General features: G+C 75.6%; 44 protein-coding genes, 3 pseudogenes and 2 riboswitches. Of the genes and pseudogenes, 30 read left to right on the top strand and 17 right to left on the bottom strand.

What is annotated here, in order from left to right:
• Positions 1–84: 84 nt before the first annotated feature.
• Positions 85–571: pseudogene (locus ACFY07_RS25765) on the top strand (MFS transporter); the annotation flags it as partial.
• Between the two features lie 357 nt (positions 572–928).
• Here ACFY07_RS25765 and ACFY07_RS25760 read toward each other — a convergent pair.
• On the bottom strand, positions 929–1,903 hold the full coding sequence (locus tag ACFY07_RS25760) for a helix-turn-helix transcriptional regulator (RefSeq protein WP_390871935.1): 975 nt from the start codon (positions 1,901–1,903) through the stop codon (positions 929–931).
• An 80-nt stretch (positions 1,904–1,983) separates the two neighbouring features.
• Between ACFY07_RS25760 and ACFY07_RS25755 the strand changes: the two genes are divergently transcribed.
• From ACFY07_RS25755 to ACFY07_RS25720, 8 genes are all read left to right on the top strand, one after another.
• On the top strand, positions 1,984–2,718 hold the full coding sequence (locus ACFY07_RS25755; protein ID WP_390871934.1) for an alpha/beta fold hydrolase: 735 nt from the start codon (positions 1,984–1,986) through the stop codon (positions 2,716–2,718).
• A gap of 22 nt (positions 2,719–2,740) precedes the next feature.
• Entirely contained in the window at positions 2,741–3,820 is a 1,080-nt protein-coding gene (locus tag ACFY07_RS25750; RefSeq protein ID WP_390871933.1) for a winged helix DNA-binding domain-containing protein, read from the top strand.
• Positions 3,821–4,056: 236 nt separating this feature from the next.
• The gene (locus tag ACFY07_RS25745) at positions 4,057–5,736 is read left to right on the top strand and encodes an NAD-dependent malic enzyme (RefSeq protein WP_390871931.1); all 1,680 of its coding nucleotides are present in this window, start codon (positions 4,057–4,059) and stop codon (positions 5,734–5,736) included.
• Positions 5,733–7,196 carry a class II fumarate hydratase gene (gene fumC, locus ACFY07_RS25740; protein WP_390871930.1) on the top strand — a complete coding sequence of 488 codons (1,464 nt, stop codon included), beginning with the start codon at positions 5,733–5,735 and terminating at the stop codon, positions 7,194–7,196. Before ACFY07_RS25745 ends, fumC begins: the two co-directional genes overlap by 4 nt.
• 119 nt (positions 7,197–7,315) lie before the next feature.
• Positions 7,316–8,029, top strand: a complete 714-nt coding sequence (locus tag ACFY07_RS25735; RefSeq protein WP_390871929.1) for a YoaK family protein — start codon at positions 7,316–7,318, stop codon at positions 8,027–8,029.
• A gap of 177 nt (positions 8,030–8,206) precedes the next feature.
• Complete coding sequence (locus tag ACFY07_RS25730) at positions 8,207–8,452, top strand: ferredoxin (RefSeq protein ID WP_390871928.1); 246 nt, start codon at positions 8,207–8,209, stop codon at positions 8,450–8,452.
• Positions 8,442–9,833, top strand: a complete 1,392-nt coding sequence (locus ACFY07_RS25725; RefSeq protein ID WP_390871927.1) for an NAD(P)/FAD-dependent oxidoreductase — start codon at positions 8,442–8,444, stop codon at positions 9,831–9,833. The genes ACFY07_RS25730 and ACFY07_RS25725 overlap by 11 nt, the downstream gene beginning before the upstream one ends.
• A 42-nt stretch (positions 9,834–9,875) precedes the next feature.
• Positions 9,876–11,114 carry a cytochrome P450 gene (locus ACFY07_RS25720; protein WP_390871926.1) on the top strand — a complete coding sequence of 413 codons (1,239 nt, stop codon included), beginning with the start codon at positions 9,876–9,878 and terminating at the stop codon, positions 11,112–11,114.
• Positions 11,115–11,213: 99 nt separating this feature from the next.
• On the opposite strand, the gene ACFY07_RS25715 is transcribed toward ACFY07_RS25720, so the two are convergent.
• On the bottom strand, positions 11,214–12,149 hold the full coding sequence (locus ACFY07_RS25715; RefSeq protein WP_390871924.1) for a LysR family transcriptional regulator: 936 nt from the start codon (positions 12,147–12,149) through the stop codon (positions 11,214–11,216).
• A 70-nt stretch (positions 12,150–12,219) separates the two neighbouring features.
• Here ACFY07_RS25715 and ACFY07_RS25710 point away from each other — a divergent pair, with 70 nt between their 5' ends.
• Positions 12,220–13,431 carry a TDT family transporter gene (locus ACFY07_RS25710; protein WP_390871923.1) on the top strand — a complete coding sequence of 404 codons (1,212 nt, stop codon included), beginning with the start codon at positions 12,220–12,222 and terminating at the stop codon, positions 13,429–13,431.
• 85 nt (positions 13,432–13,516) lie between these two features.
• Here the strand turns inward: ACFY07_RS25710 and ACFY07_RS25705 are convergent, their stop codons facing one another.
• The 11 genes from ACFY07_RS25705 to ACFY07_RS25655 form a co-directional block, all read right to left on the bottom strand.
• Positions 13,517–14,422 carry a hypothetical protein gene (locus tag ACFY07_RS25705; RefSeq protein ID WP_390871922.1) on the bottom strand — a complete coding sequence of 302 codons (906 nt, stop codon included), beginning with the start codon at positions 14,420–14,422 and terminating at the stop codon, positions 13,517–13,519.
• Between the two features lie 59 nt (positions 14,423–14,481).
• Positions 14,482–15,372, bottom strand: coding sequence for a 3-hydroxyacyl-CoA dehydrogenase NAD-binding domain-containing protein (locus tag ACFY07_RS25700; protein ID WP_390871921.1), 891 nt, complete (start codon positions 15,370–15,372; stop codon positions 14,482–14,484).
• 58 nt (positions 15,373–15,430) lie between these two features.
• On the bottom strand, positions 15,431–16,900 hold the full coding sequence (locus ACFY07_RS25695) for a CoA transferase (protein ID WP_390871920.1): 1,470 nt from the start codon (positions 16,898–16,900) through the stop codon (positions 15,431–15,433).
• A gap of 461 nt (positions 16,901–17,361) precedes the next feature.
• Positions 17,362–19,002 (bottom strand): amino acid adenylation domain-containing protein, encoded by a 1,641-nt coding sequence (locus ACFY07_RS25690; protein ID WP_390871919.1) that lies wholly within the window; start codon positions 19,000–19,002, stop codon positions 17,362–17,364.
• A 50-nt stretch (positions 19,003–19,052) separates the two neighbouring features.
• Entirely contained in the window at positions 19,053–22,274 is a 3,222-nt protein-coding gene (locus ACFY07_RS25685) for an amino acid adenylation domain-containing protein (protein WP_390871918.1), read from the bottom strand.
• A 68-nt stretch (positions 22,275–22,342) separates the two neighbouring features.
• Positions 22,343–23,662 (bottom strand): MFS transporter, encoded by a 1,320-nt coding sequence (locus tag ACFY07_RS25680; protein ID WP_390871917.1) that lies wholly within the window; start codon positions 23,660–23,662, stop codon positions 22,343–22,345.
• 126 nt (positions 23,663–23,788) lie between these two features.
• The gene (locus ACFY07_RS25675) at positions 23,789–24,868 is read right to left on the bottom strand and encodes a thioesterase domain-containing protein (protein WP_390871916.1); all 1,080 of its coding nucleotides are present in this window, start codon (positions 24,866–24,868) and stop codon (positions 23,789–23,791) included.
• Between the two features lie 58 nt (positions 24,869–24,926).
• Entirely contained in the window at positions 24,927–25,844 is a 918-nt protein-coding gene (locus ACFY07_RS25670; RefSeq protein WP_390871915.1) for a formyltransferase family protein, read from the bottom strand.
• A 40-nt stretch (positions 25,845–25,884) separates the two neighbouring features.
• Positions 25,885–27,435 (bottom strand): FAD/NAD(P)-binding protein, encoded by a 1,551-nt coding sequence (locus ACFY07_RS25665; RefSeq protein WP_390871914.1) that lies wholly within the window; start codon positions 27,433–27,435, stop codon positions 25,885–25,887.
• 106 nt (positions 27,436–27,541) lie between these two features.
• The gene (locus tag ACFY07_RS25660; RefSeq protein WP_390871913.1) at positions 27,542–28,828 is read right to left on the bottom strand and encodes an adenylosuccinate synthase; all 1,287 of its coding nucleotides are present in this window, start codon (positions 28,826–28,828) and stop codon (positions 27,542–27,544) included.
• Between the two features lie 58 nt (positions 28,829–28,886).
• Positions 28,887–30,086 (bottom strand): NADP-dependent malic enzyme, encoded by a 1,200-nt coding sequence (locus tag ACFY07_RS25655; protein WP_390871912.1) that lies wholly within the window; start codon positions 30,084–30,086, stop codon positions 28,887–28,889.
• Positions 30,087–30,244: 158 nt separating this feature from the next.
• On the opposite strand from ACFY07_RS25655, the gene ACFY07_RS25650 reads away from it, so the two are divergent.
• On the top strand, positions 30,245–30,421 hold the full coding sequence (locus ACFY07_RS25650) for a hypothetical protein (protein WP_390871911.1): 177 nt from the start codon (positions 30,245–30,247) through the stop codon (positions 30,419–30,421).
• Between the two features lie 137 nt (positions 30,422–30,558).
• Positions 30,559–31,803: a helix-turn-helix domain-containing protein gene (locus ACFY07_RS25645; RefSeq protein ID WP_390871910.1), complete on the top strand. Its 1,245-nt coding sequence runs from the start codon at positions 30,559–30,561 to the stop codon at positions 31,801–31,803.
• 171 nt (positions 31,804–31,974) lie between these two features.
• Here the strand turns inward: ACFY07_RS25645 and ACFY07_RS25640 are convergent, their stop codons facing one another.
• From ACFY07_RS25640 to ACFY07_RS25630, 3 genes are all read right to left on the bottom strand, one after another.
• Entirely contained in the window at positions 31,975–33,510 is a 1,536-nt protein-coding gene (locus ACFY07_RS25640) for an alpha/beta fold hydrolase (protein WP_390871909.1), read from the bottom strand.
• A 1,049-nt stretch (positions 33,511–34,559) separates the two neighbouring features.
• The gene (locus ACFY07_RS25635) at positions 34,560–35,543 is read right to left on the bottom strand and encodes a glutathione S-transferase C-terminal domain-containing protein (RefSeq protein WP_390871908.1); all 984 of its coding nucleotides are present in this window, start codon (positions 35,541–35,543) and stop codon (positions 34,560–34,562) included.
• 447 nt (positions 35,544–35,990) lie between these two features.
• Positions 35,991–36,137, bottom strand: a riboswitch (SAM riboswitch).
• 395 nt (positions 36,138–36,532) lie between these two features.
• The gene (locus ACFY07_RS25630; protein ID WP_390871939.1) at positions 36,533–37,102 is read right to left on the bottom strand and encodes a GNAT family N-acetyltransferase; all 570 of its coding nucleotides are present in this window, start codon (positions 37,100–37,102) and stop codon (positions 36,533–36,535) included.
• A gap of 1,142 nt (positions 37,103–38,244) precedes the next feature.
• On the opposite strand from ACFY07_RS25630, the gene ACFY07_RS25625 reads away from it, so the two are divergent.
• From ACFY07_RS25625 to ACFY07_RS25540, 18 genes and pseudogenes are all read left to right on the top strand, one after another.
• Positions 38,245–40,299 (top strand): FAD/NAD(P)-binding protein, encoded by a 2,055-nt coding sequence (locus ACFY07_RS25625; protein WP_390871907.1) that lies wholly within the window; start codon positions 38,245–38,247, stop codon positions 40,297–40,299.
• 57 nt (positions 40,300–40,356) lie between these two features.
• Complete coding sequence (locus ACFY07_RS25620; RefSeq protein ID WP_390871906.1) at positions 40,357–40,872, top strand: flavin reductase family protein; 516 nt, start codon at positions 40,357–40,359, stop codon at positions 40,870–40,872.
• A 10-nt stretch (positions 40,873–40,882) separates the two neighbouring features.
• Positions 40,883–41,062, top strand: a complete 180-nt coding sequence (locus ACFY07_RS25615; RefSeq protein ID WP_390871905.1) for a putative leader peptide — start codon at positions 40,883–40,885, stop codon at positions 41,060–41,062.
• A gap of 229 nt (positions 41,063–41,291) precedes the next feature.
• Positions 41,292–41,843, top strand: coding sequence for an NAD(P)H-dependent oxidoreductase (locus ACFY07_RS25610; RefSeq protein WP_390871904.1), 552 nt, complete (start codon positions 41,292–41,294; stop codon positions 41,841–41,843).
• 239 nt (positions 41,844–42,082) lie between these two features.
• Positions 42,083–42,157: a putative leader peptide gene (locus tag ACFY07_RS25605; protein WP_374228236.1), complete on the top strand. Its 75-nt coding sequence runs from the start codon at positions 42,083–42,085 to the stop codon at positions 42,155–42,157.
• A gap of 191 nt (positions 42,158–42,348) precedes the next feature.
• Positions 42,349–43,464, top strand: coding sequence for an LLM class flavin-dependent oxidoreductase (locus ACFY07_RS25600; protein ID WP_390871903.1), 1,116 nt, complete (start codon positions 42,349–42,351; stop codon positions 43,462–43,464).
• 147 nt (positions 43,465–43,611) lie between these two features.
• On the top strand, positions 43,612–44,913 hold the full coding sequence (locus ACFY07_RS25595; RefSeq protein ID WP_390871902.1) for an ABC transporter substrate-binding protein: 1,302 nt from the start codon (positions 43,612–43,614) through the stop codon (positions 44,911–44,913).
• Positions 44,888–45,781: a carbohydrate ABC transporter permease gene (locus tag ACFY07_RS25590; RefSeq protein WP_390871901.1), complete on the top strand. Its 894-nt coding sequence runs from the start codon at positions 44,888–44,890 to the stop codon at positions 45,779–45,781. The genes ACFY07_RS25595 and ACFY07_RS25590 overlap by 26 nt, the downstream gene beginning before the upstream one ends.
• The gene (locus ACFY07_RS25585) at positions 45,781–46,593 is read left to right on the top strand and encodes a carbohydrate ABC transporter permease (RefSeq protein ID WP_390871900.1); all 813 of its coding nucleotides are present in this window, start codon (positions 45,781–45,783) and stop codon (positions 46,591–46,593) included. Before ACFY07_RS25590 ends, ACFY07_RS25585 begins: the two co-directional genes overlap by 1 nt.
• 412 nt (positions 46,594–47,005) lie before the next feature.
• Positions 47,006–48,385, top strand: coding sequence for a bifunctional o-acetylhomoserine/o-acetylserine sulfhydrylase (locus ACFY07_RS25580; RefSeq protein ID WP_390871899.1), 1,380 nt, complete (start codon positions 47,006–47,008; stop codon positions 48,383–48,385).
• Positions 48,386–48,591: 206 nt separating this feature from the next.
• A pseudogene (locus ACFY07_RS25575) lies at positions 48,592–49,554 on the top strand (homoserine O-acetyltransferase).
• A gap of 281 nt (positions 49,555–49,835) precedes the next feature.
• Positions 49,836–49,940: riboswitch (SAM riboswitch) on the top strand.
• 379 nt (positions 49,941–50,319) lie between these two features.
• The gene (locus tag ACFY07_RS25570; protein WP_230746662.1) at positions 50,320–51,300 is read left to right on the top strand and encodes an amino acid ABC transporter permease; all 981 of its coding nucleotides are present in this window, start codon (positions 50,320–50,322) and stop codon (positions 51,298–51,300) included.
• Positions 51,297–52,088 carry an amino acid ABC transporter ATP-binding protein gene (locus ACFY07_RS25565; RefSeq protein WP_390871898.1) on the top strand — a complete coding sequence of 264 codons (792 nt, stop codon included), beginning with the start codon at positions 51,297–51,299 and terminating at the stop codon, positions 52,086–52,088. The genes ACFY07_RS25570 and ACFY07_RS25565 overlap by 4 nt, the downstream gene beginning before the upstream one ends.
• A gap of 80 nt (positions 52,089–52,168) precedes the next feature.
• Positions 52,169–53,227: a transporter substrate-binding domain-containing protein gene (locus tag ACFY07_RS25560; RefSeq protein ID WP_390871897.1), complete on the top strand. Its 1,059-nt coding sequence runs from the start codon at positions 52,169–52,171 to the stop codon at positions 53,225–53,227.
• A 179-nt stretch (positions 53,228–53,406) separates the two neighbouring features.
• Positions 53,407–54,606, top strand: a complete 1,200-nt coding sequence (locus ACFY07_RS25555) for an LLM class flavin-dependent oxidoreductase (protein WP_390871896.1) — start codon at positions 53,407–53,409, stop codon at positions 54,604–54,606.
• Between the two features lie 14 nt (positions 54,607–54,620).
• Complete coding sequence (locus ACFY07_RS25550) at positions 54,621–55,991, top strand: NtaA/DmoA family FMN-dependent monooxygenase (protein ID WP_390871895.1); 1,371 nt, start codon at positions 54,621–54,623, stop codon at positions 55,989–55,991.
• Between the two features lie 628 nt (positions 55,992–56,619).
• On the top strand, positions 56,620–56,889 hold the full coding sequence (locus tag ACFY07_RS25545; RefSeq protein WP_390871938.1) for a hypothetical protein: 270 nt from the start codon (positions 56,620–56,622) through the stop codon (positions 56,887–56,889).
• Positions 56,883–57,083 (top strand): hypothetical protein, encoded by a 201-nt coding sequence (locus ACFY07_RS25540; protein ID WP_390871940.1) that lies wholly within the window; start codon positions 56,883–56,885, stop codon positions 57,081–57,083. Before ACFY07_RS25545 ends, ACFY07_RS25540 begins: the two co-directional genes overlap by 7 nt.
• Positions 57,084–57,090: 7 nt before the next feature.
• Here ACFY07_RS25540 and ACFY07_RS25535 read toward each other — a convergent pair.
• A pseudogene (locus ACFY07_RS25535) lies at positions 57,091–57,327 on the bottom strand (DUF664 domain-containing protein); the annotation flags it as partial.
• Between the last annotated feature and the right edge of the window lie 344 nt (positions 57,328–57,671).

Raw genomic sequence — 57,671 nt, 5'->3', positions numbered from 1 at the left:
GGCCTCGGCGAGGAGGGCGTGGCCCATGGAGCGGCGGGCTTCGGTCCACTCGTCGTTCTGCTCGGCCAGGGCGGCGCGGACCAGGCCGACCGCATCGGCCGCATCCGGTGCATGCAGATCGCGGCCGTGCTGTTCACCGTCAGCGCTGTCGGCTCGGCGCTGCCGTTCGCGCTGTGGGACCTGGCGCTGTGACGGGTCGTGGGAGGGTTCGCCATCGGTATGGCCTCCGTCATCGGCCCGGCCTGCATCGCCGAGGTCGCCCCGCCCGCCCGCCTGCCGCGGCCGGCTCGGCTCCTTCCAGCAGGCGGCGATCGTGGGGGGCATCGCCCTCTCGCAGCTGGTCGACTGGGGGCTGCTCAACGCCGCAGGCGGCGACCAGCGCGGCCGCCTGACGGGCCTGGAGGCCTGGCAGGCCGTGCTGGGCGTCATGGTGATCCCGGCCGTCCTGTACGGCCTGCTCTCCTTCGCCATCCCCGAGTCCCCGCGCTTCTTGATCTCCGTCGGGCGGCGGGAGCGCGCCCGCGAGATCCTCGCCGAGGCCGAGGGCGGGCACGCCGGCCTGGACGCCCGGTTCTAGGACGTCCTCACCTATGTCGCGCCGGACGAGCCCAGCGGTCGGGAGGACTTCGCCGTCGGGCTGTGCGGACGTTCCAAGCGCCATCAGGACAGCACCGGACTGCGTGTCGTCCATGTCGAGGACAGGTGCGGCTCCTCGGATCCTTCCTGGGACGCGGAGGACGCCGTGCGCCCCCGGTCCCGGGCCCGGCAGCCCCGTTCCCGGCCATCACTCCGTCCGCTCCGCCGTCACCGGTGAGGTGCATGCGTGCACCTCACCCCCGGCGGTGGTGGCCGCGCCCGCTCGGACACGCGAGGCCGTCGCACGGACGCCGTTCCGAGGACGGAGGCCCTGTCGCGGTGGACCCGTGGTTCACGGCGAGAGGACTCCCGGCTGCCGTTCGGCGGCTGCGGCGAGTCGACCCGCCAGGTCCTTGAGGGCCTGGCGGAGTTCGTCGGGGCCGTGGACGGTGAAGGGCCACTCGAGCGAGGCGAGCACGTGGGCCATGCCGTCAAGGCGTTCCGCCCGTGCCTGCATCAGCACGCCGGCCGGTCGGGCGGTGAGCGTGACGGCCGTGCGCGGCAGCCTTCGGGCGATCTCGTCGAGAGGGCCGTGGATCGTCACCTCGACCTGCCAGCGGTACGGCCCCTGGGCGAGGGTCGCGGTCAGATGGGCGACCGGGTCGAAGCCGTCGGGGACGGCGAACGCCCGTGTGCGGGGGGCGACGGAGGCGATGCGGTCGATGCGGAAGGTCCGCAGGTCGTCGCGGAGGTGGTCGTGGCCGACGAGGTACCAGCGGCCGGTGTGGAAGACCACGCCGTAGGGGTCGACGTCGCGCTCGGTCCGGTCCTGCTGCCGGGACCGGTAGTGGATGCCCACGGTCGTCCTGGCACGCGAGGCCTGTGCGAGCGCCAGCAGGACGCCGCTGCCGGGTGCCTGCGCGCTCACGGCCCCCGCGGTGAAGTGCAGGGTCTCCCGCATGGCGGCGAGCGGTTCCCGCAGGGCCTGCGGGAGCACTCGTTCGATCTTGGCCCGGGCGCCCGCGCCGGCCAGCACCGTCGTACCCATCCCGAGCCGTTCGGCCGCAAGGAGTCCGAGGACGACGGCGAGGGCCTCGTCATTGGTGAGGACCAGGGGCGGCATCCGGTAGCCGCGGGCCAGCCGGTAGCCGCCGAGGCGGCCGCGCTCGGCCTCCACGGGGATGCCCAGGTCGCGCAGGTGGGCGACGTACCGGCGGACCGTGCGGACATCGGTGCCCAGCCGGTCGGCCAGCTCGCTCCCGGTGAGCCCGGCGTTCGACTGGAGCAGTTCCAGCAGGGTCAGCACACGGGTCAGGGGATGCGACACGGATCACTCGACATTTCAGGGCTGATTCTGTCCTGTATCGACTCTACGCTCCCCACAGCACCTCACTCCAGGGAGATCACATGGCAACCTTCGTCCTCGTCCCCGGCGCCTGGCTCGGCGCGTGGGCCTGGCAGGACACCGCAGACGCTCTCCGGGAGCGCGGTCACACGGCGCTGGCGCTGACCCTGACCGGCCTGGCCGAGCGCGCGGAGGAGGGCGGGCCCCGGACGGACCTGGACACGCACATCGCGGACATCACCGACTTCGTCGGGGAGAACGATCTGCGCGAGGTCACCCTGGTCGCCCACAGCTACGCGGCCGCCCCCGTCACCGGGGCGGCCGGGCGACTCGGCGACCGGCTCGAGCGCGTGGTCTACGTGGACAGCGCCCCGTTCACCGCGGGCATGCGCATGCTCGACCTCATGCCACCGGAGGCGGCGGACCAGCTGGGCCGGCAGGTCGCGGCCCACGGCGGCGGTTCCCGGCTCCCGATGCCGCCGTTCGAGATCCTGGGCCTGTCCACCAGCCTCGAGGGCCTCGACGAGGACCGGCGGGACGTGCTGAGCGCACGTGCCACCCCTCAGCCGTTCGGCACCTACACCCAGCGGCTGGCCGGTCCGGTCGAGCCCGGCCCCGGCGTGGACCGTGTCCTGGTCGCCTGCCGCGACTTCCAGGGCCTGCTGGACGGCGGGGTGCCGATGCTGGCCTTCCTCGGCCACGCGCCGTGGCGGCGCTTCGACCTGTCCACCGGGCACTGGCCGATGCTGTCGGCGCCCGCCGAGCTCGCCGACGTCCTCCACACGGCCGTCTCCTGACGGGGACGGGAGCACGCGGCCCATGCCCGACCACGAGAGCGTCCGCCGGCTGCGGGCCCGTGCGCAGGCCCTGGCCGGCAACGTGCGGGAAGCCTCCCCCGCGGCGGTGGTCCGCCGGGTCTTCGCCATCCAGGCCCAGGACGCCGTGGCCGCCGACCTGGGCATCCGGGTGCGCGGGCGGGACATCACGGCGGCCGGCATCCGCGCGGCGTACGAGGACGAGCGGAGCATCGTGCGCGGCTGGTTCATGCGGGGCACCCTGCAGACCGTCCCCAGCCCGGACGCCCGCTGGGTGCTGCGGCTGCTCGCCCCCCGCATCCTCGCCGCAACGAACCGCCGCTACCGGCAGCTCGGCCTGGACGAAGGCCTGCGTGAGCGTGCCGACCGGCTCGCCCGGCGCGCCCTCGCCACGCACGGACCGCTCACCCGGGCCGAGCTGACGGAGCACCTGGCCGCCGTCGGCGTCCAGCCGGACGGGCAGGCGCCGTTCCACCTGATCCGCCACGCGGCGCTCACCGGAGTCCTCTGCCACGGTCCCCGGCGCGGTCACGAGGCCACGTACGTCCTGCTCGACGACTGGCTTCCGCCCGGCGCCGAGGACGCACGGCGGGAGGAGGACACGGCCGTCGCCGAACTCGCCCGCCGCTACGTCCGCGCCCATGCGCCCGTCGCGGTGGACGACTTCGCCACCTGGTCGGGTCTCCCGGTCACCCTGGCCCGCAAGGCCTGGAGGACGCTGGCGCACACCGGCTCCATCACCGGGTACGGCGCGCTGAGCGTGCCGACCGGGCGCACGGAGGAACCCCTGGACAGCCCCGGCACCCTGGACGTGCGGATGCTGCCCGCCTACGACAACTACCTCGTGGGCTACCGCGGCCGGGAGCTGTCCGTTCCCGCCGCCCACCGCGGCCGGGTGTGGCCGGGCGGCGGCCTCATCCGTCCCACGGTCGTCGCGGACGGCCTGGCCGTCGGCACGTGGAGCCGCCGCGATGCCGGCCGTGCCGTCCGGGTGGACGCCTTCGAGCCCCTGTCGCCGCAGGTCCGGTCCCTGGTCGACGCGGAGGTGTCCGCGGTCACCCGCTTCCTGCGGCCTCCCGCGTGAACGCGCCGGGGCCTCCCGGTGGCGCGGATGCCGAGACGTCCGGGGCCGGCGGGCCCGCCCACCGCCGGACGTGCGCAGTCGCGGTGCTTCCCTATGCTGGGGAGGAGACGCCTTCCCCTCGCATCCCGCGAGGCGTCGGTGAGACCGCCCCGCACGACCACCCGGGCGGCCCGGCAGGGTGCGTCGCCGGTGTGCGCATCCGTCGTCCCGCCCCCAGGAAGACCAGGGAGGCCGACATGGCCGAGAGCGGCGACCACACTCCGTCCATCCCCGATGTGCTGACGAATCCGCTCCTCAACCACGGGGTGGCATTCACGCAGGAGGAGCGTGAGGCGCGAGGCCTCACCGGCCGCCTGCCCGCCGCCGTGCTCACCCTGGAGCAGCAGGCGGGACGCGCCTTCCGGCAGATGCAGGCCCAGGACAGCGACCTCGCCAAGAACGTGTACCTCGAGGAGCTGCACGACAGGAACGAGGTGCTCTACTTCAAGGTGCTGCGCGACCACCTCGCCGAGCTGCTGCCGATCGTCTACGACCCCACCGTCGGCCTGGCCATCGAGCAGTACTCGCAGGAGTACCGCAGCCCCCGCGGCCTGTTCCTGTCCGTCGACCGCCCCGACGACATGGACCGGGCCTTCGACACGCTCGGCCTCGGACCGGACGACGTCGACCTGATCGTCTGCTCGGACGCGGAGGAGATCCTCGGCATCGGCGACTGGGGCGTGGGCGGCGTGCAGATCGCCGTCGGCAAGCTGGCCGTCTACACCGCCGCCGCCGGCATCGACCCGAGCCGGGTGGTCGCGGTCTCCCTGGACGTCGGCACCGACCGCCAGACGCTGCTGCAGGACCCCCTCTACCTGGGCAACCGCTTCCCGCGCGTGCGCGGCGCCGACTACGACGCCTTCATCGAGACGTACCTGCGCACCGCCTCCGCCCGCTTCCCGAACGCCCTCCTGCACTTCGAGGACTTCGGCCCGAGCAACGCCCGCCGCATCCTGGACGCGCACCGCGACCGGTACCGCATCTTCAACGACGACGTGCAGGGCACCGGTGCCATCGCCCTGGCCGCCGTCCTCTCCGCCGTGAAGGTGAGCGGCGTGCCGATGCGGGAGCAGAGGCTGGTCGTCTTCGGCTCCGGCACGGCCGGCGTCGGCATCGCCGACCACCTCCGTGACGCCATGGTCCGCGACGGCGCGAGCCAGGAGGACGCCGAGGCGCGGATCTGGCTGATCGACAAGCAGGGCCTGCTCACCAGCGACATGACGGACCTGCGCGACTTCCAGCGGCGCTACGCCCGCGACCCCGCCGAGGTCCGCGGCTGGACCGCCGACGGCGGCGGCATCTCCCTGCTGGAGACCGTCCGGCGGGTCGGCCCCACGATCCTGCTGGGGACCTCCACCGTGCCCGGGGCCTTCACCAGGGATGTCGTCGAGGCCGTGGCCGCCGCCACCGAGCGCCCGATCATCCTTCCGCTGTCCAACCCGACGTCGCAGATCGAGGCCATGCCCGCCGACCTCATCGCGTGGACCGGCGGCAGGGCCCTGGTCGCCACCGGCATCCCGGTCGACCCCGTCGAGTACCGGGGCGTCAGCTACCGGATCGGCCAGGCCAACAACGCCCTGCTCTACCCGGGCCTCGGGCTCGGCACCATCGTCGCACGCGCCGAGCGGGTCACCGACGGCATGCTGCGCGCTGCGGCCCAGGCCGTCGCCGACCAGGTCGACCCGACCGCCCCCGGCGCCTCCCTGCTGCCGCCCGTCGAGGACCTGTGGGAGTCCTCCGCCCGCACCGCCGCCGCCGTCGTGGAGGCCGCCGCGGCGGAGGGCGTCGCCGCCCGGCGGCACGCCGATCCGCTGCGCGCCGTCCGCGAACGGATGTGGGAGCCCGTCTACCGTCCGGACGGAGGTGCCGCCGCATGACCGCGCCCGAGGACGGCGGCGTGCCGGAGGTCCTCGACCTGCCCGTCGGCCTGGACGCGGCCGGACTGCGCCGCGAGACGGACTCCATGGGCGCCGTGGACGTGCCCGCCGACCGCTACTGGGGCGCACAGACCCAGCGCTCGCTGATCCACTTCTCGATCGGCGACGACCGCATGCCGAAGGCCGTCTACCATGCCTACGGCCACGTGAAGCGAGCCGCCGCGGCCGTCAACGGCCGCGCGGGGCGACTGCCCGCCTGGAAGGCGGACCTGATCGAGCGGGTGGCCGGCGAGGTCATCGCCGGCGACCTGGACGACCACTTCCCGCTGTACGTCTGGCAGACGGGCTCGGGCACGCAGTCCAACATGAACACCAACGAGGTGATCGGCAACCGCGCGATCCAGCTCGTCGGCGGCGAACTCGGCAGCAAGACGCCGATCCACCCCAACGACCACGTCAACATGGGGCAGTCCTCCAACGACACCTTCCCGACCGCCATGCACATCGCCGCGCTCCAGGCCGTCCGCGAGGTCCTGCTGCCCAGCGTGCGGGCGCTCCGGCAGACTGTTGCCCGCAAGGCGGAGCGCTGGCACGACGTCGTCAAGATCGGCCGGACCCACCTCGAGGACGCCGTCCCCCTCACCGTGGGCCAGGAGTGGTCCGGCTACGCGCACCAGCTCGAGCAGGCGTGCGAGCGCGCCGACCGCGCCGCGGAGGGACTGCTGGAGCTCGCGATGGGCGGCACCGCGGTCGGTACCGGGCTGAACGCCCCGGAGGGCTTCGCCGAGCAGGTCGCGGAGGAGATCGCCCGCAGCACCGGACACCCCTTCACCACGGCGCGCAACAAGTTCGCCGCCCAGGGCGGCCTCGACGCCGTGGTCGGGGCCTCCGCCGGGGTGCGGGCGCTGGCCGTGCCGCTCATGAAGATCGCCAACGACATCCGCTGGCTGGCCTCCGGACCCCGCTGCGGGCTCGGCGAGCTCGTGCTGCCTGCCAACGAGCCCGGATCCTCGATCATGCCGGGCAAGGTCAACCCCACCCAGTGCGAGGCCATGGTCATGGTGTGCATCCAGGTGCTCTCCGAGGACCAGGCCGTCGCTTTCGCAGGAACGCAGGGGAACTTCGAGCTCAACGCCATGCGGCCGGTCATCATCAACAACTTCCTGCACATGACCCGCATCCTCGCCGACGCCTGCGACAGGTTCCGCGAGTACTGCGTCGAGGGCGCGGACCTGGACCTGGACCGGGTCGGGGAGTACGTGGACCGGTCGCTGATGCTGGTCACCGCGCTCTCGCCGGCGATCGGCTACGACAAGGCCTCCGCCATCGCCCACAAGGCGAACGACGAGGGGACCACGCTCCGTGAGGCGGCACTCGCCACCGGGTACGTCGGCGCGGAGGAGTTCGACCGGATCGTCGACCCCTCCTCCATGGTCGGCCTCACAGCCTCGCCCGAGTGAGAACGGGCCGGCCGCCCGCGTGAGAACGGGCCGCCGTCCCGGGCGGCATCGCCCCCGACGGCGGCCCCGGGCCCGGGCGACCGCGGCCGTCGACGACACCGAGGACCCCGGGAGGCGCCGTGGAGCAGCACGTGCCGTCGCGTCCGGGCGGTCCCGACCGTTCCCTGCGGGTCGCCGTGGTCCTGCTCGTCGCGGTCTCCGGCGGAGTGGAGGCGGTCTCCTTCCTCGCCCTGGACAAGGTCTTCGCCGGTGTCATGACCAGCAACCTGGCCCTCCTGGGCATGGCCGCCGGGCGCTCCCAGGCGGCGGGTGCCAGGGCGGCGCTGCCGGCCCTGGGCGGCTTCGCCGCGGGCCTGCTGGCCGTCGCCCTGCTCACCCGCCGCTGCGCCGCCCACGCCGACCGCTGGCCGGGCCGGGTCGTGCTCGTCCTCGGCGCGGACGCGCTGCTGCTCGCCGTCGGCGCTCAAGCCTGGGGGGCGGCCGGCGGTACGCCGGATCCCACGACACGTGACGCCCTGCAGTGCGGGGCGGCGCTCGTCATGGGCTCGCAGTCCGCCGCGATGGTCGCCGCCGGACGGGCCGCAGCCCCCACCACCTACCTGACGGGCACCCTGGCCACCTTCATCACCCGGGGCGTCGGCACCGGACGCCCCGGCGTGTGGGTCCCGCTGCGCCTCGCCGGCCTCATCGCGGGCGCGGCGCTCTCCGCCGGGCTGCTGGAGCGCGCCCGCGCCTGGGCCGCCCTCCCGCCGGTCCTGCTGACGCTGGCCGCGGTCGCCGCCGCCTGCGTCCCCCTGCTGAGGCCCGGGCCACCCGCCTCGGACACCCGCTGACCGCGCGCGCCCGCCCCCCGGCGCGGCCGCGGCGCCGTTCATCCGGACGCCTCCTCCGGCAGGTGCCCCCCTCGTCCGGCCCTCATGCTCGGGGGTGGAACGTGATCGCCGTCCGCGTCCGGTGTGCTCCACGAGGCGGAGCGCACCGGACCCGGGGACCGGAAGGATGGAGCATCGATGCGTCTCGTCGTCGATCTCAACAAGTGCCAGGGGTATGCGCAGTGCGCGTTCCTCGCGCCCGACGTGTTCGCGATGCACGGCGAGGAGTCGCTGGTGTACGACCCGCATCCGGAGGAGCAGCAGCGTGAGCGCGTCGCGCGGGCGGTCGCCGCGTGCCCGGTGCAGGCGATCACCGCAGACGGCCTGCGCGGTGCGCGGGAGTCGGCGCCCCGGCCCGCGCTGGGGGTCCCCGGTGGCCGCTGACCCCGGGGCGCGGATCCTGCGCGAGGGCCGGATCGTGATCGTCGGGGCCTCCCTGGCGGGCCTGCGCGCCGCCGAGACCCTGCGGGCCGAGGGTTTCGCCGGCGAGCTCACCCTGATCGGCGACGAGCCCTACGAGCCCTACGACCGCCCGCCCCTGTCGAAGTCCGTGCTGCTGGGCATGGCGTCACCGCTCCACACCGAGCTGCCGCACCGCCGGGAGATCGCCGCCCGGTGGCGGCTCGGCGTCCCGGCGGCCGGACTCGACCTGGCGGCCGGGCGCGTCCGGCTGGCCGACGGCGACGAGGTGGAGTACGACCGGCTGCTCATCGCGACCGGTGTCCGCGCCCGGCCGTGGCCGAACGAGGAGGAGGCGCGGCTGGACGGCGTCTGCGTGCTGCGGACACGGGACGACGCGGCCGACCTGTACCGCCGGCTGAAGTCGGGTCCGGGCCGGGTGTTCGTCATCGGCGGCGGGTTCGCCGGTTCGGAGATCGCCTCGGCCTGCCGGGGGATGGGCCTCCCCGTCACGGTCGCGGAACGCGCGGGTGCGCCGCTGGTGGGCGCGCTCGGCGGGGTGGTCGCGGCGGTCGCCGCGGACCTGCAGCTCGAGAACGGCGTGGACCTGCGCACGCACGTCACGGTGACCGGCCTGGAGGGCGAGGCCGCGAACAGGGTGCGGGCGGTCCACCTGTCCGACGAGAGCACCGTCGAGGCGGACGTGGTCGTGGTCTCGCTGGGGTCGCTGCGGAACACGGAGTGGCTGGCCGGTTCGGGGCTGGGCGCGGGTCCGCGCGGCATCGCCTGCGACGCGGGCTGCCGCGCCTTCGACGTCCGGGGCATCGTCACGGACGACGTCTTCGTCGCGGGTGACGTCGCCCGGTCCCCGCACGCGCTGTTCGGCTACCAGTTCCTGTCGCTGGAGCACTGGGGCAACGCCGTCGCCCAGGCGGAGACGGCCGCGCACAACATGGTCTGCGCGAGCGCCGACCGGCGGCCCCACCTGTGGATGCCGGCCTTCTGGTCGTCGATGTTCGGCGTGAGCATCAAGTCCGTCGGCGTGCCGCTGATGGGCGACCAGGTCATGGTCACCCAGGGCTCGCTGGCCGAACGCCGGTTCGTGGCCGTGTACGGGCACCAGGGCCGCGTCGTCGCCGCCGTGAGCTTCGACAACACCCGGTGGCTGGAGTTCTACGCCCGGCAGATCGAGCGGGGCGCGCCGTTCCCGGTGGAGTTCCCGACGACGGACCGGCGCCCCGAGGGCAGGCGGCCGGTGCCCGCCGGCTTCCCCGACCCGTCGCTGCCCACCCACGGCGCCACCGTGACCCTCACCGGCTACTCGCCGGCCGACCGGCAGCTGGTCTTCCACCCCGCCCGCCCCTAGACGGCCCCCGGCCCGACGTCCGAGGACCCGTAAGGACCCGACATGACAGAAGCCCCGCTGGTGAGCCGGATCACCGACTTCGCGAGCCGCGCCGACCCGTACCCGCTCTACGAGGAGCTCCGCAGGACCCCGGTGCTGCACGAGGGCGGGGACGGCCCCTACGTCATCAGCTCGTACTACGACATCAAGGCCCTGTTCCACGACCCGCGGATCAGCTCCGACGCCGCCAATGTGGCCGCCACCGGGCGCGACCCGCTGAACGACCAGGAGGAGACGGGCGGGCTGCCCCCGTCCTTCCTCCGCACGGACCCGCCCCAGCACGACCGGCTCCGCCGCATCGCCAACAGCGGCTTCGGCCCGCCGCACCGGCCCCGCCGGATCGACGGTCTGCGCGGCGTCATGGCGGACACCGTCACCGGCCTCATCGACGGCTTCGGCGACGCCCGCCGGATCGACCTGGTCGACCGGTTCGCCCACCCCTTCCCGGTGACGGTGATCTGCCGGCTGCTCGGGGTCCCCCGCGAGGACGAGCCGGAGTTCCGCACCTGGGTCGACCCGCTGGTCGCGAGCCTCGACCCCGGGACCCGGCAGAGCGCGGACGACGGCTTCCTGAAGTCCCTGCAGGAGTCGCGGATGGCCCTCGGCGCGTACCTGGCCGGCCTGGCGGAGCAGCGCACCGCGCAGCCGCAGGACGACCTGCTCTCCGACCTCGTGCGCAGGGACGGCCCGAACGGCTCCATGGCGATGATGGAGGTCCTCAGCACCGCGGTGCTGCTCCTGATCGCGGGCCACGAGACGACGGTCAACCTCATCACCAACGGCATGCTCACCCTGCTGCGCCACCCGGACGTCCTGGAGCGGCTGCGGCGGGAACCGGAGCTGTCCGTCAACCTGGTGGAGGAGCTGCTGCGGTACGAGCCGCCGGTGCAGATCGTGCCGCAGCGCACCTGCATCGCCGACGTCGAGGTGCGCGGCGTCACCATCCCCAAGGGGTCGCGCATCTGGCTGATGGTCGCGGCCGGCAACCGGGACCCGGAGCGGTTCAAGGACCCGGAGCGGTTCGACCCCGACCGCGAGGACATCCAGCACCTCGGCTTCGGCAGCGGCATCCACAGCTGCTTCGGCGCCCCCATGGCCCGTCTGGAGACGCAGATCGCCCTGACCGAGCTGGCCCGCCGCATGGAGAACCCGCGCCTGGTGGAGGACCCGCCGCCGTACCGGCCCAACGCGGTGCTGCGCGGTCCGCGGCACCTGGAGGTCGCCTTCGACGGCCTGCGCTGAGAGCCCCGGCCCGCCGCCCGACGGGGCGCGCGCCCCGCACCGCCGGGAGCCGGCCCGCGGCCGGTCTCCCGCGCCCGGCCGCGGGGCGCGCCCTCCGCGTCACCCGCCGCGGGGCAGGGGGCCCGGGCCGCGGCGTCCCGCGATCGACGCCAGTGCGCGGGCGGGCCCCGTCAGGGGGCGGCCCGCCAGGTGCACGAGCCGCAGCGAGCGGCTCAGGTCGAGGTCCGTGACGGGGACGCGGACCAGGGTCCCCGAGGACGTCTCGTCGCCGACCGCCAGGGAGCTGAGGACGGCGGGGGCGACGCCCTCCCGGACGGCGGCCTTGATGGCCGTGGTGGAGGAGAGTTCGAGGAGCGGCGGCAGGGGGGAGGCCCCCGCCTGCCGGGCGAGGGCGCGCTCCAGGTGGCGGCGGGTGCCCGACCCCGGCTCCCTTCCCACCAGGGGGGCGGCGGCCAGCTCGTGCGCGGTGATCCCGGACCGGCGGCGCGCCCAGGGGTGGCCCGGCGCGACGACGACGGTCAGGACGTCCCGGGCGACGGTGCGCGCCTGCAGTCCCCCGGGCAGGTCGGGCCCCTCGACGAAGCCGAGCTGCGCCTCCCCGGCCAGGACGGCGGCGGCGACGTCGTCGGAGTTGCCCGCCGTCAGCAGCACCGACGTGTCCGGGGCGGCGGAGCGCAGGAGGGCCAGCCAGCGGGGGACCAGGTACTCGGCCACGGTGAGGCTCGCGGCGACCGGCAACCGGTCCCCGCCGCTGCGCCGCAGGGAGACCAGGCCCGTGTCCAGTGCGGCGGCGGCCTCCACGGCCGCACGCGCCCAGTCGGCCACCAGGGCGCCCTCGGGGGTGAGCCGGGAGCCCCGGGAGGAGCGCTGCAGGAGCGCGATGCCCAGGCGGCGCTCCAGACCGCTCAGCCGGGCGCTGGCGGACGGCTGGCTGATCCCGTGGGCCCGGGCCGCCGCCCCCACGCTGCCCAGGCGCGCGACGGAGAGCAGCAGGTCGAAGGGCCCGAGGTCGCTGACACGGCCGGAAAGAGGCATAGGTCCATCCTATGGATGCATCGGGAACAGGCGTCTACCGCCCCGCGCCGGCCGCTCCGACGATGAAGGCATGACCTCCCGCACCGCCGACCCCCTCCCGGTCCTGCCGCACCCGCCCTCGCGCCACGCCGGGCGACCTCCCCGGCGACGGGTCCTCCTGCGCCACCTCGACCGCCCCGGCGACCTCTTCCGCCATCTGGGGCCGAACTGGTACGCGGCCGTCATGGGCACCGGGATCACCGCCGACGCGGCCGCCACCCTGCCGGTCCGCGTCCCGGGGCTCCGGACCGCCGCGACCGGGGTCTGGGCCCTCGCCGCCGCGCTCCTGGTGCTGCTCACTGCGGCATGGGCGGTGCACTGGACCCGCCACCGGGAGAACGCCCGTGCCCACGCCCGCCACCCGGTGGCGGCCCACTTCTGGGGCGCTCCCCCCATGGCGCTCATGACGGTGGGCACAGGCGCGCTGCTGCTCGGCGGGGACTGGATCGGCCGCACGGCCGCCCTCGCTGCGGACGCGGTGCTCTGGACGGGCGGCACCCTGCTCGGACTGGCCGTCTGCGTCTGGATCCCCTACCGCACGATCACCGGCGGACCCGCGGCGCCGGACGCCGCCTTCGGGGGATGGCTGATGCCCGTCGTGCCCCCGATGGTCTCCGCTGCGAGCGGCGCCCTGCTCGTCCCCCACCTGCCCGCGGGCCAGGCCCGCCTGACCCTCCTGCTGGCCTGCTGTGCCATGTTCGGCGTCAGCCTGCTGGCGGGCCTGGCCGTCATCACCCTGCTGTGGGGCAGGCTGCTGCACCACGGTGCGGGACCGGACCCGATGGCGCCCACCCTGTGGATCGTCCTGGGACCGCTCGGGCAGTCGGTGACCGCGGCGAACCTCCTGGGCAGGGAGGCCGCCACCGCCCTCCCCGCCCCCTACGCCACGGGCGCGCAGGTCCTCGCCGTCCTCTACGGGCTCCCCGTCTGGGGCTTCGCGATGATGTGGCTGGCCCTGGCCGCGGCCCTGACCCTGCGCGCGGCACGACGCCGGCTGCCCTTCAACCTGACCTGGTGGGGCTTCACCTTCCCGGTCGGGACCTGTGTGACCGGCACCTCGGCGCTGGCCCTGCGGACCGGGTCCACCGCCCTCGCCGGGGCCGCGGTGGCCCTGTACGCGCTCCTCGCCGCGGCGTGGGCGGTCGTCGCGTGCGGGACGCTCCGCCACGGCGCGAGCGGGCGGCTCTTCCTGCCCGCACCCGCCCCCGCACCCGCCCCCGGACCCGCCGGACCCGCACACTGAGACGGACGCGGGGGAGCGGGCGGACCCGTCCCCCCCGCCGGATACCCGGCGCACCCGATCGGGCCCGCCGCCGCGGGTGCCCCTGTCAGCCGAGGCCGGCCAGGCCGGTCAACGGCCCAAGGCGCGCCACCTCGTGCGGCGGCCGGCCGGACGAGGGCCCACCGGGCAGGGGAACGGCACGCAGGCTGCCCGAGAGGTCGGACACGTAGGCGATGCCCGCGTCGCTGTCGACGGCGAGGCCGATCGCTTCCCGGAACCCGTCCGCGAGGACCTGGGGTGCGTCGCCCCGCGCCCCCGCCGCCGGCACGGGCGCCCGGTTGAGCGTGTTGCCGCCCGGGGGTGCGCCGCGGTCCGTCCAGTACAGCCAGGCACCGTCCAGGTGCAGGTCGATGGGTTCGGGCAGCCCGCTCCAGAGCACTTCGACGTCGCTGCGGCTCTCGGGGCTCTCGCCGGCGGGCACGTCGAGGCCGGACCTGAGGATCCGGCCCTGACCGCCCTTCGGCGGGCCCTTCTGGGTCCAGTACAGGTGGCCCCGGGCAGGGTCGACGGCGACACCGACGCATTCGCCCAGGACGCCCGTCCCCGGCGGGGTCACCACCAGGTCGGTCAGGCCCTCGCCGTCGGACCGGACACGGCTGATCCGGTGGCCCTCACGGTCGGCCCAGTACAGCATGCCCGCCCCGTCCGAGGTGAGCTGCTTGCCCGTGGTGATCGCACCTGCCGGCAGGACGTCCCGCCGCTCGCCGCCGGCGAGGTCCAGGGCGTGGATGCCGCCGTTGCGCCGGGAGAAGTCCTGGCCGGCCTCGCCGGGGACGTCGGGGTCGGAGAGGGGGACGCCCATGGTGGTCCAGTAGACGGTGCCCCCGTCCACGACGATCCCGTCGGGGGCCGGTCCGGCCCTTTCGACCAGGGTGTGCGCCGCGCCGTCCGACAGGTCGATCCGGAGCACCTCACCGGGTTCCACCTGGAGCGCCAGCAGTTCCTTCCACACGGTGTGGTCCTCCTCGGTCGTGGAGTGCCCCGTTCACCCGGCCCGTTCGCCCGGTCGGTTCACCGCCCCGAAGGGCCGGCGGCCGGCGGCTGAGGCCAGCCCAGCGGTTCGAGGACGGCACGGGTACGACCGTCCCGCAGGTCGACCAGCCGCTCGTAGGCGTCCTCGCCGGTGCCGTAGGCCGACTCGACGGCGTCCAGGACCTCCTCCATCCGAGCCGGATCCGGCTCGCCGATCTCGAACGTCATCTGGGACCCGACGTGCGTCACCAGGTGGCGCATGCCCCCGGGACCGCCGCCCAGGGTTCCGCTCTGGAAGGGCCCGATCGTCGCCCACCGGAGTCCCAGCGAGGCGCGTACCAGGTGGTCGAGGTCCGCCACGTCGATCACCCCCTGCTGGACCAGGTAGGTGCACTGGTCGTCGAAGACCTTCTGCAGGCGGTTCCCGACGAACCCCGGGATCTCCTTCTTCAGCCGGACCGGGAGTTTGCCCAGCGAACGGTAGACCTCGACCGCCCGCTCGACGGTACGCGGGGATGTGCCGGGCCCGGGCACCACCTCCACGAGCGGCATCAGCTCCGGCGGGTTGAACGGATGGCCGATCACGATCCGGTCCGCCGCCGGGCTCCCCTCCGCGATGGCGGACGGGAGCAGGGAGGAGGAGGACGAGGCCAGCACCACGTCGTCACGGGTGTGCGCGGAGAGGACCGCGAACATGTGCTTCTTCACCTCGATCCGCTCCGGTCCGGCCTCCTGCACGAAGTCCGCTCCGTCGACGGCGGCCGCCAGGTCGTCGCCCAGCACGACCGGCAGGCCGCCCAGGTCCCGGTCCGCCACCGCCTTCAGATCCGGCCTGGGGTCGCTGATCCTCACCTCCCATCCCGCCGCACCGAACAGGCGGGCCCAGGAGACTCCGATCACCCCTGCGCCGATGATTGCCACCACTGCCATGACACGCCACTCCTGCCGAAGTCGAGGACAGTCCGGGGACCGCCGCCCCGTGGAAGGGTCAGCGCTCCGCGGAACGCCATGCGGGTTCGTCCGCGCCCATGGGGCTGAGGACCGTGGCGAACCGTCCCTGGACCAGGGACGAGAACTCCACCTGGTCCGTCATCCCCTGGTAGACGCCGAGCGGGGTCCGCGCGGTGAACAGGTCCGGGTCGACCAGGGTGTGCTCGGGCCCGGAGCCGGCCGTGGCCTCGGCGAACTCCCGGTCGAAGACCCCCAGGGACGTCAACCACAGGCAGGTCCTCGTCAACGAGACCCTGACCCGGTAGGAGCCTCCTTCTGCGGCGCGCCGCCGGAGCGCGGCCAGGGTGCCGATCGTTCCCAGCCAGCCGACGACGTTGTCGACGATGGGGAGCATCGGCGGCTGGCGGGGGTGCTCGAGGGTTCCCTCGATCGCGAAGATCCCCGACACGCAGGCACCGATCTCGTCGAATCCGGGCCTCAGCCTCCACGGGCCCGACGGGCCGTGCATCAGCACCTCGGTCTGGACCAGCCCGGGGTGGCGCTCGCCCAGTTCCTCCGCCGACAGACCCTGCCGGTCCAGGTAGCCGGGGTGCCGGTTGGAGAAGAACACGTCCGCGTCCGCGAGGAGCCGGTCGAGGCGCAGCCGGTCCGGGCCGGACTCGTCCAGGTACGCAGAACGCACACCGACCTGCGTGTCCCAGTAGAAGGACTCGATCTCGACGTTGTCGGGGCGCCAGATGTTCAGGACGTCCGCGCCGAAGGAGGCGAGGTCACGCCCGATCCCGGCACCTGCGATGACATGAGACATGCCCAGGGCGCGGATTCCGTCGAGCGGTTGCCGCGCCCCGGCGCTGAAGGGTTTCGGCGCACTCTCCGCGATCTTCTCGACGTCGATCAGCGGCAGGTCTGCGAGCACCTCGGTGTACTGGGGCTCGGTGAGGAACTCCTCCAGGGACCGCACCATGCCGAGGACGATTCCCGCTTCACCCGCGGCGTCCTCCAGCTCGCGCGCATTCCACCCGGCGATCGCCGCGTTCACCGCCTCGGAGCTGTCGGGGCAGCCCAGCAGGGCCAGCGCCCTGCTCCGCAGGCCGGGGTAGATGTTCAACGGGACGACGCTCCGCCCGTCCTTCGTCCTGCGGAAGAAGGGCATGTCGATGAACGGGTTGCGCTTGTTCCACTTCTGGGCCGGAGGACGCCCGTTGACGAGTTCCCACGTGTTGTCGGCGAAGCCGGCGAACCGGCGGAACGCCTTCCGGACGTCCACGGTGACGTCCTGCGGATCCCCTCCTCGGTCCTGCCAGACCGCCGACGCCGCGACCCCCTTCCCGGCAAGCGCCAGCGCCGCTGCGCACCCGTACCGCAGCCGGGCCGGGACCAGGGGGTCGACACCGGAGGTGATCGCCACCGACCCCCCGCAGTCGTCCGGGGACAGTCCCACCCCCTCGAGCACGTCCCCGAGGTGTGCTCCGAAATCGAAGTCGTCCGAGGAGATCGGATTGCCCACGGAATGAAGGAGCCGTGCAGTGAGGTCCACCGTCCACCCTCTTCGTCGAAGAAGTCCCGACTGCCGCTGACCGGGTGGTCCGCCGTCGGCCAGGTGTCATTTCGGCGATTTCTGCTCAACAGGAGGCTGTCACACGCCATGCCCCGGCGCATGTCGAGACCGACAAGGGCCGAGGCCCTCCACCCTCGTGCCGAGGCGGGGGTGCTCCGTGGCACGGGCCTGCTCCGGACCGTCACTCGCGGCCGCATCGAGGGGGCGGGCCCGCGGGAGAGGCTGCCTGCCGCCTCCGCCGGGCGAGCCGGTGACCTCAGGCCGTTCGGCCGCGCGCCAGGGCGTCGGGAACCCGCCACCGCCACCGTCGCGGCGCGGCCCCGCGGACGTCGGGGCCCGCGGTCCGCGCGGTCCCCCGCCGCGGTGCGGACAGCGGAGGGGGCCGGGCCGCCTGCCCGGCCCCCTCCGGGTCAGCCGGCGGCCGGGCGGGCAGGGCGGCCCGGGGCGGCCAGTGCCTGGAGCGCGCGCCGGTCGAGCTTGCCGGAGCCGGTGAGCGGGAGCTCGTCGACCACCTGGTAGCGGTCCGGGACCATGTAGCGCGGCAGCACGTTCACCGCGTGCCCGCGGAGCAGCGCGGCGGGCTTGGCCGGGGCGCCGTGGGCCGGCACCACGCAGGCGACGAGGAACTGCGCGCCCGCAGGGGTGGTCACCACGGTCACCGCGGCGTCCTTGACGAGGTCGTGCGTGCGCAGCGCCGCCTCCACCTCGCCGAGCTCGATCCTGAAGCCGCGCAGCTTGACCTGCTGGTCGTTGCGGCCCAGGTACTCGAAGGACCCGTCCGGAAGCCGCCGGGCGAGATCGCCGGTGCGGTAGTAGCGGTGCTGCCCGCCGGGGCCGTCCAGGGTGACGAAGCGTTCGGCGGTGAGCCCGGGGCGTCCGAGGTAGCCCACCGCGACGCCGGGCCCGGCGATCAGGAGCTCGCCCGCCTCCCCGTCGGGGAGCGGCTCCAGCCCCTCCCCGCGGACCTCCAGGGTCAGGTGCGGCAGGCCCGCGCCGATCGGGGAGCGGACCGCGCCGTCGAAGTCGGCCCCGGTCAGGATCCGGTGGGTGGCGTAGACGGTGGTCTCGGTCGGGCCGTACATGTTGACGGCGGTGGGCGCGGTGCCCGGGTACGCCTTCAGGAACGTCGACACCACGTCGAGGTCCACGCTCTCGCCCGCGAAGACGAGGTAGCGCAGGGCGAGTCCGGGGCGGCCCGCCTCCTCGTGCGCCAGCGCCAGCGCCCGGAAGACCGACGGGACCTGCCCGAGGACGGTGACGCGCTCCTCCGCGAGCAGCTCGAGGAAGGCGGCCGGGCTCTGGGCGGCGCGCAGCGGCACGGTGACGGCCGTGGCGCCGGAGGCCATGGAGGCCCAGAACTCCCACACCGAGACGTCGAAGCTGAACGAGTGGAACAGCGTGAAGCGGTCCTCGGTGCCGACCTCGAACAGCGGCAGCGCGTGGCGGAGCAGCTCCAGGACGTTCCGGTGGGTGACGACGCAGCCCTTGGGGCTGCCGGTCGAACCGGACGTGTAGATGACGTAGGCGGGTTCGTCGCCGCGGAGCGGACGTGCCGGCGGCCGCGCGCCGGCCCCGGCGGCCTCGCCGGCCTCGGCGGTCGCGGCGGCGTCCGTCGCGGCGTCCGCCCCGTCGGCGTACGGGGCGAGCGCCCGCACCCCGGCGAGTCCGCGCTCCGCAGCCTGCTCCGGGCGGCCCACCAGGGTGCGGATCCCCGCGTCGGAGACCATGTACCGCAGGCGCTCGCCGGGGTAGGCGGGGTCGAGCGGCACGTACGCGGCTCCGGCCTTCATCACGCCGAGGATGCCGACCGGGATCTCCGCCGACCGCTCCAGCAGCAGCCCGACGAGGTCGCCCGGCCCCACCCCCGCGGCGGCCAGGCGGGCCGCCAGCCGGTCCGAGGCGGCGTCCAGTTCGCGGTAGCTCATGGTGGCCCCGTCGTCGCGGACGGCCGGGGCGTCCCCGCGGACGGCGGCGACGCGGCGGAACAGGTCGGCCAGGGTCCCGGCTTCGAGCAGGTGGCGGCGGAGCAGGTCGGGGACGGCGGGCTGCATGGTGGCTCTCACAGTCTGTCGGGGGGCGGAGGCGTCGCGGTGGCGACCGGTCAGCAGGTGGACAGCAGGTCGGCGAAGGTCTTGGCGAGCGCCCGGGCGGTCTCCGGGGCGACCGCCCGGGTCCTGGAGTTGAGGACGAGGCGCAGGCCGCCGTCCGGCACCGGCCAGACCTCGGCCAGGATCTCCGCGGGGATCCCGAGGTAGGGCAGGCGGTGGTGGACACTGCGGCAGCCGGGCAGGTCGAGGACGGCCGGCCTGTTGTCCTGGTACGCGAGCAGCGTCTGGAAGAAGGGCGCCCGGCCGGAGCGCGGCGGGTTGACCGCCCGGGCCAGCTCGTCGACGCCGACCTCCTGGTGGGCGAACGCCTGACGGGCCAGCCGTGCCGCCTCCGCGGCGGCGGCCGCCGGGTCGGCGCCGACCAGCTCCGGGGTGGTCCGCAGGCAGAGCGTGCCGATGTGGCAGCCGACGAGCCCCTCCAGCCGGGAGTCGATCCGCTGGGCGACCGGCACACCGACGCCGAAGTCGGCCCGGCCCGTGGTCTCGGCGAGCGCCCGCGCGTAGGAGGCGAGCACCACGGCGAACCGGGTCGCCGCCGCGGACGCGGCCAGGCGGTCGATCCGGGCGCCGACGCCGCCGTCGAGCTCGACCTCGGTGCGGAGCACGGGGGCCGCGCCGGCCGGTGCCCTCGGCACGGCCGGCAGGGCCAGGTCCGGCACGCCCCGCAGGAGGGCGGAGAGCCGCGCGAGCTGCGCGGGCCGGTCGGCGAGGCCGCGGTGCGCCTCGCGCAGGGTGTGCACCTCGCCGGGGGAGGGCAGCGGGTCCCACTCCAATTCCCCGCCGGCCAGGCGCGCGGTGTAGGCGGTGGCGATGTCGGCGGCGAGCACCGCCTCGGACCAGCCGTCGAAGGCGATGTGGTGGACGACGTGCCCGAACACGTGGGTGCCGTCCGCCACCGGGCCGAGCACGGCGCGCCACACCTCGCCCTCGGCCAGGTCCAGCGGGGCGGCCAGTCCGGTCCGGGCCGCGGCCAGGGCGTCCTCGGCCGTCGCGGCGGAGGGCAGCACGGTGACGCGCGGCGCCGCCCCCGCGCCGGGGACGCTGTGCGGACCTCCCCGGCCGAGGCGGTAGGCGGCCGACAGCGCGGCGTGGCGGTGGTGCACGTCCTCCAGGGCGGAGTCCAGCGCCGCCCGGTCGAGCGGCCCCTCGACCAGCCAGGCCGCCAGGCAGTGCCCGGACCGGTCCTCGGGGTCGAGCAGGTGCGCGGTGAGGAACCCGGTCTGCGCCGGTGTCAGCGGCGTCGGGTCGGGCGTCCGGAGGGGCCCGTCCCCTCCCGCGGCTGTGGCTGCGGCTGCGGTTGCGGGCGCCCCCTCCGCGGTGTCCCGGAGCCAGGCCGCGAGGCCGCGGACGGTCGGCCTCTGCAGCAGGGCCGAGACGGGCACCGGCCGTTCGAGCCCGGCGGCCAGCCGGGCGCAGACGCGCCCCGCGTCCAGCGAGCCGCCGCCGAGTTCCGCGAAGCCGGCGTCCAGGGGGACTCCCGGCCGGCCGAGCACGGCCGCCCAGGTCCCGGCGACCAGCGCCTCGAGCGCATCCGGACCGGCGGCGCCGACGGTGTCCGCGGTGCTCCCGGTGCTCCCGGTGCTCCCGGTGTCCCCGGTGCCCCCGGCCCCGCCCCCGGCGGTGCCGTCGCCGGGTGCGTCCGCCGGGCCGGGCAGGAGGGCCAGCAGCGCGGCCTCGTCGAGCTTTCCGTTCGCCGTCAGGGGGAACTCCGCGACCGGCACCAGGTGCGACGGCAGGTGGTAGTGGACCAGGCGGGACCTCAGCTCGGCCAGTCCCCCGTCGAGGCCGTCGCCGGGACGGACCGGCCGGCAGAAGGCCGCCAGCGACCGGCAGGTCCCGGACGCGTCGCGGACGGCGACGACGGCGCACCGGCCCACCCCCGGCAGCAGCTCCTCGATCTGCCGCTCGACCTCGGCGGGCTCGATGCGGTGGCCGCGGACCTTGACCTGGCGGTCGGCCCGGCCCCGGTAGTGCAGCAGGCCCTCCTCGTCCCAGAAGGCGAGGTCGCCGGTGCGGTAGAGGCGCGTCGGCACCCCGTCCACGGACACCTCCGTGAACTTCTCCGCCGTCAGCTCCGGCCGGCCCAGGTAGCGCAGGGCCAGGCCGTGCCCGCCGATGCAGAGCTCGCCGGTCTCACCCACCCCGCACGGCCGGTCGCCGTCGAGGACGTGCACCTGGGTGTCCGGGACCGGACGGCCGATGGGGATGCCGGTGGGGCGCTCGCAGTCGGCCGCGGTGATGCGGTGGGTGGTGGTGAAGACGGTGCTCTCCACCGGGCCGTAGCAGTTGAGCAGCAGGGTGTCCGGGTACGCGGCCAGGAAGGCGCGGACGTGGGGCACCGACACGCGCTCCCCGCCGATCATCACCTGGCGCAGGCCGCGCAGGCAGCCCGGGTCCTCGTCCACGAGCATGGCGAACAGGCTGCTGGTGAGCCACACCGTGTCGACGCCGTGCCGTTCCACGCCGGACCGCAGCACCTCGGCGGAGAGGTAGGGCTCCTCGACCACCAGTGAGGTGCCGCCGTTGAGCAGCACGGACCACAGCTCCAGCGAGTAGCCGTCCCACGGCACGGGCGCGGCCTGCGGCAGCACCGTGTCTGCGGCGAACCGGGCGAAGGAGCCCGGGCGGAAGAGCCGGACGGTGGCCCGGTGCGGCGTCAGCACGCCCTTGGGCCGCCCGGTGGTGCCCGAGGTGAAGAAGACGCACGCGGGATCGTCGCCCGACACCGCGACCGGGGTGAGGCCCGCCGTCCCGGCCTCCGCCCCGGCGGCTCCGCCGGCCACGGCGGCCGGCCCCCCGGGGGGCGGGGACCAGACCGGCACCGAGAGGCCGGACGCGGCCTCGTCGCCCCCGCCGACCAGCACCTTCGCCTCGAGCTGCGCGACGACCTCCTCGACCCGGCTGCGCGGCCAGCCGCCGTCCACGAGCGCGTAGGCGGCGCCCAGTTTGAGTACGGCGAGGACCGCCGTGACCAGTTCCGGGCCGCGCGGCAGCCGGATCGGCACCAGGTCGCCCCGGCCGATCCCGAGCGCGGCCAGCTGCACGGCGTAGGCGTCGGAGGCCCGGTCGACCAGGCCGTAGCCGAGGGACTCGCCGCGGTGGACGAGACAGGGCGCGACCGGACGGGCGGCGGCGAGCGCACCGAAGATCCCGTGGAGGGTCTCGCCGTCGGGGTAGGGGGCGGATGTGGCGTTCCAGCTCGGATGGGGCTGCATTCCAGCTCCTGTCCTCGGGGCCGACCGGGCGGTTGGCCGTCGACCGGGGTGTGCGGGTGGTCGGTCGCTCAGTGCACGGGCTCGGGCCGGGCCTCGGGCTGCTCCCCGGACCGGTCCGCGGTGTCCGTGCCGGGCTTTGGCGCGGACACCGCGCGGGCCTGCTCGGCGGCGCGGGCCAGCGGGGGGCAGGCGAGCCCGGCCAGCAGCACGACCAGGGCCAGCACGGCCCAGCCCAGGCGCCCCTGGCCGACGGCGAGGGCCGTCACCAGGTAGGGGCCGGCGGTCTGCTGCAGGCCGCGGCCGAGCGCGAAGACGCCCTGGTACTCGCCCTGCCTCCCGGGCGGCGGCAGGTGCAGCGAGAGCCCCCAGGAGCCGGCCGCCTGGCTGAGCTCGCCGAGGACGAGGACCGCCGTGCCGAGGAGGAGGAGCAGGACGGCCACCGCGACCGGCACGCCCTGCGTCAGCCCGAAGAGCAGGCAGCAGGCGGCGAGCAGCAGCCCTGCCCGGCGCAGCATCCGGGCCGCCCCCGGCGCGGTCTCCGCGCCCCGGCTCGCCGCGACCTGGAAGGCGATCACCAGCACCGTGTCGAGCATCAGCAGGACGGAGGTGAGGGCGCTCGGCGCGGCGGTGCGCCCGATGATCCACAGCGGCAGCGCCACGGTCAGGATCGGCTGGTAGAGCTCGAGGACCCCGCAGAGCAGCGCGAGACCCACGAACCGGACGTCGCGCAGTCCGGACCGGGGCGCGCGTCCGTCGGCCGCCGGAGCGGCCGTGCGCTCGCGCCGCGGCAGCCCCGCGGTCAGCAGCGCGCAGGCGGCGTGGGCCGCCGCGGTCGCCAGCACGGCCGTGGAGAAGGCGAGGCGGGTGCCCACCGCGAGCGCGGCGCCGGCCAGCGCGGCGCCCAGCATGAAGCCGAGGTTGAAGAGGCTGCGCGCCTGTGCGCTGACACGGACCCGCTGCTCGGGGGTGAACACCTCGTGGGTGAGGGCCATCCGCAGCGGGTGCGAGGAGGTCTCGCAGACCGAGATCAGGGAGGCCAGCAGCACGAAGCCGGGGAACCCGCGGACGAGGCACCAGCCGGCGAAGAGGACGGCCAGGGCGCCGTAGCAGCCCAGCAGCGGGAGCCGGGGGCCGAACCGGTCCGCCAGGCGGCCGACGGGCACCGTCATCACCAGGCCGGCCAGGCCCGCCACGGAGAGGCCCAGGCCCACCTGGGCCGCGCTCAGCCCGACCTCGCGCCGGAAGAAGACGGCGCTCGAGCTGAGGAAGATGCCGAACCCGACGGACTGCACCACCGTCAGCACGCACAGCCTGCGGGCCGGGCCGGGGTCCGGTATCAGCCGGCTCGCCCAGGTCTTGACGGCCGCGACGGCCTTGTTGCTGGTCACAGTCTGTGCACCTCGTGGAGTGTCCGCGTGGGGTGTGGGTCGGGTCCGCGGGTCGGACCGGGGGAGCGGGACGCCGGGCCCGGCCCGCCCGCCGGGGGAGCGGGCCCGGCGTCCCGGCCGGGCGTCTCAGCCGGGGAACGCGGCCAGCTTCTTGGCCAGCACCTCGGCGAAGGCGGGGTCGCGCAGCAGCGGCAGCGTGCCGGCGGCCTCGAAGGTGTACGTCTCCGTGGCGCCGGCGACGCGGCCCCAGTCGGCCGACTCCAGCCCGGCGTTCTCCGCCAGCTGGAACACCGTCAGCTCACCGCCGTAGAGGCGCGGCTCGTAGTGCTCCTGGGCGAAGATCCCCGCCGCCCAGACGGCCTGCCGCCAGTGCAGGTCGGCGCCGTCCACGCCGTGGTCCAGCCAGGCGATGTCGGCCATCCCGTCCATCACCCGCTGCCGGTCGCCGACCAGGTCGGCGACCTCGAACCGGCTGCGCAGCGCGGCGAGCCGGAAGTCGTAGAGCTCGCGCAGGCCCCAGGCCGGGTCCATCTCCGTGCTGCCGGGCGGCATGCTGTTGACCACCGCGAGGACGGCCACGGTCTCGCCGTCCTGCTCCAGCTGCCGGGCGATCTCGAACGCGATGCGGCCGCCGGCGCAGGGGCCGACGAAGAGGTACGGGCCGTGCGGCTGGACCTCGCGGATCTCGCGCAGGTAGCGCGCGGCCATCTCGACGATGGACAGGGACGGGCGCTCGCGGCTCCACATGCCGACCATCTCGAGCCCGTAGGCGGGACGGCCGCCCCGGAACGAGTCGACCAGGTCGCCCATGAAGCGGACGTTGCCGGTGCCCCAGTGGAAGCAGAAGACCGGCGTGCCGGTGCCCTCCGTCACGAACGGGACCAGGGTGCGTGCGGGCTCGGTCTCCAGCGGGCTCAGGCCCGTCTCCCAGACGGAGGTGAAGTCCGGGTCCGCGCCCTGCGGGGCGGTCTCGCCGTCCGCCGCGGCGGCCAGCGCGTCGGCGATCGCCGCCGGGGTGCCGTTGGCCTGGAGGATCGCCGCCGGCAGCTCGAGCCCGCGCTTGCGCGCCTCGGCGACCACGTTGACCACGAGCAGGGAGTAGCCGCCCAGGTCGAAGAAGTCGTCGTCCGGCTCGACGTCGCAGGCGAGCAGGTCGGACCAGATGTCGCAGAGGATCTCCACGATCTCGTTGCGGTTGGGCGCCATGGGGGCGTCCTCTCTGTGTGCGGGGTTCGGGTGGCTTGTCGTGGGGTGGCGGCCGGGCTCAGCCGAGGGCCGGCGCCATGCCGGGGCGGCGGCTGGTGAGCCCGGTGAGGATCCCGCCCAGCCGGAGGCCCTCGGGCGAGTCCGCCGGGGTGAAGGAGCCGACCAGCTTGGCCAGGACGCTCTGCGGGCGCATCAGGTCGATGCCCGCACGGGACATCCGCTCCAGGTCGGAGCGGTCCAGGTGGGAGTAGTAGCCGGCCAGCTCGGCCTGCTGCGGCCGGCCGGTCCACCGGCCGAGCGCCGCCGCCTCGTCGACGGCGGCCAGCAGCAGGTCCACGGCGGGGTCGACCTGGGCCCACATGTTCTCCAGCACCGACAGGCCGTAGTCGAGCGGCCGGGTGCAGGTCGCCAGGATCTCGCCCGCGTCCCAGTCCTCGTCGACGCGGTGCAGGGTGAAGCCGGCCTCGGCCTCGCCGTGCAGCATCGAGCGGGCGAAGGTCAGCACGCCGCGGTACTGCGGCAGGATGCCGGGGTGCAGGTTGGCGAAGAGGGGCTCGGCGCCCGCCTCGGGGCTGAAGTGCGCTATCAGGGGCAGCCGGAACTTCTGGTAGCAGCGCACCGAGAAGCCCACGCCGACGCCGTCGGCCGCCAGCGAGGCGACGAACTCGGGGCTGTTGACGTCCTCGACCGAGCGGACCACGACCGCGCCGCGGTGGAGCCTGGCGATCCCGGCCGGCGACAGGAACGTCCCGTGGAGCGGGGCCGGCAGGCTGTCCAGGTAGGGGTAGACGCATCCGTCGAGCAGGCCGCGCTCGTAGTGGAACAGCTCGCGCAGCTCCGGTTCGGCCCGCGGGGCGGGGCGCTGCCGGGTGTAGCAGAGGTAGGGGGTGTGGCCGGCCTCCAGGATGCGGGGGAAGGCCTGGTTGACGATCAGGTGGGAGGTGACGTCGTTGCCGACGAAGAACGCTACCCTCACAGGTATCTCCAGGTAGGGGCTGGCGGGCGGATGCTCCGTCTCAGCGGTCGCCGAGCCGTGCCGACACCGCCGCGACGGCGCTGTGCGCGTTGGCGAGGTTGGTCTCGAAGGAGTTGGTGTAGAAGTGCACGCCGCGGGTGAGCGGCCCGATGGACAGCGCGCGGTCGGAGCAGGAGCCGTCGCTCCGGAGCACCCGCATGGTCTCGAAGTCCACGTCGATGCCGCCCAGCGGATGCGGGCGGATGGCGCCGCGCATCAGCATGTTCTGGATCAGCGAGGAGTCGCTGCGGTCCAGTGAGAAACCGGTCCCGGTCGCGTTGACCAGCCAGTCCACCTCTCGCGAGTAGGCCTCGCCGCGCTGCCCGCCCTCGAGGCGGAAGACCTCCCGCTCCTCGTCCCACGCGACGGAGCCGAGCCCGGTGAGCACCTCGAAGGCGCCGTCCTCGGCCATCGACAGCAGCCTCCGCGCGTTGTCCAGGGGCATGCAGTGCCGGAACATCGACCAGACCGACAGGTGGTCGCGGACGAAGGTCTCCCGGGCCGAGGGCGACATGGCCCGCCAGACCTGCGGGACCACCTCGGAGGTCGCGTCCAGGATGGAGTACCACAGGGTCTGTCCGTTCTCCGCCAGCCGGACGTCCCTGGCCAGCACGCCGGCGAAGGCGGCCTCGGGCTCCGCGAGCATCCGGGGCCAGTCGACCGCCACGCCGAGGCCCTCCTCCAGCTCGCGCCGGAACAGCTCGGCCACCTCGTCCAGTTCCAGGGGCCGGGTGAAGTCCTCCGTCAGCCGCCGCAGTCCGGCGACGGTCACGTGGCGCAGGGTGTGGCCGCGCCGGGGTCCCTGGACCTTGGGCAGCGAACGGCGCCGGGAGAAGCAGGAGATCGCCCCCCGGTGGCCGCTGCTGCGCAGCAGCAGCAGTGCGTCGACCGCCGTCAGGCTGGTGCCGATGATGCCGACCGACGCGTCGGGGTCGACCGCCTCCAGGCCGGTGCCCTGCCACATGGAGTGCACGTAGGACGGGACCTTGGTGAACTCCAGGTACTCGGTGGACGGCAGGTCCCCCAGGCACAGGAACGCGTAGTCGACGAGGAAGTGGTCCACGCCCGCGATCAGGTGCAGTCCGTCCCCGTCCTCGCGGCAGTCGCTGACCACGGCCTGGTGCGTGCGGACCCGGACGCCCGAGCGCCGGGCCTCGCCCAGCGCCTCGGCGAAGTACTCCTGGAGGTAGGAGGCGAAGAGCCGGCGCGGCACGTACTCGCCTCTCAGCGCCTCCTCGGGCACGTCGTCGCGGTCCGCCAGCCAGCGGACGAAGTGGTCCGGGTCGTCGGCGTGGACGCTCATCGTCCCGGCCCGCATGTTCAGCAGGTGGCAGTCGTGCGGCGTGCTGTAGGCGACCCCGGCGCCGAGGCGCTTCCCGGTCTCGAAGAGGTGGACCTCCGCGCCGTCGGCGTGGCCGCCGTCCACGAGGGAGCGCACGAGCGCGACGAACACCCCGACTCCGGTCGCGCCCATGCCCGCCACCGCCACGGTGGGCGGGCGGCGGCGGGCGGCTGCTGCCGGGGGTGTGGCGGCGTCACTGGCGGCTGGCATGGTGCCGTGGCCCTTCCTCTTCGTCCTCGGTGACCGTGGGCCGACGCCATGCCGGCACCACGCCTGGTCCGTGGGGCGCGGTGGCGGAACCGCTCCCCGGGTACGGTCAGCGGCCCTGCGGGCCGCGGTCGATCAGCTGGTCCCGCTCCGGTCCGACGGAGACGTACCGGACCGGGACGCCCACGAGCTCCTCGATCCGCAGGACGTAGTCCGCCGCCGCCCGCGGGAGGCCGGCGAAGTCGCGGACCCCGGTGAGGTCCTCGCTCCACCCGGGCAGGTCCTCGTAGACGGGCCGCGCCCGCTCCAGCCGGTGGGTCAGCGGGAAGTCGGCGGTCCGCTCGCCCTCGATCTCGTAGGCGGTGCAGATCCGCAGCCCGCCCGCCCCGCTCAGCGAGTCCAGCTTGGTCAGCGCGATCTCCGTCGCCCCCTGGATCCGGGCGCCGTAGCGGGAGGCGACCGCGTCGAACGGGCCGATCCGGCGCGGACGCCCGGTGTTGACGCCGAACTCGCCCGAGCTCTGCCGCAGCCCGTCGGCCCACGCGCCGGACTCCTCGGTGACGAAGGGGCCCTCGCCGACGCAGGTGGAGAACGCCTTCATCACCCCGGTGACCCGGGTGAGCGAACCGCCGGGCAGCCCGCCGCCGACCGGTGCGTAGCCGGCCAGGGAGCTGGAGGAGGAGGTGAACGGGTAGATCCCCAGCAGGATGTCGCGGAGCGCCCCGAGCTGCGCCTCGAAGATGATGTGCCGTCCGGCCCGGTCCGCCTCGTGCAGGGTCGTCCCGACGTCGCGGATGTGCGGACGCAGCCGCAGCGCGAAGCGGTGGCCCCACTCGACCATGGCGTCCAGGGAGATCGGCGGCTTGCCGGGGTACAGGGCGCTGTTCGCCAGGTTCTTCCACGCCACGACGGGTTCCAGGCGGCGGCGCAGGTGGCCGCGGTCCAGCAGCTCGCCGAGCTGCAGCGCCTTCTTGAGGTAGCGGTCCCCGTAGACGGGCGCGATGCCGCGCCGGGTGCTGCCGAACGGCTGGTCCGCCAGCCGGTCCTCCTCCCAGGCGTCCTGGTCGCGGTGGAAGGGGAAGCAGACGGTGGCGCGCTCGGAGACGAGCAGGCCCGAGACGTCCACCCCGCGTTCCCGCAGCTCGTCCAGCTCCGCGTCGAGCGACTCCAGGTCGAGGACGGTGCCCGGGCCCACCACGTTGACGGTGCCGGGGTTGAAGATGCCCGACGGGACCAGCCGCAGCTTGAAGGTGCCCAGCGGGTTGACGACGGTGTGACCGGCGTTGTTGCCGCCCTGGTAGCGGACGACCAGGTCGGCCTCGCGGGCCAGGTAGTCGATCATCCGGCCCTTCCCCTCGTCGCCCCAGTTGATTCCGACGACCGCGTGCAGTGCCATGGGTGTGCGTGTCCTAGCGTCCTGCCGGGCCCCGGACGGGCGTTCCGGCGTGTGGGTCTCAGATGCGGGCGACGCCGTCGCGGCGTGCGGCGGCGGCCACGGCTGCGGTGACGGCGGGGGCGACCCGCTCGTCGAAGCAGTCCGGCAGGATCCGGTCGGCGGTGACCTCGCCGGCCACCACGTCGGCGAGGGCGCGGGCGGCGGCCAGCTTCATGCCCTCGGTGATGCGGGAGGCGCGCACCCGGAGCGCGCCCGCGAAGATGCCGGGGAAGGCCAGCACGTTGTTGACCTGGTTGGGGAAGTCGGACCGGCCGGTGCCGACGACGGAGGCGTACCGGCGGGCCGCGTCCGGCAGGATCTCCGGGTCCGGGTTGGACAGCGCGAGGACGACGGCGCCGGGGGCCATGCCGGCGAAGTACTCCTCGGGGACCCGGCTGCCGGAGAGGCCGACGAACACGTCCGCGCCGCGCATCGCCTCCTCCAGGCCGCCCGTGGTCCCGGAGCGGTTGGTGACGGCGGCGAGCTCCCGCTTCTCCGGGTTCAGGTCCGTGCGGCCCCGGTGCAGCGCCCCCCGGCTGTCACAGACCACCAGGTCGCCGATGCCCGCGCCGAGCAGGATGCGGGCGACGGCGAGACCCGAGGCGCCCGCCCCGGCGACCACCGCGCGCAGCCCGCCCAGCTCGCGTCCGCCGAGGCGGGCCGCGTTCCACAGGGCCGCGAGCACCACCACGGCGGTGCCGTGCTGGTCGTCGTGGAAGACCGGGATGTCCAGGGCCTCCTGGAGGCGGCGCTCGATCTCGAAGCAGCGCGGTGCCGAGATGTCCTCCAGGTTCACCCCGCCGAAGGAGGGCGCGAGGCGGACGACGGTGTCGACGATCTCGTCGACGTCCTTGGTGGCCAGGGCGATCGGCACCGCGTCGACGCCGCCGAACCGCTTGAACAGGATCGCCTTGCCCTCCATCACGGGCAGGGACGCCTCGGGGCCGATGTCCCCGAGGCCCAGCACGGCGGTGCCGTCCGTCACGACGGCGACGGTGGAGGCGCGCCAGGTGTAGTCGAGGGACGCCCCGGGCCGCTCGGCGATGGCCCGGCACACGTCGGCGACGCCGGGCGTGCAGGCCAGTGCGAGGTCCCTGCCGTCGCGGAGCGGCACGGTCGCGCCGACCGCCAGTTTGCCGCCCCGGTGGTACACGAGCGCCGGGTCCGCCTCCGGGTCCCCCTCCCGGGGCCGGGATGCGTGCTCCGTCTGGGCCGTCATGGTCGTCCCTCCTGGTCAGCGCTGTCGTACCGGAGAGAACCTAGGGATCTTTGCCAAGGTCTGTCAACCTTTGCCAAACCTTCCGATCTGGTCTACCGTCCAGATCGCCCCGGGCCGGCCGGCTCGGGCCGCATCGCACAGGGGAGACGAAACAGCCCATGAAGTTCCTCGCCACCGTCCTGTCGGCCACCGCCCTCGCCGCAGCAGCCGTCCTGTCGATCGCGGCATCGGCGCCCGCGCCGGAGCGGGGCGCCGGCTCCGCCCACGCCTGGACCGCCGTCGCCGCCGACGCGCCGGCCGCCACGGCCGGCGTTGCCCGGATCGACTGGCCCTGAGGGGCGATCGGGACATCTGTTTGCCCCCACCTCATCCGGGTTTGCCTCGGGCGGGCAAAGGTTGTCATCCTTGACCCTTCAACCCGGACGGACGTCCCCGCCGGGAGCGGGCACAACGACGCAAGGTGGTGCGACTGGTGCTGGAGCAGCCCGAATTCGGTCGGCGCCTGCGGCAGCTGCGACAGCAGCAGGGAAGATCCCAGGCGGACCTCACCGGCACCGGCATGTCCGCCGCCTACCTCTCCCGCCTGGAGTCGGGGGCCCGGCCGCCGACGGAGCGGGCGGTGGCCTACCTCGCCGCCCGGCTCGACCTGCCGGTCGAGGCCTTCGAGCTGCCCGCCGACTGCGACCTGGCCGACGCCCTGGCCGCCACGATGGGCCGGTCCGACCCGGAGGGCGACCCGGAGGTCAGGGACATGCTCTCGCACGCCCTGGCGAACGCCGAGGACGCCGACCCGACCACCCGCTGGCAGGCGCTCGCCCAGCTCGCGCGGCTGCACGGCGCCCTCGGCGACCGCGGTCCCGAACGCGACACCCTGCTGGAGCTGACCGCGCTCAGCGACGAGCTGGCGCGGCCGGCCCTCCAGGTCCACGCCCGTCTGCAGCTCGCCCGCTGTGCACGCGGGCTGGGCGACCCGCGTGCCGCCCGGCGCGCCGTCCGCGAGGCCCTCGACCTCGGCGCGCGCCACCACGTGCACGTGCCTGCGGCCGAACTGACCCGCGCCCGGATGCTGCTGGTCTCGACCGAGGCGGAGCTCGGCGACCTGGCCGAGGCCGCCAGGCTGGCCGCCGAGGTCCACGCGGCCGTGGAGTGCGAGCGGGGCCCGCTGGCCGCCGAGGCCCGCTGGACGCTGGCGACGGTCCGCGCACGGCAGGGCGACCACGCGGGCGCGGCCGAGCTGATCCGGCATGCGATCGAGGGCCTGGACAGCCACGCGGACCTGACCCTCTGGATGCGACTGCGGCTGGCCGCCGCCTCGCTCGCCCTCCAGGCCATGCCGCCCGAAGCGGAACGCGCGCGGTCCTTCCTCGACACCCTCGACGCCGTACTGCCGCTGGTGGCGTCACCTCAGCACCTCGCCGAGTTCCTGCTGCTGAAGGGGCAGACGGCCTTCCTCCGCGGCGAACTGGAGCAGGCCCGGGCGGCCTGCCGTCAGGCCGCGGAGGGGCGTCAGCTCCTCTTCTACCGCGACCGGGTGCGCCTCGACGTGCTCGAAGCCCGCATCGCCGTCGCCTCGGGCGAACCGGAGGCCCTCGCCCGCCTGCGGCATCTCGCCGCGGAGGCGCAGGCGGCCGGCAACCCCGATCTCGCGGCCGAGGTCTGGCGCGCGGTGGCCGACACGCTCGCCCCGCCCCTCACCCCGGCCCCGTCCTCGGCCTGACGGCGCGCCGCGCCCTGATCCGCACCACTCCGTTCCGCGGGTGCGGGTGCGGACGACAGGGCGGCGCCGCCCGCGGCGATGCGGAGCAGGTGGCGGCGCGGGAGCGGACGGGCGGTGCGGGGCACGGCGGCCGCGGCGGGGTCGGGGCGGTCTGCCCGGTCCACGGCTGCCTCACCGCGGCCCGACGGTGAACGGCGGCGGCTGCACCGAGGCCGCACAACCGGTGTCGGGGGCCTCGGGCCGGTCGTAGAAGGAGGTGATCATGCGTGAGCCGCACGGGTGGGTGAACGCGCCGTGCGCAACGCCGGCGAGCGTCACCACGGTCGACCTCGGCAGCGTCAGCGCGGCGTAGCGCCCCCGGACCGCGCCGGTCTGCGCGTCGAAGCTCCCGGAGACGGCCAGAGTCGGGACGGCGCTGCGGGTGGCCTCGCGGATGGACGGGTCCGCGGCGGGGACGCCCCGGACCCGGCACGCCTCGCGCAGGGACGCCAGCTGCGGCGCCTGGGCCAGGACCGTGGTCGGGAGGGCCGGGAAGGCCCGCAGGCCGGCGGTCAGCTGCTCGCGCGCGGTCTCGAAGGGGACCCATGCGCTGCACCACACGCTCAGGGAGAGGCCGTGGGCGAAGACGCCGTCGCTGCCGGGCGGCCGGGTGGAGGCCCACTGCCCGGCGACCGCGGCCGGGTTGCCGCGGGCCAGCGCGTCCACGGCTGGGGGGAGGCCGGCGGGCGTGTGGCTGGCCCGGACCAGCCAGTTCACCAGTGCTCCGCCGTCCAGGACCACCTTCACCGGCCCCGCGCCCGGCACCGTCACCCGAGTGGTGACCGGACGGGCCTCCAACCGGCCCACCAGGCCGGTGAGGACGGAGGCGAGCTCCGGGTGGCGGCTGCGGCAGGCGGGCTGCGCCGCGCACGCACCGGTCATGGCGTCGAACGACTCCTTGGCGCTGCTCCAGGTCCAGCCGGGCGTCGCCGCCGACGGCGGCACCACCCCGTCGAGCACCACCGACCGGATCCCCTGCGGGTGGCGGCGCAGGTAGGTCAGCGCCAGCGCGGTCCCGTAGGAGTGGGAGAACACGTTCCACTCCCGGATGCCGAGCGCCGTCCGCAGGTCCGCCAGGTCGGCGGCGCTCTCGGTGGAGTTGTACGCCGTGAGGTCGACGCCCTCGGCGGCCAGCCGGCTGCGGCACGCGGACGCGGCCTGCACGTACAGGCGGCCGGTCGAGGGGGCGTCGTGGCGCAGCCCGATCTGCCGCCGGTAGAACCGGTCGATTTCGGGGCAGGTCAGGGCGGGCGGCGAGGAGAGCGTCCCGCGCTGCGACATGACGACGAGGTCGCGGTCCCGGTTCAGGCCGGCGCCGGTGATCTCCGGAATGTCGCTGACGGCGTCCTGCCCCGGCCCCCCGGGCAGGAACACGACCGGGTCGCCGTGCGGCGCCGGGGAGCGGGAGGGGACGACCGCGACGGCCAGCCGGAGCTGCCGCCCGCCGGGAAGAGCCCGGTTCTCGGGCACCACCAGGTGCCCGCAGCGGGCCCTCACCCCGTGCGGAAGCGTGGGCGGGCACGGGCCCGGTACGAACCGCGGCACCCGGCCCGCCCCCGCCACGGGCCCGTCGGCGACGGCTGCGCCCGGCACGGCGGGCCGGGCCGACAGGGCCGACAGGGCGGCGGCCGGCAGGCAGGCCAGGACGACCGGCTTCGCGGCCCTCATCGCGACGGTCCGGATTCGTTGCGGACGGGCGCCGCGCCGTCCCGTGCGGGCACGGCATCCGCCCGGCACGTCGTCGTCACCACGGTCATCGGGACCTCCTGGGGTTCGCCGCGAGCCGGCCGGTCAGGCCGGGGTGAGGGCGGCGGGCCCACGCTGCCGGCGTCCGCCCGGCCCGGCGTGCGGCAGTCGGCCTGCCTGCCTGCCACCGGACCGGCCTCGGCGTGCACCGGTTCCGCCGGCGGCCGAGCTCTGCAGCCGCAGAGCGTCCCAGGGCGTCCACTCCGGCCCGGCACGCGGCCGCAGACCTCAGCGCTGCGGCGCACCCTCCGGCGGACGACATCGGAACGAGCACGGCTCTCCCCGGACAGGAGGGCGGCGCAGCAGCACCACCGCCGATCATCACGCAAGGTGCCGGGGTGCGCACTCCCGGCGAGAGTTCCGGGCGTCCGGCCCGGGCGCCGGCTGCGGAGCACGGCATGGCCGGAGGGCGGCTCTCCGCTCCCCGTCGCAGTGGCCACCGTTGATCCGACCGGGTGGCCGGAGCCGTGGATGAAGGTGCGGGGCGTCCGCAGGGCGACTCCGCCGGGGAGGTGCGCGGTGCGCCGTCGACCGGTCACGGCCGGACGGCCGCTGCGTGCGGCACGTCCTCGGCCCGGAGCACGCGGTGCGGCCCTCTCAGCACCAGAGGGTGCGGTGGCCGGGCTCCCGCCGTGGCCGTCGGAACCGCCGCCGGAGCCGTGGGGGTCCCGCAGCCACGGACTGCGCGTCCCCGGTGGAACAGGAGGCTGAGGCGCTCCCCGCCGCGACGGCGGGGAACGGTACGGCCGGCAGCAGCGGACCGGCCGCATCCTGCGCCGTGCGGCACCGGGGCAGTGCTGTGGTGAAGCCTTGCCCCTCCGGCTCGCCCTGTTCCTCGGCACCCGGCCGTATGCGCGTGCGCCCCGCCCCCGCAGGGGGGCGGGGCGCACGCGGCAGGAGTGGCAGGAGTGGCGGGCCGGCGAGTCCGGCGGTGTTCCGATGCGACCGGTCGAGTTCCGAGGCCGCCGGGGTCACGCGCCGGGGTCGGCCTGCGGCGGGATCGTCCAGTCGGCGAGGGGCAGGCGTGCGCCGGAGGACTCCGGGCCGCGGCAGCTGCGCCGGTGCCGGCGGGCGATGTGGTCCGGGCGCAGGGTGCGGTGGAAGGCGGGCAGCAGGTGCAGCCGCCGCGCGTGGGCCCACAGGCGCGGGTGGTCGGCGATGCGCCGGACGGCGTCCTCGTCGAGGTGGAGCCGGTGCACCAGGTCCAGTTGGACGAGCGTCGCCCACAGGTGCACGTCGGCGGCGGTCAGGTGCGGTCCGGCGACGAAGGGCCGGTCCGTCAGGCGGTGCTCCAGCGCCGCGAGGGAGGACAGGACCGTCCGCAGGGCTTCGCCGTCGCGCCTGCCGGCCGGGGCGCGGCCCGCGCGCTGGGCGGCCTCGCCGATCCCCTCGTCGAGGAGGAGTGCGAGCTCCTCGAGGTCCGCATCGGCGTGCGGGGGGTAGAGGCCGGTCGCGTCCGCCGCCGGTCCGTCGGGAAGGCGGGTGGCGAGGTCCCGCATGATGTCGGGCGCGTGGTTGCTGACCAGCCGTCCGCTCCACCGGTCGCACAGCGCGGGGACCGTCACGGGCCCGTCGTACCGGTGGCGGCTGGCCTCGTAGGCCCGCCGCAGGTCCCGCAGTCCCTGCGCGGCGCCGTCCCGCGCCCGGCCGCCCGGTGCGGCGGGCGCGTCGAGGTCCTCGGCCACCGGGTCCAGCACGGTGACGGACACCTGGCCCTCCAGCCCGGCGAGGGCGAGGGTGACGGAGGTGCGCAGGGACAGGGGACACGCGAGCGACAGGTACAGGTGGTAGCGGTGCAGTGCGGGGTAGTAGCCGCTGCGTGCGTCGCTGCCGATGCGGCCGCGGAAGCGCTGGACGGGCGGGACGGGCCCCTCCGCGCCGGGCAGCGGCGGCAGCCGGTCCGGGCGCGGGCGGAGAGCGCGGTCGGCGGTGGTCCTCGGGGCGGTCTCGGACATGGTGTCCCCCTGGTGTCGGGCGGGTCGTCGGTGCGGAGGCCGGGAGGCCGGGAGGCGCGGAGGCGCGGGAGTGTGCACGCACGCCGCGCGGGCGGGCGGCGGCGCCGGCCGTCGGCCCCGACGGCGGAACGGCGGACCGCCAGACGAGGGCGGCTCGCGCAGGGCGCTCCCCGGCGCGGGCGGCACCGCCGCCGCCGCTGCCGTCGGCGGCGGGCGCGGTCCGTCCGGGCGGGGGAGAGGCCTCAGCGGGTGCGACAGCCCGCGCTGCACACGCGCAGCAGGTCGATGTGGCGGCGTACGGTCAGCGCCGGGCGGCGTGCGGGCGTGCACAGGTCCCCGGACGAGTCACGTGCGGGAGCGGAGTGTCCACCGGGGCAGTGCGCCTCCGTGCCGGCCATCGCCGCCCCCCGCCCCTCCGCGACCGGACCGCGGCAGGGCCGCGGTCCAATACCGCACTTGCCCCGGCGGTCGCGCGGGGCCTGGTCCTCACCCGGAGCACCCCGTCGCGGTGGAGGGGTTGCCTGTCGGCGAGCCGGGGCTGACGACCCGCTGGTCCGGGAGGTCCCGGGACGGCGGGCGCCGACAATCTTGACCGTCCCGATCATTGTCGGCGGATGCTTGAGGGAGCGTCAAGGCGTGAGCGCAGCACGGGGGAGCTGCGCGACCGACCCGCGCCCCTCTGCGCCCCCTGCATCACCTGCGTTCCCCGCGTCTGCGGCGGCCCGGCCGTCTCCGTCGGCGGCCTTACGCGGGGAGGGCGGCATCGCCCGGGCCCGTGCGGCCGCTGAGGACCCGGACGCCGTGCCGTCCTGTCCTCCCTCCTGCGGGGCGGGGACGCCTGACGACCCGGCCGGCTCCTCCCGCTCCCCGCCGTGGACCGGGAGGGACCGGCCGGGCCCGCACCCCGGGCGTACGCCCGAGGGGGGAGGTCCGGCCCGTGGGGCGCCGGGCGGAGAGCGCGGGAGCAGGTGCGCGGAGAGGCACGGCACTCAGGCGCCTCCGGGCGGAGCCACCGGCAGGAGCTGCTGCTCCGAGGACCGGCGCGCCGGGGGCTGCACCGTCGCGGCGGACTCCGGGGCCGGCGTTGCGGCGGCCCGGGACAGCAGCTTCTCGAAGGGCAGGGGGCCGATGGTCTCGTGGTCGGCGGCGAGGTCGAACAGCGGTGTGTACCCGGTCGCCAGGTACAGGCCGCGGGCCTCCGGCTGCCGGGGTCCGGTGGTGAGGAGGACGCGCCGGTAGCCGCGGTCGGCGGCCTCCCGCTCCAGGGCGGCGACCACGCGTCGCGCCAGGCCGCGCCGCCGGTGGGCGGAGTGGGTCCAGATGCGCTTGAACTCGGCGGTGCCGGGGTCCTCGTGCCGCCGGAACGCCCCGCCGGCCACGGGGCGCCCGGAGGCGAGCAGCAGCAGGAGCGCGCCGTGGGGCGGTGCGAACTCCTCGGCCGGGTACCGGGACATCTCCTGCTCGGCCCCGGGACCGTACCGGGAGGTGTACTCGCGGGTCAGCTCGTCCACCAGCGGCCGCACCCGGGGGTCGTCCGCGTCCACCGCCGCCACCGTCAGGCCGCGGAGCGCCGCGGGCCCGGCCCCAGGGGCGGTCACGTGGCCACCGCCGTGCGCCGGCCGCGGGGCGTGCGGGCCCCGTCCCCGGCGGCGGGCACGGGGAATGGGGTCGTGCGGTGTGCGGGAGAGGGGGCTGAGCGGTCGGCGGCCGGGGCGTGCGGCGCCCCCGGGCCGCGGACGGGCATGGCACGGCCCCGGGTGCGGGCGGTGGCGGCGCGGCGCGGCACGGGGCGGCGGGGGGCGCCGGGCGGGCCGGTGCGCGAGGTCGTGTCCGACCCGTCGGCGGCGGCCGGGGACTCCACAGGCATGAGGGCGGCTCCTCGGGAGGGCGCGCCGTACTGCGCCCGGGCGCGCCGCGGCGGCCCGGTGGCGCAGGCGTGCGCGGCGGGAGGGTGGTGTCGGGGGAGGGGAACGTCGGTGAAGGGATGCCGGGGAGAGGGACGGGGCGGGGCGCGCCGGCGAGGGCGCAGGATGCGTGGGTGACGGCACGTCAAGCCGGTTGCGGCGGCCGTGCGGAAGGGGGCAGCGGCGTGCGCCTCGACGCCCGGACCCGGTCGGCGGCGGCCGGGGGCACGGGTGGACCCGGCCCGGCGAGGGGTGGTGTCCGAGGGAGGTGAGGGGCCGGTCAGGCGGCCCGCTGCCGAGTCAGGCGCGACAGGCCGCGGACCACACCCGACCGAAGTCGATGTGGCCGCGGATGACCAGGGGCTGCTCGGCGTTCACGTGCCCAGTTGAGCAGCGCGGTCTCCGCCCCGTCAACTGCCGTCCGCCAGCCGGTCGTCCCTTGACACCTGCGATCCGGGCGTGCGTACGATCGTCCGCGGACCGGTGGCGACCGGTCCGGCCGTGTTGAGGGACACGGCGGTGACGGCACCGACGCCCCGTACCGGGGCCCGTCCACCTGCCCGTACCGCCCCTCCCGGAGAGCCCGTGATGGCCTCGACGCCGCACCTCCTCCCCTTCCGCCCCCGGCCGGTCCCCGCGGACCTCCCCCTCGCCGTGTGCGCCGCCGCTCCCTCCCGTCCCGCCGGTCCGTCCCGGCCCCGGACCACCGCGCACGGCCCGGCGCCCGCGTCCCGTACCGCGCAGATGTCCCGTACCGCGCCCATGTCCCGCACCGCGTCCGCGTCCGGCGGTGGCCGGTGAGGCCCGCCGTCCTCGTCGTCGTCGGCGCCGGCCCCCGCGCCACCGGGCTGCTGGAGCGCCTCGCCGCCAACGCCCCCGTCCTCCCCGCCGGACGTCCTCTCCACGTGCACCTCGTCGACCCGCACCCGCCCGGCGCCGGGCGGGTGTGGCGCCACGACCAGTCCCCGCTGCTGCGGATGAACTCCATGGCCGAGGACGTCACCCTGTTCACCGACGAGCGCTCCACCCTGGACGGGCCGGTGCGCCCGGGCCCGTCCCTCGCCGAGTGGGCCGCCGACCCGTCCGCCCATCCGCCGTACGCGCCGCCCGCCGACCCGGCCGTCGCCGCGGAGCTCGCGGCACTGCGCCCCACTGGCTTCCCCACCCGCCGTGCCCAGAGCGCCTACCTGGACTGGTGCTTCCGCCGAGCCGTCGCCGACCTGCCGTCGGGCACCGTCGTCACCGTCCACCGCGACACCGCGACCGCCGTCACCGGCCCGTGCGACGGACCGCAGCGGGTGCGGCTCGCGGGCGGCACCGTCCTCACCGCCGACGCCGTCGTCCTCACCCTCGGCCACCTCGACGCGCGGCCCGACGGGCCGCACCGGGAGCTGTCCCGCTTCGCCGCCCGGCACGGCCGCTTCCACCTGCCGCCCGCCTTCTCCGCCGACGCCGACCTCGACCCGGTCCGGCCCGGCGAGCACGTGGTGCTGCGTGGCATGGGCCTGGCCTGCGTCGACCTGGTGGCCCTGCTCACCTCCGGGCGCGGCGGCCGCTTCCGCACCGCGGCGGACGGCACCCTCGCCTACCTGCCCTCCGGCCGCGAGCCCGTCCTGCACCTCGGCTCCCGGCGCGGCGTGCCGTACCACTCCAAGACCGGCTACCGGCTCCAGGGCCCGCCCGCCCCGCTGCCCCGCCACTTCGACGACGCCGCCGTCGACGCCCTGCTCGCGCCGGGCCGGCCGCTGGACTTCCGCCGCGACCTGTGGCCGCTGATGGCGAAGGAGATCGGCTTCGGCCACTACCACGAGCTCTTCCACGCCCATCCCGGCCGCACCGCCGTGCCCTGGGAGCGGTTCCTCGCCGCCTACGACCGCGTCGGCTGGTACACGCCCGAACGTGAGCGACTGGTCGCCGAGGCCGTGCCCGACCCCGCCGACCGCCTGGACCCCGACGCCCTGGACCGCCCCCTCGCCGGCCTCTCCTTCGCCTCCTCCGGCGAACTCCAGGAGCACGTGCGCCGCCACGTCGCCGCCGACGTCGCCCGCCGGACCGACCCCGCGCACAGCGCCGACCTCGGCGCCTTCCTCGCGCTGCTCTCGCTGTACGGGCGGCTGCCCCGCGTGCTCGCCTCCGGCCTGCTCACCGCCCGCTCCCTCGCCGAGGACCTCGACGGGTGGTGGACCGGCTTCTTCAACTTCCTGGCCTCGGGACCGCCCCCTTTCCGCCTGCAGGAACTCCTGGCGCTCTCCCGCGCCGGCGTCGTCCGCTTCCTCGGCGCCGACGTGCGGGTCGCCGCCGACGAGGACGCCGGCGTCTTCACCGCCTCCAGCCCCTCGGTGCCCGGGCACACGGTCACGGCCACCGCCCTCGTCGAGGCCTACCTGCCCCGGCCCACCCTGCGGCGGACCGGCGACCCGCTGCTGCGGAGCCTCCACCGGGCCGGCGCCGTCACCGAGGAGGTCCGCGCCGACGCCACCGGGACCCACCGGCCGGGACTGCTGGCCACCGCCCCCGACGGCCGGGTGCTCGACCCGGAGGCGGGCGGACCCCACCCGCGCCGCTTCGCGCTCGGCGCCCCGACCGACGCCCGGTCGGTCGCCGCCTTCGCCCGGCCCCGCACCGACTCCCCGGGCTTCCGGCAGAACGACACCGCCGCCCGGGCCCTCCTGCGCCTGCTCGCCGCGGTTCCCGACACCCCCCTGCCCGACACCCCCCTGCCCGACACCCCCCTGCCCGACACCGCCACGGCCGCCTCCACCGCCCCCGCCGTCGTCCCCCGCGACGCTGCCGACCCCGCCGGCCCTCGGCCCGCATCCGGGGTACACGCCGGGGCGGCAGTGCTGCGCTGACCACGGCCCCGGCCCGCTCCATCCCCGCACACCCCGTACCGGAAGGACCCCGACACGATGACCGCCGCCCCCGACCTCGCACCCTCCTGGGCGCCCCCGTCCGAGCTGCTGCGCCGCACCCTGCGCCGCCACGCCTCCGGTGTGACCGTGGTGACCGTCCCCGGACCGGCTGGCTTCACCGCCACCTCCTTCACCTCCGTCTCCCTGGAGCCGGCCCTGGTCTCCTTCTGCCTCTCCTCGACCGCCTCGACCGCCCCGGCCGTCGGCACGGCCGAGGTCTTCGCCGTGCACGTGCTGGGAGCCGGTCAGGAGGACCTCGCCCGCGCCTTCGCCCGCAGCGGGGCAGACCGGTTCGCCGGGGTGGACTGGACACCCGCCGCGGGCGGCGTCCCGCTGCTCGCCGGGGTGCCGGCCTGGCTCACCGCCCGGCCCGAGCTGATCCGGGAGGTCGGCGACCACCTCCTCGTGGTCGGCCGGGTCCTGGACGCGGGCGGACCGGCCGACGCCGCCCCGCTCATCCACCACGACGGCGGTTTCGGCACCTTCGCCGCCCTGCCGGACCGGGAGGGGTGAGGCCCGCGCCGTGCCCCGGCCGCCTGGAGGACGACCGCGCCCGCCGGATCGCGGGGGAGCGCGGGGGTGCGTTGACGCCCCCCGGCTGGGCTGCCACCCTTCTCCCGTGAGCCAGTCCGAGGACCTCGCCGCGCGCCTGCACGTCGACCTGTGCCGCCAGGCGGGCGCGCTCTGTCCCTGCGCTCGCTGACCGGTACAGCGGCCCCGGCGGCCGCCGGGAGCCGCGGCCGACACCGTTGCTGACGGCCGGTCACCGGTGCCGTTCCGTGCCCCGTGCTCCGCGTCCCGTCCGTGCGAGCGTTGCCCGGCGCCGGTCCCGCCCGCCGCGCCCGCTCCGCCCGCCGTGTCCGCCGCGTCCGCCGCGTCCGGTCGGCCGTTCCGTGCCGCGGCGCCTCCCCCACTTCCCAGGAGACCTCCCTGTGACCTCGCTCCTCGTTCTGTCGGGCAGCCGACCGGCCGCCGTGCCGACCGCGCTGGTCGCCGAGCACATCGCCGTGCGCCTGTCGCTCACCGGCTTCGACGTCGAGCACCTCGACCTCCGCCGGCTGCCGCCCGACCAGCTGCTCGGCGCGGAGGGGCCGGCGCTGGAGGAGGCGACGGCCCGCGTCGCCGCCGCCCGCGGACTCATCATCGCCAGCGCCGTGCACGCCTCGTCCTACACCGGGCTCCTCAAGGCGTTCCTCGACGTCCTGCCCCCGGGCGCCCTCGCGGGCAAGACGGTCCTGCCACTGGCGACCGGTGCCGGGCCGGAGGACTCCCTCGCCCTGGACTACGCGCTCCGCCCCGTCCTGGCCGCCCTGGGCGCCCGCCACGTCGTCGCCGGCTGCTTCCTGCCCGACGGCGCCGTCGGGCCCGCCGGCGCGGAGGGCGCGGCGCTCCTCGAGCCCGGGGCGGAGCTGCTCCTCTTCCAGGCCGTGGACGAGTTCATCCAGTCCCTCCCGGTGAGTCCGCTCGCCGCCTGGGCCGAATGACCGGACGCGGCTCTCCTCCGGGTTCCCGGCCGCTCCCGACGTCCCGGTGGGGCCGCGCTGCCGTTTCCTCCCGCACGCCCCGCCGCGGTCCGGCCCTGTCCGACGCAGCCCGGCCCCGGTGCGGGCCGTGGGTCCCGTCCTCCCGGTCCAGGAAGGCAGAGTGACGTCCGGTCGGCCGCCCGTCCCACATGTCGATCACGCGTTCACCCGCGACCTGATCGTGTGTATGGTCCCGGCCCATGGGACACCCCGTCGCGCTTGTCAGGCGCCCGCACGTCGACCTGCTCCGGGTCGCAGCGGCGCTCTGTAGCTGACCCCGCGGCACGACTCCGCGTCCCCTCCGCGCGTCTCCTTCCCCGCGCGTCTCCTTCTGCTGGTGCCCCGCCGGGGACCGGCCCCCCGCACCCTCCGCCGCCCCGCCGCCCGCAGCCCCGGCACGCCCACCGCCGTGCCCGGCCCGCCGCGCGCGCCGCCACGGCGCCCCCCTCCAGGATTGCGAGCCCCCATGGCCGTGCGCCTGCACTGGTTCCTGCCCACCACCGGCGACGACCGCTCCGTCGTCGGCGTCACCTCCCGCGACTCCCTCCAGTCGCGCACCACCTCCCGTCCGCCGAGCCTCGACTACCTCACCCAGGTCGCCCTGGCCGCCGAGTCCGCCGGGTTCGAGGCCGTGCTCACCCCCACCGGCAGCGACTGCGAGGACGCCTGGCTCACCACCGCCGCCCTCGCTTCCCGCACGACCCGGCTGAAGTTCCTCGTCGCCTTCCGGCCCGGGACCGTCGCGCCGCCGCTGGCCGCGCAGATGGCCGCGACCTACCAGCGGCTGTCCGGGGGCCGTCTGCTGCTGAACGTCGTCACCGGCAGCGACGCCGACGAGCAGCGCGCCTACGGCGACTGGCTCGACCACGACGCCCGCTACGCCCGCACCGACGAGTTCCTCACCCTCCTGCGCCGGGCCTGGACCGGCGAGCCCTACGACTTCGACGGCGCGCACTACCGGGTCGCGGCGGGCCGCCTGCGCCGGCCGCCGGCCGAGGCACCGCCGGTGTTCTTCGGCGGCTCCTCCGCCCCCGCCCTGCCCGTCGCGGCCCGCCACGCCGACACCTACCTCACCTGGGGGGAGCCGCCCGCCGCCGTGGCCGCGAAGATCTCGGCCGTCCGGGAGGCGGCGGCCCGCCTCGGCCGCTCCCCGTCCTTCGGGATCCGCCTGCACGTCATCAGCCGCGACACCGCCGACGAGGCGTGGGCCGAGGCCGACCGGCTGCTCGCCGCGCTGGACCCCGCCGACATCGCCGCCGCCCATGCCCGCTTCCGCGCCTCGGAGTCCGCCGGCCAGCGCGCCATGGCCGCCCTGAGCGGCGGCAGCACCGACCGGCTGGAGGTCCACCCGAACCTGTGGGCCGGGTTCGGCCTGGTCCGGCCCGGGGCCGGGACGGCGCTCGTCGGCAGCCACGAGCAGGTCGCCGACCGCATCGCGGAGTACGCGGCCCTGGGCATCGAGCACGTCATCCTCTCCGGTCAGCCGCACCTGGAGGAGGCCGTCCGCTTCGGCGAGTGCGTCCGCCCGGTCCTGGCGGCCCGCGGCCTGCTCGCCGACGTCCCCGCCCACGCCACCGCCTGACCCGCAGCCCCTCCGCCGCTCCTCCGCCGCGGCCCCGCCGGACCGCCCCGGGCGCCCGGCGCGGTCCCGCACGCCCGCATCCGCGACCCCGCCCCAGCCTCCGACCCCGCCCGATCCCCACCCCTCCGTGAAAGGACCCACACCACCATGAACGCCCTCGACCGCAGGTCCGCCCTGCGCCTGCTCGCCGGCACCGGACTCGCCCTCACCGCCGCCGCCTGCGCCGGACCCGGCGGCGGACCCGGCGCCCCACGCGCCACCGCAGGGGCGGCCTCCGGCCCCGCCACCGCCGGCCCGGTGAAGGGCACCGTCTCCTTCGCCCACTGGCGCGCCGAGGACAAGGCGGTCCTCGCCCGCCTCACCGCGGCCTTCTCCCGCCTCCACCCCGGCACGGACGTCCGCCAGGACGTCACGCCCTCCGCCGACTACCAGTCCACCGCCCTGCGGCGCATCCGCGGCGCCCGCTCCGGCGACCTCTTCACCGCCTTCCGCGGCGCCCAGTTCCAGCAGCTGGTGAAGGCGGGCGTGTACGCCCCGCTGACCGGCACCCCCGTCCTGCGCCGCTACCAGGACGCCCTGACCGCCCCCGGCGCCCAGGGCGGGGTGCAGTACGGACTGCCCTACCAACTGGTCTTCAACACCCCGCTCGCCAACACCGACGCCCTGGACCGGGCCGGGCACACCGCCGCGCCCCGCGACTGGGACGGGTTCCTCCAGCTCCTCGACGACCTGAAGGCCAAGGGGTACACCCCGCTGGCCTGGCCCGGCGGCGACGCCGCGAACGCCGGACAGCTCCTCAACACCATGGTGATGAACAACCTGCCCGAGCCGGACGCCTTCGCCGGCATCGAGACCGGCCGCCACCGCGTCACCGACGACTGGTTCCTCACCACCCTGCGCCAGTACGCGCAGCTGCGCCCCTACCTCCAGCCCCGGGCCGCCGCCTCCGACGCCGACGCCACCCTGCGGCTGTTCGCGCAGGGCCGGGCCGGGCTGCTGGCCACCGGCTCCTTCCAGACAGCAGCGGCGCGGGCCCTCGGCGCCCGCTTCCCGGTCGACCTGGTCGCGCCGATCACCACCGCCGCCGGCCGGGCCCGGTACGAGGGCGTGTTCAACGCCACCTTCATCCTGGGCGTCAACAGCGCCTCCTCCGTGCAGCCCGCCGCCTACGCCCTCCTGGAGTTCCTCAGCGAGCCGCGCAACGCCGCCGCCTACGCGGACGGCACCGGCCAGCACGTCACCGTCGCCGGCGTCGAGTACACCAACCCCGACCTGAAGGCGCTCGCCCCCTGGCTCACCCGCCGGACCCTCCTGGCGCCCCGCTTCCAGTTCCTCGACCTGGACATCCGCAGCGCCGTGGAGAACGCCACCGTGGCGGTGGTCCGCGGCACCGACCCCCACCAGGCGGCGGAGGAGGCCCAGCGTGTCATCGACCAGAAGCGGGCGTGACCGGCGCCGGCCGGGGCTGGTCTGGCTCTTCCCGCTGCCGGCCCTCGCCCTGTCCGGGTTCCTCTTCCTGTACCCGGTGCTCCAGTCCTTCCGGTACGCGCTCACCGACTGGGACGGCTACAGCGCCTCCTACCGCGACGTCGGCCCGGCGAACCTCGTCCGTCTCGCCACCGGCGACGACCTCTTCCACCACGCGGCCGCCAACACCTTCCGGCTGACCGCGGCCGTGGTGCTCGTCCAGACCGCGCTGGCGCTGCTGCTGGCGCTGCTGCTGGTCCGCACCACCCCGATGTCGGTGCTGCTGAGGGCGCTGTTCTTCCTGCCCGCCGTGCTGTCCTCGGTCTCCGTCGCCTTCGTGTGGCGCTTCGTGTACGAGCCCGGCGGCGGCCTGCTGGACACGGCGCTGCGCGCGGTCGGCCTGGGCGGCGTGCAGCCGCTGTACCTCGGCGACCCGGGGCACGCCGTCCTCTGGCTCGCCCTCACCCAGGTGTGGTTCCACGCGGGCCAGATGACGGTCGTCTTCGTCGCCGGCCTCCAGGCGATCCCGCGCGAGTACCACGAGGCGGCGGCCCTGGACGGTGCGGGCCGCCTGGCCCGCTTCCGCCACGTCACCTGGCCCCTGCTGGCGCCCGCGGCGGCGATCGTCGCCGCCTACACCACCGTCCAGTCCTTCAAGGCCTTCGACCTGGTGCTCGGCCTCGGCGGCAACCCGCCGGGCCCCGGCCTCGACCTGCTCTCCACCCGCATCTACACCACCTTCTCGGACGACCGCTTCGGGTACGCGGCCGCCGAGTCCCTGGTCTTCATGGCCTTCGTCCTGCTGCTGACGTGGGTTCAGCGCCGCGCGCTGGGAGGGGGGCAGCCGTGATGTCCCGCGCCCTGCGCGCCGCCTGCCTCGCCGCCGCCGCGGCCGCCGTCGTGCTGCCGCTGCTCGTGGTGGGCTTCGGCGCCTTCAAGACCCTGCCGCAGCTCTTCGCGCACCCGCTCGCCCCGCCGCTCCACCCGACGCTGGACAACTACCGCCGGGCGGTGGGGGAGGGCGGCCTCGGACCCGCCTTCGCCCACAGCCTGCTCGTCACCGGGGGAGCGGTGCTGCTCACCCTCGCGGTCGCCGTCCCCGCCGCGTTCTTCTGCGCGCGGGTCCCCGGCCGCGCCTCCTGGGCGGTCTTCACGGTCCTCGTGGCCGGCCTCGCCGTGCCCGCGCAGGCGGCCGTCGTCCCGCAGTACGTCCTCTTCGACCGGCTGGGGCTCACCGACAGCCTCACGGGCCTCGTCCTGGCCGACACCGTGGCGACGCTGCCCACGGCCGTGTTCCTCCTGGGCGGCTTCCTGCGCGGCGTCCCCGGGGAGCTGTACGAGGCCGCCGCGCTGGACGGGGCGGGACCGGTGCGGTCGCTGGTCTCCGTGGCCCTGCCGCTGTCGCGTCCCGCGCTCGCCACGACGGCGGTCTTCCTGTGCGTCATGGACTGGAACGACCTGCTGTACCCGCTGCTGTTCGTCCGCACGCCGGGGGCGCGCACGCTCCCGCTGGCGCTGCTGGACTTCCAGGGGGAGTTCCTCACCGACTACCCGGTGCTCTTCGCCGGGGTGGCCGTGTCCTCCCTGCCCGTCGTGGCGGCGTACGTCCTCCTCCAGCGGCACTTCGTCGCGGGGCTCACCGCCGGGGCGGTGCGCGGGTGACCGGCCGTCCGGCGGCCTCCGGCGACCGCGTACCCGACGGCCCGTCACCGCGCCTGCCGTCCGGTTGCGCCGCCGACCCGCGGCGCGGGGGCGGCGGATGCACCGAACCGCTGGTACCGGACCTGCGGCTGTGGTTCCCTGGGACCATGACGCCCCTCGTGACCCGCCGCCACGTGGACTACGGCCGCGTCACCAGCACGGGCTGTCCCGCCGCCCGCTGACATCGGCGCCCCGCCCCTGACCGCCCGCCACGGCGGCCGGGCCGCGCACCCCGCACCCCGTCTCCGCCGCGCCCGTCCGGCGCGCGCCCCGCCGTGCCCGCCCGCCTGTGGCGTACGCGGCGCACGCCCCCGTACTCCCGTACGCGGCCGCCCCTCCGCGCCGTGCCGCGCCCACCGTCCCGGAGAGAGCCATGAGCCAGACCCCCGACACCGCTGCCGACACCACCGCTGCCGCCGCCCCGGACACCGCCGAGACCCCCCGCGCGGCCGACGCCGCCCCCGGCTGGTCCTTCGAGACCCGGCAGGTCCACGCCGGCGCCGCACCCGACCCGGCGACCGGCGCACGGGCCGTCCCGATCTACCAGACGACGTCGTTCGTCTTCCGCGACACCCGCCACGCCGCCGACCTCTTCTCCCTCGCCGAGCCCGGCAACATCTACACCCGCATCCACAACCCCACCCAGGACGTTCTCGAGCAGCGCCTCGCCTCCCTGGAGGGCGGCGTCGCCGCGGTGGCACTCGCCTCCGGCCAGGCCGCGGAGACCCTCGCCCTCCTCAACCTGGCCCGCGCGGGCGACCACGTCGTCTCCAGCGCCTCCCTGTACGGCGGCACGTACAACCTCCTGCGCCACACGCTCCCCAGGTTCGGCATCGAGGTGTCCTTCGTCGAGGACCCCGACGACCTCGACGCCTGGCGGGCCGCCGTCCGCCCCCGCACCAAGGCCCTGTTCGCCGAGACGCTGGGCAACCCCCGCGGCAACGTCCTGGACGTGCGGGGCGTGGCCGACGTCGCCCACGCCGCCGGCGTCCCGCTCGTCGTCGACAACACCGTGCCCACGCCCTACCTGCTGCGGCCGGCCGAGCACGGCGCCGACGTCGTCGTCCACTCGGCGACGAAGTTCCTCGGCGGCCACGGCACCACCATCGGCGGCGTCGTGGTCGACGCCGGCACCTTCGACTTCGGCGCCCACCCCGACCGCTTCCCCGACTTCATCGAGCCCGACCCGAGCTACCACGGCCTGCGCTACTGGCCCGCTCTCGGCCCCGGCGCCTACGCCGCCAAGCTGCGGGTGCAGCTGCTGCGCGACCTCGGCCCCGCCATCGCCCCCCACTCCGCCTTTCTGCTGCTCCAGGGCGTCGAGACGCTCAGCCTGCGCCTGGAGCGCCACACGGCCAACGCCCAGGCGCTCGCCGAGTGGCTGGAGCAGCGCGACGAGGTCGCCGCGGTCCACTACCCGGGCCTGCCCTCCAGCCGCTGGTACGGGGCGGCCCGCCGCTACCTGCCGCGCGGCGTCGGCGCGGTGCTCTCCTTCGAGCTGCGCGACGGCGTCGAGGCGGGCCGGCGGTTCGTGGACGCCGTGGAGCTCTTCAGCCACCTCGCCAACATCGGCGACGTGCGCAGCCTGATCATCCACCCGGCGTCCACCACCCACAGCCAGCTCGACGCCGAGCAGCTGGCCGCGACCGGCACCGCGCCCGGACTGGTGCGCCTGTCCGTCGGCATCGAGAACCTCGCCGACCTCAGGGCCGACCTGGAGGCCGGCTTCCGCGCGGCGAAGGGCGCGTCCTGAACGCCGCCCCCGCCGCCGCGCCCGGCGCGCTCCGCCCCCTCCCGCCGGCCTCCGGGGCCTGGCAGGAGGGGGACCCGCCGGGCCGCCGGCGGTGGTACGTGCGGGAGCGGCCGCTCGCCCTGGAGTGCGGCGACGCGCTGCCCGGCGTGCGGCTCGCCTACGAGACCTGGGGACGGCCCGCCCCCGACCGGTCCAACGCGGTCCTCCTGCTGCACGCCCTCACCGGTGACAGCCACGCCGCCGGCGCGGCCGGCCCCGGCCACCCCACCCCCGGCTGGTGGGACGGACTGGTCGGGCCCGGCCTCCCCCTCGACACCGACCGGTGGTTCGTGGTGGCGCCCAACGTGCTCGGCGGCTGCCAGGGCAGCACCGGCCCCGCCTCCCGCCGCCCCGACGGGCGGCGGTGGGGCGGGTCCTTCCCCCGGCTCACGCAGCGCGACCAGGTGGCGGCCGAGGCCGGGCTCGCCGACGCCCTCGGCGTCGACCGCTGGGCCCTGGTCGCCGGCGGCTCCATGGGCGGGATGCGCGCCCTGGAGTGGGCCGTGTCCCGGCCGGAGCGCGTCCGGCGGCTGCTGCTCCTCGCCTCCACGGCGGCCTCCGGCGCCGAGCAGATCGCCTGAGCCGGCGTGCAGCTGCGGGCCGTCCGCTCCGACCCCGGCTGGCGCGGCGGCGACTACCACGACGCGCCGCCCGGGCAGGGCCCGCACGCCGGACTGGGCCTCGCACGCCGGATCGCCCAGCTCACCTACCGCAGCGCACCCGAACTGGAGGCCCGGTTCGGCCGGCACCCCCAGGACGGCGAGGACCCCCGAGACGGCGGCCGGTACCGGGTGGAGTCCTACCTCGACCACCATGCCGACAAGCTCGTCCGGCGTTTCGACGCCGGCAGCTACGTGGCGCTGACCGAGGCGATGAACGGCCACGACGTCGGCCGCGGCCGCGGCGGCGCGGCGGCCGCGCTGCGCCGGATCCGCGCCGACACGCTCGTGGCGGGGGTCTCCACCGACCGCCTGTACCCGCTGGAGCAGCAGGCCCGGCTCGCGGCCGGCATCGCGGGGGCCGACGCGGTGCGCGTCGTCGACTCCCCCCACGGGCACGACGGCTTCCTGGTCGAGACCGGGCAGGTCGGGGCGCTCGTGCGCGAGCTCCTGGGCGGGGGAGGGGGGTGACCGCCGTGCCGCGGCGCCGGGGCCCGCCGGCCGGGCCCGGCCTGCTCCGGCCGCCCCCGGGCCGCTCCGTCCGGGCCGGGGAGGCCGCACGCCCCGCCCCACGCGGTGCCGCCCCGGTCCGCGTCCGCCGTCCCTCCGCGGCCCCACGCCGCCGCGGGGGCCTCAGCCGTGCCCGGAAACGGCGTCAGCATGCCTTCTCACCAGCGGTTTCCGTCCGTTCCGGCATGCGGGACGCGGGGTTGACACCCCGGAGAGCCGCTCCCTAACGTACGGCCCACAACGGTCATGAGCGTCAGCGACAAGCCCTGGCTCGCTGGCCGGCAACCCTCCACCGCGGCGGGGTGCCCCAGGTGATGACCCGACCGACGGCTCGGTAAGCGCGACGCCCTTGCGGCAGAACGGTGACGGTGGCAGCGATGGACGCAGGACCGGGGACGGCCGCCCGGCGGCGCCACGGCCGCGTCGACGCCTACCTGGACCGCTGCGTCGACCTGCTGCGCGTGTGCAGCGCCCTCTGTAGCACCGTCTCCTAGCGCCTCCTAGCGCCTCCTGCGCCGCCGCCAGGCACCCGGCCCCCGGGTGCGCCCGGCCAGGGCCGGCACCCGTCCTGCGGTACGGGCCGCCGTACCGGCCGGCGCGCCGTGCGCCCGCACCCGGCGGCGCCCCCTTCCTCCCCACCGGTGCACCCCCCTCCCGGGTGCGCCCCCGCCCCGCGCCCTCCGCGCGGCCCCCGATGCTGACGGACCGTCCCCACGGAGTCCCCCCATGAGCGAATCCCTCGGCACCGTCGTGCCCCCCGGCACGGCGCCGCCGCCCCCGCCGCCCCCTCCCGCCCCCGCCGCGCGGCGCGTCGTCCCGCTGCGGCACCCCCGGCGGTGGGCGGCCACCGCCGCCGTCCTCGTCGTCGCCGCCCAGGCCGCACACGGCCTGGCCACCAACCCCTTCTACCAGTGGGACCGCTTCGGGTACTGGTTCGCACGGCCGGTCGTCCTCCAGGGGCTGGGCGTCACCCTGGAGGTCACCGCCTGGAGCGCCGTCCTGGGCCTGCTCGGCGGGGTCCTGCTCGCCCTGGGCAGACTCTCCGCGAGCCCGGTGCTGCGGGCGGTCAGCTGGAGCTACATCTGGCTGTTCCGCTCCGTCCCGCTGATCGTGGTGCTGCTGTTCCTCTACAACTTCAGCGCGCTGTACCCCGTGCTGAGCGTCGGTGTGCCGTTCGGCCCCGCCTTCGCCACCTTCGACGAGTCGAGGCTGGCCGGCGACATGGCGGTCGCCGTCGTCGGCCTCAGCCTCAACGAGGCCGCGTACGCGGCGGAGGTGGTCCGCGCGGGCGTCCTCTCCGTCGACCAGGGCCAGCACGAGGCCGCCGCCGCGCTCGGCCTGCCGGCCTCCTACCGCTTCACCCGCATCGTCCTCCCGCAGGCCCTGCGCGCCGTCGTCCCGTCCTACGTCAACCAGCTGATCGGCCTCGTGAAGAGCACCTCGCTCGTCTTCTACGTCTCGCTGCTCGACGTCTTCGGCACGGTCCAGAGCCTCGGCAGCACCTACTCCGGCGACATCGTGCCGCTGCTGCTGGTCGCCACCGCCTGGTACGTGATCCTGACCAGCGCCGTCTCCGTCGTCCAGTACTACGTGGAGCGCCACTACGCGCGCGGCGCCGTGCGCTCCCTGCCGCCGACGCCGCTGCAGCGGCTGCGGGCCGGGTTCGCCGCCGCGGGTGCCCGGCTCCGGAAGGAGGCGGCGGCATGACCGGCACGGCAGCGGCCGCCCCCGTGCGGCCGGCGGCGGTCGAGGTGCACGACGTGCACAAGTCCTACGGCTCCCGGCGGGTGCTGGACGGTGTGAGCCTCACGGTGCGGCCCGGGGAGGTGACCGTCGTCCTCGGCCCCTCCGGCTCGGGAAAGTCCACCCTGCTCCGGGTCGTCAACCACCTGGAGCGGCCGGAGTCCGGGTACGTCAGCCTCAACGGCGAGCCGATCGGTGTGCGCCCGCACCGCGGGCACTTCAAGGAGCTGAGCGAGCGGGCCATCCTCGAGCAGCGCCGCCGCATCGGCTTCGTCTTCCAGAACTTCAACCTCTTCCCCCACCTGACCGCGCTCGAGAACGTCGCCGCGGCCCCCGCCGCCACCGGGCAGCTGGACCGGGAGGGCGCGCGGGAGCTCGCCCGCGGCCTGCTCGCCCGGGTCGGCCTCGCCGACCACGCCGACGCGTACCCGCGCCGGCTCTCCGGCGGCCAGCAGCAGCGCGTCGCCATCGCCCGGGCGCTCGCCCTCCGGCCCGGCCTCATCCTCTTCGACGAGCCCACCTCGGCGCTCGACCCCGAACTGGTCGGCGAGGTGCTGTCGGTCATCAGGGACCTGGCCGCGGACGGCACCACCCTCGTCATCGTCACCCATGAGATCGGCTTCGCCCGCGAGGTCGCCGACCGCGTCGTCTTCCTCGACGAGGGCCGGATCCTCGAGGAGGGCCCGCCCGCCGAGGTCCTCGACCACCCGAGGCACCCGCGCACCCGCGCGTTCCTGAGCAAGGTCCTCTGACCCGGACCCGCTCCACCGACGGCCTCCCGCCGAACGCCCCCTTTCCCGCCCGACCCCTTTCACCGAGGACAAGGACAGCCATGCCCAGACCCGGTCTCCGCACCCGCCCGCTCCGTACCCGCCCGCTCCGCGCCCGGATCCTCCGCGGTCTCGCCACCGCCACCGCGGCGGCCTCCCTCGCGACGGGCCTCGCCGCCTGCGGCGGCGGCGACTCCGTGACCGCCGCGTCCGACGGCGCCGCGTCCGACGGCACCGTGACGGTCGGCGCCCTCTCCAACGGCGCCGGCAAGGAGACCGTCCTCACGGTCGCCGCCGTGCCGTCGATCCGCGCGGAGCTGCCGAAGAAGGTGCGCGACAGCGGCCGCCTCGCCATCGGCGTCGGCGCTCTCCCGGCGGGCTTCCCGCCGCTGGCGTTCGTCGGCACCGACCAGCGGACCCTCACCGGCTCCGAGCCCGACCTCGGGCGACTGGTCGCCGCGGTCCTCGGCCTCAAGCCGGTGCTGTCCAACGCCACCTGGGAGAACATGTTCGTCGGCCTCGACAGCGGCCGGACCGACGTCGCCTTCGCCAACGTCACCGACACCGAGCAGCGCAAGCTGAAGTACGACTTCGCCTCCTACCGCAAGGACAACCTGGGGTTCGAGGTCCTCCGCAGCAGCACCTGGGACTTCCGCGGCGACTACCGCGCCCTCGCCGGCCGGACCGTCGCCGTCGGCCGCGGCACCAACCAGGAGAAGATCCTCCTCACCTGGCAGGAGAAGCTCAAGGCCGAGGGCAGGCAGCTGACCGTCAAGTACTTCCCCGACAACAACAGCACCTGGCTCGCGCTGGACGGCGGGAAGATCGACGCCTACTTCGGTCCCAACCCCGACATCGCGTACCACATCCGCCAGGACGCCGGAACCGCCCACCCCACGCGGAACGCCGGCACCTTCTCGGGGGCCGGCGCGACCCTCCAGGGCCTCATCGCCGCCACCACGAAGAAGGACAGCGGGCTCGCCAGGCCGATCGCGGACGCGATCGACCACCTCATCAAGAACGGCCAGTACGCGCAGTGGCTGTCCGCCTGGAACCTCTCCAACGAGGGCGTCGACCGGTCCCTGGTCAACCCGCCCGGGCTGCCGCTCGACAACTCCTGACGACTCGTCATATTCATTCGGGGAAGTCGGCGGAGCGGCGGGCCCGGGCCCTCCCCGGGCCCGCCGCTCCCGCCCCGGACCCCTCCCTCCCGCTCCGTCCTCGCCGCTCCCGCCCCGCCCCCGCCGCCGGACCCCGCTCCGGGGGGCGGCGGCCCCCGCCGATCAGGAAGGCCCCTCCCGTGTCCGCTCCCTCCCCCCTCCACCTGGCCGCCGCGCTGGACGGGGCCGGATGGCACCCGGCCGCCTGGCGCGAGCCCGCCTCCCGGCCCCGGGAGCTGTTCACCGCACGCCACTGGGCCGACCTCGTGGCCGAGGCCGAGCACGGACTGCTCGACTTCGTGACCTTCGAGGACGCCCTGGCCCCGCAGTCCTCCCGCCCCGACGGACCGGACGGGCGCACCGACCGGGTCCACGGACGCCTCGACGCGGTGCTGACCGCCGCCCGCGTCGCCCCGCTGACCCGGCACATCGGCCTGGTGCCCACCGTCACCGCGACCCACACCGAGCCGTTCCACCTCTCCAAGGCGGTCGCGACCCTCGACCACGTGAGCAACGGCCGCGCCGGCGTGCGCATCCGCGTCACCGCGAGGCCGGACGAGGCCGCGCACTTCGGACGCCGCACCTTCCCCGCCCCCGGCACCTCCGACCCCACGGACAGCCCCGCCGCCGTGGCCGAGGAGCTGTGGGAGGAGGCCGCCGACTACGTCGAGGTGCTGCGCCGCCTCTGGGACAGCTGGGAGGACGACGCGGAGATCCGCGACGCCGCCACCGGCCGCTTCGTCGACCGCGACAAGCTGCACCACATCGACTTCGAGGGCCGCTTCTTCCGGGTGCGCGGCCCCTCGATCACCCCGCGTCCGCCGCAGGGCCTGCCTCCTGTCGCCGTGCCGCTCGACGGGCCCGCGTCCCTCCGGACGGCCGCCCGCTCCGCCGACCTGGTCCACGTCCCCGCCGACGACGCCGACCGGGTTCGCGACGCCGTCGCACGCCTGCGCGGCCTGCGGGACGCCGACGGGCCCCTGCACGTCCTCGGCGACCTCGCCGTCCTCCTGGACGAGAGCGCCGCCGCGGCCGCGGACCGGCGCGCCCGCCTCGACGACCTGGACGGGCCACCCGTCGCCGACGGCATCCCCGTCTTCGCCGGCACCCCGGCCGGACTCGCCGACCTGCTGCTGGACCTGCGCGCCGCCGGACTGACCGGCTTCCGGCTGCACCCCGCGGTGCTCGGGCACGACCTGCCCGCCGTCACCCGCGGCCTGGTGCCCGAGCTCCAGTCCCGCGGCGCCTTCCGCACGGCGTACGGGGCCGGCACCCTGCGCGGACTGCTCGGCCTGCCCCGTCCCGCCAACCGCTACGCGGCCGCGGCCGCCCGATCCTGAGGGAGAGCCCGACCATGAGCAGGCCCGTGAAGCAGATCCACCTCGCCGCCCACTTCCCCGGCGTGAACAACACCACCGTGTGGAGCGACCCCAGGGCCGGCAGCCACATCGCGTTCGACTCCTTCGTCCACTTCGCCCGCACCGCCGAGCGCGCCAAGTTCGACTTCCTCTTCCTCGCGGAGGGACTGCGGCTGCGCGAGCAGAACGGGAGGATCTACGACCTCGACGTGGTGGGCCGCCCGGACACCTTCACCGTGCTGGCCGCCCTCGCCGCCGTCACCGACCGCCTCGGTCTGACCGGCACCATCAACTCCACCTTCAACGAGCCCTACGAGGTCGCCCGCCAGTTCGCCGCCCTCGACCACCTCTCCGCCGGGCGCTCCGCCTGGAACGTCGTCACCTCCTGGGACGCCTTCACCGGCGAGAACTTCCGCCGCGGCGGCTTCCTCCCGCAGGAGCAGCGCTACTCCCGCGCCAGGGAGTTCCTGGCCACCGCCAACGAGCTCTTCGACTCCTGGCGCGACGACGACCTCGTCGCCGACCCGGTGTCCGGGACCTTCCTGCGCGACGCCCGCGCCGGGGCGTTCGTCCACCGGGGCGAGCAGTTCGACATCCACGGGCGGTTCGACACCCCCCGCAGCCCCCAGGGCCGCCCGGTCGTCTTCCAGGCCGGCGACTCCGACGAGGGCCGGGAGTTCGCCGCGGCGGGCGCGGACGCCATCTTCAGCCGCTACGGCACCCTCGAGGAGGGGCGGGCGTTCTACGCCGACGTCAAGGGCCGCCTCGCCCGGTACGGACGCCGCCCCGACCAGCTGCTCATCCTGCCCGCCGCCACCTTCGTCCTCGGCGACACCGACGCCGAGGCCCAGGAGGCCGCCCGGGAGGTGCGCCGCCGGCAGGTCAGCGGCGCCACCGCCCTGCGCCACCTGGAGTTCGTCTGGAACCGCGACCTGTCCGCCTACGACCCCGACGGCCCCCTCCCCGACATCGACCCCGACCCGGGCGAGCACACCGTCGCCCAGGGCCGCGCCCAGGTGCGGATGTACCGCGACCGGCTGGCCACCGCCCGCGAGTGGCGGGAGCTCGCCGCGCAGAAGAACTGGTCCATCCGGGACCTGGTCATCGAGACGGGCAACCGCCAGACCTTCGTCGGCTCCCCGGCGACGGTGGCCGCGTCGATCGACGCGCTGGTGCAGGCGGACGCCGCCGACGGCTTCATCCTCGTCCCGCACCTCACCCCCGGCGGCCTGGACGGGTTCGCCGACACCGTCGTCCCCCTGCTCCAGGAGCGCGGCGTCTTCCGCCACGACTACACCGGCCCCACCCTCCGCGACCACCTCGGCCTCGACCGCCCCGCCGAACCCGCGGAGCGTCCGACGCCCTGACGACCCGACCCCGCCCTTCGGCAGGCCCCGCCGGGCGGCGACGAACAGGAGGCCGCCGGGAACCGCGGCGCAGACCGCCACGGTCCGGGAGGGAGTCGACGGGACCCCGGCCGGTGGGCGGCCGGCCGGCCTGTTCCGGGCACCATGGCGTCCTCGGCGACGGCACCGCGGGGTACGTCGGGGGACATCGGGGAGGCGGCGGACACCGGGCCGGGCCCGCGGCGACGCCCTTGGGCCTGTCGCCTCCCGCCTTCGGCCACTGCCGAAGGGGAGAGGTCCTGGCCCAGGAGATCATGGCCGTCGGCCTCGACCTGCCCGACGACACCGACCCGGCCCATGGGGCGGTACGGCTGTGGATCACTCCCGGGGCGCCCGATCGCCCGCTGGGGACACTGCGGCCGACGTCACGCTGCAGCCGGTGCCGGGCAGCGGCGACGACAAGGGGTGCCGACAGGGCCTGAGGGTTGTCCCGCAACCGCTGGTTGAGCCGCGTGACCGCAGCTCCGGACTGCAGGGCCCGCAGTCGGATATCCGCGCGACTCCCGCCCGACAGCTGTGGCAGCCTGCGGACCTGCCAGAGCTGCGAGAACATGCAGGCCGTCACTACGCCGTCCAGTTCCACTACGCCTTGCCCGACGATGCCTGGGTCGTGGAGCTGAGCGAGGCCGTGCCCGCGCCGGCCGCGTGGACGGAGATCCGCAACGCGGCGACCTACCTGCCCGGAGCTGCCTTCCTGGTGGCGTTCGTCCCCGACGAGGACCCGGATCCGGAACCTGCCGTCCACATCCACAGCCACGACGAGCACGTCGTCCCGTACGAGATCATGCGCTGGTTCATGGAGCAGGTCACCGGGCAGGTCGAACGCTGCCGCGCTGCCCACGCGCAGGAGGAATGCTGAAACAGCATCTGCGCTCGCCACCGGGTCACGACCGATCCGGTGCCTCCACGGACGATCCGCAGCAGGCGCTGCCCCTCGTCGTCATCGATCTCACGGACACGCACACGCTCAGCCGCCCGAGCACCGTGGTGCGACGCGCCGCCCGGCCAGCAACCCGTCGGCACGTCACCTCGCAGCAGCGCGGTCTTATCTGATGTGGCGTCACACCCCGGTGATGCCGTCGATGCGCTCCCGGAGCAGGTCGGCGCGGCCGTTGTGGCGGGCGTACTCCTCGATCATGTGGACGTGGATCCAGCGGAGGTTGACGTCCTGCTCCATGAAGCGGCCGGTGTCGGTCAGGGCGCGGTCGGCGCAGAGCTCGCGGGCGCGGGCGATCTCCGCCTGCCAGGTGGCGAGGGCGTCGTGCAGTGTGGCGTCCTCGGCCGGTTCGAAGCCGCCAAGGACCGTGCCCTTGTGGAGGGGTACGCAGCTCACAGAGAGGCCAGCCTCCCACTTGGCCCCTATGGCTGTCGCAGTCGCCGGCCACCGCGTCATCTCTGCGGTGTCGGCCTCTGCCTGGAGGGCCGCTGTCACATCCAGCACGAAATCCGCAATCGTGTCCAGATCGCCGAACTCCACATCAACGTTCCGAAAGGCCAACCGACAGGCGCGCGATCGTCCACGCAAAGCAACGCCCCCACGTCGCTGTGAACCGCCCCGGTTGGAATGGAGACTCGATTCCCTGAGAGGATTGAGTCATGGCACGTCCCTCCCCTTATCCCGCTGAGCTGCGGCGTCGTGCG

Origin of the sequence: Streptomyces sp. NPDC001380, from assembly GCF_042895785.1 — a bacterium.
Lineage (GTDB): Bacteria > Actinomycetota > Actinomycetes > Streptomycetales > Streptomycetaceae > Peterkaempfera.
The sequence above is the reverse complement of the archived record's forward strand: the minus strand, read 5'-3'. Positions and strand labels throughout refer to the sequence as shown.

What these genes read in the sequence shown, in the direction of transcription:
- ACFY07_RS25665 (WP_390871914.1), bottom strand. Translation starts at nt 27,435, where the DNA reads ATGCCAGCCGCCAGTGACGCCGCCACACCCCCGGCAGCAGCCGCCCGC.
- ACFY07_RS25750 (WP_390871933.1), top strand. Translation starts at nt 2,741, where the DNA reads ATGCCCGACCACGAGAGCGTCCGCCGGCTGCGGGCCCGTGCGCAGGCC.
- ACFY07_RS25690 (WP_390871919.1), bottom strand. Translation starts at nt 19,002, where the DNA reads ATGCAGCCCGCCGTCCCCGACCTGCTCCGCCGCCACCTGCTCGAAGCC.
- ACFY07_RS25635 (WP_390871908.1), bottom strand. Translation starts at nt 35,543, where the DNA reads ATGTCCGAGACCGCCCCGAGGACCACCGCCGACCGCGCTCTCCGCCCG.
- ACFY07_RS25675 (WP_390871916.1), bottom strand. Translation starts at nt 24,868, where the DNA reads ATGGCGCCCAACCGCAACGAGATCGTGGAGATCCTCTGCGACATCTGG.
- ACFY07_RS25685 (WP_390871918.1), bottom strand. Translation starts at nt 22,274, where the DNA reads ATGCAGCCCCATCCGAGCTGGAACGCCACATCCGCCCCCTACCCCGAC.
- ACFY07_RS25745 (WP_390871931.1), top strand. Translation starts at nt 4,057, where the DNA reads ATGGCCGAGAGCGGCGACCACACTCCGTCCATCCCCGATGTGCTGACG.
- ACFY07_RS25710 (WP_390871923.1), top strand. Translation starts at nt 12,220, where the DNA reads ATGACCTCCCGCACCGCCGACCCCCTCCCGGTCCTGCCGCACCCGCCC.
- ACFY07_RS25640 (WP_390871909.1), bottom strand. Translation starts at nt 33,510, where the DNA reads ATGAGGGCCGCGAAGCCGGTCGTCCTGGCCTGCCTGCCGGCCGCCGCC.
- ACFY07_RS25550 (WP_390871895.1), top strand. Translation starts at nt 54,621, where the DNA reads ATGAGCAGGCCCGTGAAGCAGATCCACCTCGCCGCCCACTTCCCCGGC.
- ACFY07_RS25660 (WP_390871913.1), bottom strand. Translation starts at nt 28,828, where the DNA reads ATGGCACTGCACGCGGTCGTCGGAATCAACTGGGGCGACGAGGGGAAG.
- ACFY07_RS25540 (WP_390871940.1), top strand. Translation starts at nt 56,883, where the DNA reads ATGCTGAAACAGCATCTGCGCTCGCCACCGGGTCACGACCGATCCGGT.
- ACFY07_RS25570 (WP_230746662.1), top strand. Translation starts at nt 50,320, where the DNA reads ATGAGCGAATCCCTCGGCACCGTCGTGCCCCCCGGCACGGCGCCGCCG.
- ACFY07_RS25585 (WP_390871900.1), top strand. Translation starts at nt 45,781, where the DNA reads ATGTCCCGCGCCCTGCGCGCCGCCTGCCTCGCCGCCGCCGCGGCCGCC.
- ACFY07_RS25655 (WP_390871912.1), bottom strand. Translation starts at nt 30,086, where the DNA reads ATGACGGCCCAGACGGAGCACGCATCCCGGCCCCGGGAGGGGGACCCG.
- ACFY07_RS25650 (WP_390871911.1), top strand. Translation starts at nt 30,245, where the DNA reads ATGAAGTTCCTCGCCACCGTCCTGTCGGCCACCGCCCTCGCCGCAGCA.
- ACFY07_RS25565 (WP_390871898.1), top strand. Translation starts at nt 51,297, where the DNA reads ATGACCGGCACGGCAGCGGCCGCCCCCGTGCGGCCGGCGGCGGTCGAG.
- ACFY07_RS25730 (WP_390871928.1), top strand. Translation starts at nt 8,207, where the DNA reads ATGCGTCTCGTCGTCGATCTCAACAAGTGCCAGGGGTATGCGCAGTGC.
- ACFY07_RS25700 (WP_390871921.1), bottom strand. Translation starts at nt 15,372, where the DNA reads ATGGCAGTGGTGGCAATCATCGGCGCAGGGGTGATCGGAGTCTCCTGG.
- ACFY07_RS25595 (WP_390871902.1), top strand. Translation starts at nt 43,612, where the DNA reads ATGAACGCCCTCGACCGCAGGTCCGCCCTGCGCCTGCTCGCCGGCACC.
- ACFY07_RS25755 (WP_390871934.1), top strand. Translation starts at nt 1,984, where the DNA reads ATGGCAACCTTCGTCCTCGTCCCCGGCGCCTGGCTCGGCGCGTGGGCC.
- ACFY07_RS25580 (WP_390871899.1), top strand. Translation starts at nt 47,006, where the DNA reads ATGAGCCAGACCCCCGACACCGCTGCCGACACCACCGCTGCCGCCGCC.
- ACFY07_RS25715 (WP_390871924.1), bottom strand. Translation starts at nt 12,149, where the DNA reads ATGCCTCTTTCCGGCCGTGTCAGCGACCTCGGGCCCTTCGACCTGCTG.
- ACFY07_RS25560 (WP_390871897.1), top strand. Translation starts at nt 52,169, where the DNA reads ATGCCCAGACCCGGTCTCCGCACCCGCCCGCTCCGTACCCGCCCGCTC.
- ACFY07_RS25600 (WP_390871903.1), top strand. Translation starts at nt 42,349, where the DNA reads ATGGCCGTGCGCCTGCACTGGTTCCTGCCCACCACCGGCGACGACCGC.
- ACFY07_RS25620 (WP_390871906.1), top strand. Translation starts at nt 40,357, where the DNA reads ATGACCGCCGCCCCCGACCTCGCACCCTCCTGGGCGCCCCCGTCCGAG.
- fumC (WP_390871930.1), top strand. Translation starts at nt 5,733, where the DNA reads ATGACCGCGCCCGAGGACGGCGGCGTGCCGGAGGTCCTCGACCTGCCC.
- ACFY07_RS25720 (WP_390871926.1), top strand. Translation starts at nt 9,876, where the DNA reads ATGACAGAAGCCCCGCTGGTGAGCCGGATCACCGACTTCGCGAGCCGC.